Here is a 57,671-nt window from a genome sequence, read left to right as displayed (position 1 = left end):
GAGGAACTGGTGGAGCCGCTGGAGGATCCCTATCCAGTGCTCGACATTCTCTGGTCGGTCGCGATGGCTGCCGTGCACCGCGACGACCTCGACGCTGTCCGCGATCTGCTCGATCCGGGGCGACTCGCGGTGATCGAGCACGGCTTGCGCTGGCGCGGTATCGATGTCGGCTGGGCGCTTGCCGAGCGCAATCGCTACGTCGAGCGCCTGCGGCAACGGCTGGAGCGATACGATTTCGTCGTGAGCCCGACCACACCTGTGACGGCCTTTGCAGCCGGTGCCGATCATCCCGGTCAGATCGCTGGCTACCCGACGACGTACCTGAGTTGGACCCCCTTCACTTATCCGTTCAACCTCAGTGGCCAACCGGCGATCAGCGTGCCGTGTGGATGGACGCAGGAGGGACTGCCGGTCGGACTGCAGATCGTCGGGCGCTGGCGCGCCGACGCGAGCGTGCTGCGGGCAGCGGCCGCATTCGAGCGTGCCCGGCCGTGGCGTCACCAACGCCCACCGCTGGCCAGTGAAGGGGAGACAGGATGAGCACGCGTGTTCCCGCACTCGACCTCGTGAGTCACAGTCCGGATCAGACCCGCCAGATCGCAGCGACGTTAGCGCGGCACGTCCGGGGTGGCGATGTGCTTTTTCTGCAGGGGCCTCTCGGGTCCGGAAAGACGACGTTCGTGCAAGGTTTGGCGCGTGGACTCGGTATTCGCGAGTCCGTGCAGAGCCCGACCTTCATACTCGTCATGGAGCACCGCGGCACGTTGCCCGACGGCCAACCGGTCCGGCTCTACCACGTCGACCTGTACCGGCTGGAAGAGCCGGGTGAATTAGCGACCTTCGGACTGGAGGATTGCTTGAGCGATCCGGCAGGTATCGTCGTGATCGAGTGGGCAGACCGCTTGCCGCCGAATTGGGTCGAGGAGTATCTCGTCATCCGTTTCGAGCCGCTCGCCGAGAGCAAGCGGCGGCTAGCGTTCTATCCGGTCGGTACCCGCCCGCAGGCGATCATCGAGGCGCTCCGGAAGGAGGTGAGCGGTGGAGCGAAGCGGTCAACTGCTCCTGGCACTCGATAGCGGCGGGGAGCAGGTAGCGATCGCGCTGTACGACGGACGCGTCGTCGGGGAACTCCTCTATGATGCCGGGCGCGAACATACCGCGACGGTTCTGCCACGCATCCGTCAGTTGCTCGCCGAGAATCGGCGAACGATCCGTGATGTTGCAGCAGTCGCCGTCACCACCGGACCGGGGAGCTTCAATGGCCTGCGGGTCGGGATGAGTATCGCGAAGGCGCTCTGCTATGCGCTGGACGTTCCGCTCATCGGCGTCTTGACGCTCGATGCGCTGGCGTACCCACATACTGCCTTGCCCTACCCGATCCGTGCGTTCGTCGCAGCGGGGCGTGGTCGCGTGGTCTACGCCGATTACCGGCGGCAGGGAGATATCTGGGTACGGGACTCGTCCTTGCGCTCGGTACGTCTCCACGAGCTGACGGATGGGTTGTTGGGACGCGCCGTACTGGCGGGGTATCTCGCTCCCGAGGAAGAGGCGCTGGTACGGTCTCATCCGCTCGTCATTCTTCCCGCTCCAGCGTTGCGCCAGCTTCGTCCTGCCTGGGTGGCCGAACTGGCTTTTCGGCGCTGGAAGGCAGGCGAGAGCGATCCGGTGGCTGTGCTGGAGCCGATCTATGTCCATGGGGGCGGGGCAGAAGCCATCCCTTCGGTACAATTGCCGATGAGTTACGATGTCCGAACCGTGCGGGAGTGACAGGGTGGAAGAGCGCACCCAGCAGCCGAGTACCGAGCCGCAAAGCACGGTACGGCGCTACGTCTTGTCCCCGATGCGGAGTTCGGATGTACCCGAAGTGTCCCAGCTCGAGCGGCGATGTTTCACGAATCCCTGGCCGGAATCAGCGTATTACCGGGAGCTCAGAGAGCCGGAGCGGAACTATTACGTCGTTCTGCGCTGGGAGACGACGCGCAGCGAGGAGGAGCCGGAGCCGGTCGGAGCGACTGGTACACTGGCTCGCCTGCTGCGGGCAGCCCGCCCAGCGCGCACGAGCGTGCATCCACTCGTCGGCTTCGCCGGCATGTGGGTCATTTACGGTGAAGCACACGTCACCACGATCGGTGTCGCACCGGAGCACCGCGGGTTGGGGTTGGGTGAGGTGTTGTTCTTGACCTTGATCAGCGAAGCGATTCGGCGCGGTGCCGAGTTCGTGACGCTCGAGGTGCGGGTCTCCAATGTGACGGCGCAGTCGCTCTATGCCAAGTATGGTTTCACGCGCCGCGGTGTCCGGCCCCGCTATTACAGCGACAACTTGGAAGATGCATATATCATGACCTCACCGCCGCTCCGTGACCCAACCTATCGGCAGGAACTGGTGGCCTTGCGTGACCGTCTGCTCGAACGGTTGGCCGCGGAAGGGATCGAGATCGTGGAGGAAGCAGCGTGATCATCCTGGGCATCGAAACGTCATGCGACGAAACTGCTGCCGCCGTCGTGCGTGACGGACGCTTCGTGTTGTCGAACATCATTCGCTCCCAAGTGGATCTCCACCAGCGTTACGGCGGTGTGGTGCCCGAGCTCGCCTCGCGGCGGCACGTCACGAGCATCGTGCCGGTGATCGACCTCGCACTGGAACAGGCGGGGATCGGTCCGAGCGCGATCGATGCCATCGCCGTGACGGAAGGACCTGGCCTAGCGGGCTCGCTTCTCGTGGGGATCAACGTTGCCAAGACGCTCGCCTTCGTGTGGGAAAAGCCATTGATCCCGGTCAACCATCTGGAGGGTCACATCTATGCCAATTGGCTCACGCTTCCGGGCCAGGAGGAAGTGCCGGAACCGACTTTCCCTCTGGTTTGCCTGATCGTCTCCGGCGGGCACACCGAACTCGTGCTCATGCGCGGCCACGGCGACTACGTGCTCCTCGGCCGGACGCTCGACGACGCAGCGGGAGAAGCCTTCGACAAGGCCGCTCGCCTTTTGGGATTGGGTTTTCCGGGTGGGCCCGCCATTCAGAAGGCAGCCGAGCAGGGACGCCCGGGTCGATTTTCCCTGCCGCGGGCTTGGCTGGGAGAGAGCTACGACTTCAGCTTCAGCGGACTGAAGACAGCGTTGTTGCGCCTCCTGGAGCAGTACCAGCGACGGCCCGCGCGGCGTGTCGCCGCGGGGCAGCCGTTTCCGGAATACGTGGCACCGGAGTACGGGCCGAGCGTGCCGATCGCTGATCTGGCCGCCGAGTTCCAGGCAGCGGTCGTCGAGGTGCTGGCGGAAAAGACCGCGCGGGCTGCGCGTGAGTTCGGCGCGACAATGGTGCTCCTGGCTGGTGGGGTAGCGGCGAATGCCGCGTTGCGGCAACGCTTGCGCGACATCAGCCCCGTCCCGGTTCGCTATCCGCCTCCGATCCTCTGTACGGACAATGCAGCGATGATCGCTGGCGCTGCGTACTATTTGGCTCAGCGTGGAGTGCGGGCCGACCTCGAGCTCGACGTTCATGCGCAATTGCCGTTGGTGACGCGGACACTGCTCCGTGCCGGGGAAGCCTGAGGGGATGAGGACGATGGCGACGGTGCGGCAGGTGGCAGTGGCGGCGGCACTGTCGGCTGGCCGATTGTTGCGCGAGCGGCTCGGGCAGGTCCGCGAGATCCGCTACAAGGGGGCGGTCAACCTGGTGACCGAGGTGGATCTCGCCAGCGAGCGACTGATCGTGGAAACGATCCAGGCAGCCTTCCCCGAGCACGCGTTCTTCACCGAGGAAGGAACGGGTAGTGCGCCGCTGGATGCGCCAGCGCTCTGGGTCATCGATCCCCTCGATGGGACGACCAACTATGCTCACGGGTACCCGATGTTTTGTGTCTCGATCGCGTTTCTCCGCGGGGGAGAACCGGAGCTCGGGGTCGTCTACCAGCCCGTTCTGGACGAACTGTTCATCGCTGAGCGAGGGGTGGGAGCATTCTTGAACGGAGAGCGGCTCCGCGTTTCCCAGCACGCGGTCCTGCACAGCGCCCTTCTGGCGACTGGTTTCCCGTACGATCGCGAGCGACGACGCGAGGCACTCGCTGCTTTCGCACGCTTCACGCTGACGGCTCGGGCAGTGCGGCGAGACGGGAGCGCAGCGTTGAACCTCGCCTACGTTGCTGCTGGCCGCTTCGATGGTTTCTGGGAACAGGAACTTTCCCCGTGGGATACAGCAGCGGGAATCCTCCTGGTCACTGAAGCTGGCGGGCGCGTGACTGATTACGATGGGCAACCGTATCGACTGACCCAGGGCACCTGTGTCGCGTCGAATGGGCTCATCCACGACGCAATGTTGGACCTGATCCGTCGCGATGATCGAGGTGGTGCGTGACGACCGAGCCCACTGTCCTCATCACATCGCGTCTCTTTCTCGAACACGAAACCGGTCATCATCCTGAGCGTCCAGCCCGCTTGGAAGCCATTCTGCGGTTACTCGAGCGAACCGGACGGCTCGACGACCGTCCGGTTATCGAGCCGGATCCGGCGGACGAGGAAACGATCGCCCTCATTCATGATCGAGCGTATATCGCGGAACTACGGGAGTTCGCGGCGCGGGGCGGTGGCTGGCTCGATGCTGATACGATCGTTTCCCCGCGCTCGTTCGAGGTGGCGCGGCTCGCCGTCGGTGCAGTCGTGCAGGCGGTCGAGTGGGTGTTGTCCGGGCAAGCGAGGCGCGTCTTCGCCTTAGTTCGTCCGCCGGGCCATCACGCCGAACCGGAGCGCGGGATGGGCTTTTGCCTCTTCAACAATATCGCGGTTGCCGCGCAGTATGCTCTGGAGCGGCATGGCTTGCGCCGCATCGCGATCATCGACTGGGACGTGCATCACGGCAACGGTACGCAGGTAGCGTTTTACCGAACAGATCGGGTGTTCTTCGTCTCGCTTCATCAGTGGCCGCTCTACCCGGGTACTGGCCGGGCAGAGGAGATCGGTGAGAGGCCGGGACGCGGCTACACGCTCAACATCCCGCTCGCCCCGGGTAGCGACGACCGGGTGTATCTCGCGGCGTTCGCCAACGAGATCGAGCCCCGCCTCGCGGTCTACCGACCGGAACTGGTCATGGTGTCAGCGGGGTACGATGCGCACTATGCCGACCCGTTGGCGGCGATGGCCGTTACCGAGCACGGTTTCGCCGCGATGGCGTCGCGCGTCCGCGCCATCGCGGAGTCCTGGTGTAATGGACGGCTCGTTCTCGCTCTGGAGGGTGGTTACAATCTGAGCGCGCTCGCCTCGAGCGTTTTGGCAACTCTCGATGCGCTCGACACGGATGGTCGAGCTGATCGCTGATCGTGAGGCGTGCTATGGTGATCGTCGTCGTCGATTATGGAGCCGGTAATCTCGCGAGTGTGGTGAATGCGCTGGAGCGGATCGGTGCACCGGTGATCGTGAGTCGGGATCCTGCACCGCTCGAGCGAGCGGACGGCGTCATCGTTCCGGGTGTGGGTGCTGCTGCGGACACGATGCGCCATCTCGAAGAACTGGGGCTCGTGCCGGCTCTCCGTGCCACGATCGAGCGCGGTATCCCCTTCCTCGGGATCTGCATGGGACTGCAGGCCTTGCTGGAGGTGAGTTACGAGGGAGGCGAGCATCGCTGCCTGGGGATCGTTCCCGGTGTGGTGCGCCGCTTACCGGAGGACATCACTGTTCCTCATATGGGTTGGAACGAGGTCTGGTTGCGCTCTTCTCACCCGCTCTTCGCTGGAATTCCCGATGGGACGGACTTTTACTTCGTGCACTCCTTCTATGCTGAGCCGAGCGATGCCTCATGGGTATTGGGTGAGACCGATTATGGGGTGCGCTTTGCCAGCGTGCTCGCTCGAGACAACGTCATGGCTACCCAGTTCCATCCGGAGAAGAGTGGATTCTGGGGGTTGCGGTTACTCGCCAACTTTGTCGATCTCGTCGAACGAACGCGTGGCGGCTTACCGTTGGAGGCACCAGCGTGATCGTCATCCCGGCCATCGATCTCCGCGAAGGGCGTTGCGTCCGCCTCTTCCAGGGTGACTTCGCCCGTGCGACTGTGTACAGTGACGATCCGATCGAGATGGCACAGCGCTGGGCCTCAGCTGGCGCGCGCTGGCTCCACGTCGTCGATCTCGATGGTGCGCGGCTCGGTCAGCCAGTGCAACACGCACTCATCGAGCGAGTGATCCGAGCGGTGCCTGACATTGCTGTACAGGTCGGAGGAGGAGTGCGCACGCTGGATGCGGTCGAACGCCTCCTCCTGGCTGGTGCGACCCGGGTCGTGATCGGGACGGCTGCACTCGAGCGACCGGATTTGCTGCGCGAAGCCCTCGCGCGGTTCGGTGCAGAACGAGTGGTCGTCGCGGTCGATGCTCGTGACGGCTGGGTTGTGACACATGGGTGGGAGACCGTGCAAGCGATCCGGGCAGAAGAGGTGGTCCACCGTGTCGCGTCGCTTGGGGTGCAGCGGGTACTCGCGACTGATGTGACGCGCGATGGGACGTTGACGCGTCCGAATCTCGAACTGATGGGACGGTTGGCAGCACTCGGCGTGGCAGTGATCGCTTCCGGCGGTGTGGGAAGTCGATCGGATCTGGAAGCGCTGGCGCGCGTGCCGGGTGTCGAAGCAGCGATCGTCGGGCGTGCGCTGTACGAGGGAAGAGTTCGTTTCGAGCGACCGGAGGACTGGGTCATCGGAGCGGAGGCGGCGTGATGGAGCGGCGTCCCGATCAGCCCGACTTCATCCAGCAAGTCCGCGAAGAAGAGCGCCGCCGTCGCGAGGAAGCCCGCCAGCAGGCGATGCAGAGCCAAGTGGACGAGCTGCGGCATCGCGTGCGGGAGTTGGCAGCTCGCCTCCTGCGACTCGAGGAGGAAGTCAAGGCAGCCGAAGCCGACTGGGCTGAGCAACGCCATGCACTGGAGCAACACCGACACGAGACGCAGCAGGCTCAACAGGCCCGGCAACTCGAGGAGGCACGTTTTCGCCAGCAGCTAGCGGAACTCGCTTTGCGTCTCGATGAGGTCGCTCGCCCGATCCGCACGTTACAGGCTCAGGTCGCCGAGCTTCTCGAGGCCGTGCGCCGGCAACGCGACGATACTGGGCAAGACTCGCGGCGTTATGACGAGCTGCGAATCTTGATCGAGCATCTGGCTGCCCATATCGAACGCCTCTCGGCGACCGATCAGTCCCTGCGCGGTGGATTGGAGGCCGTCACGACAGAGGTGGAGCGGCTCGGTCGCGAAGTCACCCGCTTGCACGACGCCATCCGCATCGTCGAGCAGGACGTTCGGCGTCGGGTCGCGGAAGCGATGCAGGTGATCGAAACGTTGCAAGTCCAGCTCAAGGAGGGCGCCTCGCGCGACAGCCAGCTGGCGGAGGAACTCGAGCGCGTTCAGGAATTTCTCGCGGCGGTTTCCCCGCAGCTCGACGACCTCCGCGCAGTCGCCCAGCGACTCGGGGCCGATATCGAGCGGGTACGGAGCCACAGCAGCGAGCGGGACGATCTGCTCCTGGAGCGCGTCGAAGAGCTCCGGCAACAGTTCGATCAGGCTCTGCGGGACCTTGCAGCACTGGGCGATCAGCGGGCCGAGCGGGTCCAGGCTGAGTTCGAGACACTGCAAGCAGTCGACCGCGAGTTGCGCTACCGGATCGATCTCATCGAGGTGCGGTTGGACGAGCTGCGCGAAATCGACCGCTTACTGCGTGCCGAAATGTGGCGCCTCCTCGAACAACGAGCGCGCTTGCGCTTCGAGCAAGCCCAACAGGAACTCGAACAGTTCATCGAGCAGCGACAGCGGGTGGAACGCGGAGAAGGACCGGTTTCCTGATGCTGAAGCGGCGGATCATCCCGTGTCTCGATGTCACCGCTGGGCGTGTCGTCAAGGGAGTGCAGTTTCTCGACTTGCGCGATGCTGGTGATCCGGTCGAACTGGCGGCGCGTTACGACGCCGAAGGTGCTGACGAGCTCGTCTTCTTGGATATCACGGCCTCGGCTGAGGGTCGCGAGACGATGGTGGAGGTCGTTCGGCGGACAGCAAAGGAAGTGTTCATCCCGCTGACGGTCGGTGGGGGAGTGCGAACACCAGACGACATGTATCGACTCCTCCGTGCTGGTGCGGACAAAGTGAGCGTCAACACAGCAGCTGTTCTCGATCCGGACCTGATCCGGGTTTGTGCGCAGCGGTTCGGAAGTCAGTGCGTCGTGCTGGCGATCGACGCACGTCGTCGGCCCGAGGGTGGGTGGGAAGTCTACACCCACGGGGGTCGCCGAGCGACGGGGCTCGACGCGATCGAGTGGGCCAAGCGGGGGGTGTCGCTCGGCGCTGGCGAGATCTTGTTGACGAGCATGGATACCGATGGGACGCAGCAGGGGTACGATCTCGCACTCCTGCGCGCGGTGGTCGATGCAGTGGGTGTACCGGTCATCGCCTCCGGTGGCGCGGGGACACTGGAACACCTCTACCAAGCGCTGACGATCGGTGGCGCGCATGCCGTCCTGGCTGCCTCGATCTTCCATTTCGGCCGGTATACTGTCGCTGAGGCCAAGCGCTATCTCGCTGCTCGGGGTGTGCCGGTGCGGCATGTCTCGGTCGAGTTCACCCCATCGTGACCAGGAGTCACGACCATTCTCTCTGCCGAATCCGCACAAATGTCCTATTTCGCCTCTTGACAGCGCTGGCGTGTGCATGGTAGTCTGCGGGCGAACGGGTGCGGCAGGCGAGGCCGCGTCCGGACGGGGGATCGCAGGAAGCCGTCTCTCGGCTCTCCTGGGGCGGTGCGGTGGCGTCAGCCGCGCCGAGACTGATGCGGCAATCATCTGGGAAGGGGAGTTCGATTGGGGAAGAGACGACTCCCGTTATGCGTAGTTACCTCGTGTTTCGCATTCCTCGCCGCGATCTTCGCATTTTCCCCTGTCCTCGCTGCCGATGACCTCGTCACGGGTGCGCTCGGGCAAGTGAGTGGCACCAACGGTGACGGTGTGAATGTCCGTGCTGAACCGGGAATCGGATCCTCGCGGGTCGGCGGGCTCCCGGAGGGGGCACGCGTTCGTGTTGTCGAGGGCCCGCAAGCGGCGAGTGACGGGACAACCTGGTACCGCATCGATGCTGGTGCGGTGACCGGCTGGGTTTTGGCCGATTACTTGGCTCGGGCAGTGCCTGTTGCTGACGACACGGTGCTCGTGACGGGGACCGGTGGCTATGGTCTCCGGTTGCGCGAGACAGCGGGAGCGGAGAGTCGCGTGCTCGCGATCATGCCCGAGGGTGGGCGCGCGCTCGCGACCGGTTCCCCGGTGCAGGATGCAGCTGGGACAGCCTGGGTTCCGGTGCACTACGAGGGGATCGGCGGCTATGCGGCCCTGGCCTATCTGGTCGTGGTGGATGGTCGTTCCGCCCCGGTGGCCCAAGCGCAGCCGGTCGCGAACAAGCCCACCATCCGTGTCGGTGCCAATGTCGAAGTCGTGAATACCGATGGACAGGGAGTGAATGTCCGGCAAGGTCCGGGCTATGGCCATCCGGTCGCTGCGGTCGCCCCAGAAGGGACGGCCATGCGGGTCATCGGTGGTCCGCAGCTCGACGCGCAGGGGATCACATGGTGGCAAGTCGACTATCGAGGGTTGCAGGGCTGGGTGCACGGCGGCTATCTGGCGCCGACCGATCGTGAGCCAGGGGCGCCAGCTGCGATGCCGGCCGAAGCGTCGTCGCCTGATCCGGTGCCAACGGCACCGGCACCGCCCAGTGCGGTGGGCGATGCGATGGTGGCGACCGCTATGCAATATTTGGGTCGACCCTACGTCTGGGGTGGGACTACGCCAGCCGGCTTCGATTGCTCCGGCTTCGTCTACTTCGTCGTCAACCAGGTGCTGGGTGGTGGCTTCCCGCGCAGCCTCGAGGCGCAGGCGGTGAGTGGCGTTTCGGTGGAGCCTAACCAACTGCAGCCGGGTGATCTCGTGTTCTTCCAGAACACCTATAAGTGGGGCCTGTCGCACGTCGGGATCTACATCGGCAATGGCCGGTTCATTCACGCGGAAAATTACGGGACCGGCGTGACGATCAGCGAACTCTGGGGCGATTATTACGGACCACGTTTCTACACCGCACGGCGCGTCGGGACCTGAGACGCACGATCGAGCAGCCGATTCGGACGGTCAGGTGGAATCACACCTGGCCGTTTCGTTTCGGCGCACTTTCGAGCGGGCTGTGCCGAGGAGCGAGAGGCGGGAAGGGGCGTCGGCGCGGCGCTCCAGAACGATGGTCGGGTAGACGCACGACGGCAGGACTCTCAGGGGCGTCGTCGAACGCAGCGGGACCCTCTGACTGAGGAGTGGAGAACGAAATATCGTCGCGTCGACCCGCTCTACGGGGGAAGGGGCCGAGTTTCTGCTGTGCTCTTGCTCAGAATTCCGACCGCTCTGGTGGTGAGTTTCGGCCCGCTCATGACTCCGGAGCGTGTCGATGCTCGGGCGTAGCTGCTGGCCATTTGTCGCCTGGGTGGTGACGGACTCAAGCACTGGTCGGACGAGTCGGAATATCGCGCCGGAGCGCGACGAGAGCGGCGAGCAGGAAGGCGAAACTGTAGGCTGCCAGAACGACGGCTGCGCGCCAGGGGTGAAGATCGCCGGCCGTGGCTTGTTCGGCGAGACCGGTCGGTACGAAGGCTCGCGTGTTGAGTGCTTGGAGGGTCGAGGCGTTCTGGCCGAGCAGGGTCCAATCGAGCAACGTGAAGAGCCAGGAAAACCCGCTGTCCTCGATCATCGGCCGGAGAAGCTGCAGGACGCCGAGTCCGACTTGCTCGATGATGACATAGGCGAGCACCATGCCCATCGCCAAGGCCGAGGAGCGGAAGACGAGGGCGGTAGCGATCGCGGCTAGAACGTAGGGAACCGTGGCCCAATAGGCGCGCAGAAGGGCCAGCAGGAACTCGCGCCAGTCGCGCTGGAGCCATTCGAGCGGAACCTGCCCATGATGAAGCTGGGACGCGATCGCACCGAGGGCGAGTCCGACTATGCTCGTTGCGGCGAGGTAGAGCAGCGCGACGACGAGCGCAACGAGTGCCTTTGCGAGAACGAAGCGTGTGCGCGAGGCACCGCGGGCGAGGAGCGGGACGATCGTGCCCCACGCGAACTCGGTACCTGCGAAACTGGCCGCGACGACGAGCAGCGCGAAGATACCAGTGCTGGGCAAGAAGTTGACGCTGTCCGCGATGGCTCCAGGCAAGGTCACGAGGTCTGCGAAAAGATTCGTGGGCATCTCTTGGCCCGGTGCGGACGGGAGGGAAACGAAGGAGAGGGCGATCAAGAGAAGACGGAGGGTCGCCATGATGGCGAGCAGGATACCGAGCGCGATCCAGGTCATCGGGCGTCGCGTCACTTTGAACCATTCCGCAGCGATGAGCGCACGCATCCCCTTCTCCTCTGCTACCGCTCGCGCGTCAGTTCGACGAAAGCGGAAACGAGGTCTCCCTCGAGTGGACGCAACTCGCGAAGGTAGAGTTCATGGTGCACGAGGAAGGCGCTGAGTTCCGGTAGCCGTTCAGAGGGCAACTGGACGATGAGATGGTCGTCTCGGCGCTGGACCCCGCGGATCCAGTCCGGGCGGGTCGGTCCACTGAGGAGAAGGAGGGCACGATCGTCGGCGACGGTCCGGACCAGCACGGGCAATTCGCTTGGCCGGAGAAGTCGTTCGATGGGACTATCCTCGATCAGCCGTCCGCGATGGATGATGATCACGCGCTGGCAGAGTTCCTGGACGTCGCGCAAGAGGTGGCTGGAGAGCAGGATCGTCTTGCCGCGGGCGACGAGTTCGCGCAAGAGGTCGTGGACACGTTGTTGACCGTACGGGTCGAGTCCGTTGGTCGGTTCGTCGAGCAGCAGGAGATCGGGGTCGGCCAGCAGCGCGTTGGCGAGGGAGAGCATCTGGCGCATGCCTTGGGAGTAGGTCCGGAACGGATGTCGAGCGTGTTCCCGCAAGCCGACGCGCTCGAGGAGATGGTCGATCTCGGCGGAGTCGGCTCCATAGACACGTGCCATCACTGCGAGGTTTTGGCGGGCATCGAGATACGGGTAGAAGCTGGCGACTTCGGGCATGAGCCCGACGCGCCGGAGTTGCTCGCGGCTCTCGGACAACGAGCGACCGAACAAAACGATCCGGCCCGCGGTGGGCCGGATCAGACCAGCGATCATCGAAAGCGTCGTCGTCTTGCCGGCACCGTTCGGTCCGAGGAGACCGACGAGTTCGCCACGTCCGAGCGAGAAACTCAGGTTGTCGACTGCCGTGCGGTTACCGAACCGTTTCGTGAGCCCTTCGACAGCGAGGATCGTTTCGCTCGTCACTGCATCGGCCTTTCGCAGGGCAGCGGTGATGCCCCGCCTGACGCCTAGACATCGAAGAGCGTCGGGACAGCCGGTTCGGCGTCGGACTCCTCTGCTGCGCTGCCGTCATACTGGATTCGGCCGCGCAATTCGGGTGCTGCTTGGCGGATCCGCTGCTCGATCTCCCGCATGATCTCGGGATTGGCCTTGAGGAACGCCTTCGCGTTCTCGCGACCCTGGCCGAGCCGTTCCTCACCGAGGTAGTACCAGGCGCCGCTCTTGCGGATGATGCCGAGATCGGTTGCGACGTCCAACAGGTTGCCGGCGACCGAAATGCCCTCGTTGTACATGATGTCGAACTCGGCCTGGCGGAACGGCGGGGCGACCTTGTTCTTGACGACCTTGACCCGGACACGCGTGCCGACGGTCTCGTTTCCTTCCTTGATGGCGTCGACCTTGCGGATATCCAGGCGAACCGAGGCATAGAACTTGAGCGCATTGCCACCGGTCGTCGTCTCAGGGTTGCCATACATGACACCGATCTTCATGCGGAGCTGATTGATGAAGATGACGGCGGTCTTCGAGCGACTGATCGCACCCGTGAGTTTGCGCAACGCCTGGCTCATCAGCCGTGCTTGCAAGCCGACATGGGCATCACCCATCTCGCCCTCGATCTCGGCGCGTGGGACCAGCGCAGCGACCGAGTCGATCACGACGACGTCCACCGCACCCGAACGCACCAGCGTCTCGGTGATCTCCAGCGCTTGCTCACCGGTGTCCGGCTGGGAGATCAAGAGGTTGTCCAGATCGACACCGAGGCGCTCAGCATAGACGGGATCGAAGGCGTGTTCGGCATCGATGTACGCGGCGATACCACCCATCCGCTGAGCCTGAGCGATCACGTGGAGGGCCAGCGTCGTCTTCCCACTCGACTCGGGACCGAAGATCTCGGTAATGCGACCGCGCGGAATGCCACCGACTCCGAGTGCGAGGTCGAGGGCGATCGCGCCGGTCGGAATGACATCGACCTGGAGCTTGGATGGGTCCTCGCCCATCCGCATGATGGCGCCTTTGCCGAAGCTACGCTCGATTTGAGAGATCGCGAGTTCCAGTGCCTTTTGCCGATCCATCGCTGCCGCCTTTCGCTCACCGACCGTGCAGGAATAGAACCCATGTTCGAGTTCTGCTCAATCGTACTGTCTGGTTTCGTTCCTGTCAATCACCAGTGATCCGCTCGACTCGCTCGACGGGCAAGACGAAGACGGTTGCTCCGCCGACCTCGACCTCGAAGTTTTCCGGCAACCACAAGAGCCCTGGCTCCAGAGCGGGCGCGTAGGGGATCACCACTTCCTTCCGGCGCCGGCAGGTCCGTCGGATGATGGACAGCACTCGCGTGACTTGGTGGTCCTCCACGCCGAGCAGCAAACTGGCGTTCTCGCGCCGGAGCAGGGCACCGCTGCTCGCGATACGGGTCACCCGGAACCCTTCGTCGACGAGTTCGCCGATCAGGCGATCAGCATCCTCGCTCTGGACGATCGCGATGAGCAGTTTCACTCTCGCTCCCGATCGAAGTCGCCGTAGTCTCCCCCAGTATAACCGATCCGAGCGTCCTCCGCCGGCTCGGCATGCTCTCGGAGCGCCTGCTCGACGTCGCGCACCGTGGCGAAGCTGGGACCAAAAAGACGACTGACGACCGGAGCGTAGGAGAAGCTCTGCCCCAAGACGAGGTGCGGTGGCCCTTCGGTCACGATCCGTCCTTCGCTCAGCAGAACGATCCGGTCAGCGACCATCGCCGCGAAGTCGACGTCGTGCGTGGTGAGGAGGACAGCAGCCCCCGCAGCAGCACGCCGGCGCAGCTCGCCGGCTAGGCACTGCTTGAGTCGCAGCCCTAACCCGCGCGTCGGCTCGTCGAGCACGATGAGTGCCGGATGACCGGTGAGTGCGACGGCGAGAGCGGCACGCTGACGTTCACCGCTACTCAGGTCAGCAGGATGAGTGTCCAACAGCGGGCGAAGTTCGAAGAGGTCGACGATCTCTGCTACCGCAGTCAGGCTGGCCTGGCGTGCGCGCGCGACGAGTTCGAGGTCGTCGCGAAGGCGGCTCCCGACCAAGAGTGCGCCGGGATACTGCGGGACGTAGGCGATCGAGTCGGCCTTGCCCGCTCGCAGCGTTTCGCGTACCGGACGGCCATCGAGCCAGACCCGACCGCGTACGACTGCTTCTAAGCCGAGTGCCGCGCGCAGCAGCGTCGTCTTGCCTGATCCGTTGCGTCCGACGATAGCTGTTACGAGCCCACGCGCCACCTCCAGCGTCACATCCTCCAGCACCAGACGCTCGTCGCGACGACACGCGATGCGCTCCAAGGCGAGGAGCGTCGGGCCGTGTGACGGTGCCGGGTGCCGAACAGGGGAGAGCGGCTGGCGTCCACGCAACCGCCGTTTACCGTCGGCAACGGAGAGGGCTGGTGGTGACCACGCGAAGAGACGACTGACCTGAACGAGGATCGGTGGATCGGGCAAGAATTCGGCAACGTACTGGGGCGAGCCGTCGGCGACGATATTCCCGCCCTCGAGCAACGTAAGCCGCGTACAACTCCCGAGCAGGCGGTCCAACCGGTGTTCGGCGATGACGACTGTGATCCCCAGTTCGTCGACGAGGCGGCGCAAGACTTCCAGGACTGTCTCGGCGCTCCACGGGTCGAGCTGCGAGGTCGGCTCGTCGAGGAGGAGCAGTTGCGGTCGCAGCGCGAGGACAGTGGCGAGTGTGAGTCGCTGTCGTTCACCGCCGGAAAGTGTCTCGATCGGCCGATCGCGAAGATGAGCGAGCCCGAGGAGATCGAGTGCTTCCTCGACGCGGGCAGCGACGACGCGCGGTGGGAGACCGAGGTTCTCCAGCGCGAAGGCGATCTCGTCCCACACGCGATCCAGGATCGTCTGGGTCTCGGGCTCTTGACCAACGTACCCCACCACCCCAGCCAAATCGGCTGGGCGATGGCGACGCGTGTCGCGTCCACCGACGAGGACACGCCCGCCGAACCATCCACCATAGAAGTGCGGAACCAGGCTAACGAGACTGCGCAGCAAGGTCGTTTTCCCCGAACCTGTCTCGCCGGCCAAAAGCACGAACTCACCGGCTTCCACTGCCCAATGCGGGGCGACCAGTGCTGGATGCCGGCCTGTGGGGTACTGGTAGCGGAGGGCCTCCACCTCGATCATCGCGCGGATCCTCGCAGAAAGAGTGCCGGCGAGGCGAGCAGGAGAAAGGCGAGCCCGGCGAGCGGCGAGAAGCCCGGCCAGCGCAAGACCGGATAAGGCGAGTACGCCAAGTCGGCAGCGGAGTCGCGGAGCGACAAGACGAGGAGCGTCGCCGCTGCGAGCGAGAGCGACACCGTCACGCCGGTCGCGAGTGACCAATGCAGCGCGCGGAGATTGCGCCAGGTCGAGTGGACGATCAGCGCCGCACCGATGGACAGTCCGGCAACCCCGGCCAGAGCGAGGCTTGGTTTGCCAGCCAGGCTGCCCCCGATGACGGCGAAACTGGCGAGGAGCATCGCGAGTGAACCGGCTTGCGCAGCGGGCGTCGCCCGGTGCGGCGCAGCGAAGCTCCGCGTCTCCAGTACCTCAGCGGTGGCGAGACTGTAGTCGATACCACGATAGAGGATCGCCGCCAAGACGATCTGGAGCTGCCTCCAGCGTGGCAGGGCCAAGCCGCGTAGGCGTGACGCTTCGATCGCATCGCGTGCTGCGGTCGCGAAGGCGGGGAGCGCGTTCAGGGCGATCGCGAGGGTGGTCGCGAGCACACGCTGATTGGGAGGAATCGCGCGCAGAGCCTGGCGACGGTCGATGACGGCATGGAGCAGAGTCGTTCCGGCGAGTGCCGTGGTCAGAGCGATGCCGGTGAGGAAGCCGTAGAGTGCCGCATTGAGCGTGATGGGCCCGCCGATGACCGGCCAGGCGGGAAGTCGGAAAAGGACGCGATCGCCGATGTGGGCGAGCAGCGCATTGACGGCTGTGCTCCACGGCAGGAGAAAGCCCGCAGCCAGGAGCGGTAGGCGAGGCGCCTGCCGACCGAGCGGCCGCGCCGTGTCGACTGCGATCCAGACGGTCGCTACGGCCAGCGCTGCCAGGCTCAAGTAGAACGGATTGCGCGTCACGGAGATCGCGAGCACCAGCACGAGTGCCCAGAGCAACCAGGTGATCGCGTTCATGGTCACCGCCTCCGCCAGCGGGCGAACGAGTACGTGAGCAGGACGATTGCCGCGAGACTCGTGAAGATGAGTGCGCCCCAGGGTGGACCAGTGGCGTTGCTATCGGCCACGGCCGTAGATGGCGTCACCTCGAGGCTCGGGGTGCTCGAGGAAGCAGCGAGCGCTGCAGCGGTCGGGGAGACCGTTGGCTGTACCTCGGCACCAGTCGGCGGCGTCGGGGAGAGTATCCCGAGAGTCGGAGTCGGCAACGTGGGCGCGACTGTCGAGGAGGATGCGGGACCAGTCTCGCGGCTGTCCGGCTGGGCCGTGGGAGGTCCGACTACCGGTTGACCTGGGCTCGGCACTGGAGGCACGGGCGGGCTCACCGCTGGCTCGGTCGGATCGATGACGACCGAGGGGACTGGCGGTGCAGTCGGTTGCGTGGCGGCAGGCGGACTGGACGAGCGCTCGATGCCATGCGCGCGTGCGATCTCCTCGATCGTCAAAGAGGGAAGACCGCTCTCTGTGGCTGTCCATGACCAACCGTCCACGTCGCCGTCGCGGACGATCCGGTTAGAAGCACCGACTGGGTGGAGTACCCAGCTGCCGTCCGGCGTGAGCCCGTAGTAGTGCCAGAACCAAGCGGGCTGGCTCTTGGCTCGACAGAAACAGTCCTCCGCTGGACATCCTTCGCCGGAGATGGCACAAACGGCGAGCCCCAGTCCACCGAACGGGGCGACCGTGATCGGAACGCCAGCGCGCTGGAGGAGTTCGATGCCAGTGATGGTCGGTTCCTCGAACTGGACGTATGCAGTGATGACTCGGCCATCGCCGAAGCGGATGACCAGTCCAGCGCCATTTGGCCGCTCAGCGTGCGAGGTCATGCTGCCCGCGCCCGCAAACGCGAGCGCGAGCAGCAGCGTGAGGAGGAGGCGAAGCAGGCGAGACGTGCGAGTCACGAGCTTTCCTCGACGATGCGAGCGCCGAGCCGGGTCAGCAAGACATCGTGCCGCTCCGGCCATCGGCCGGGGTGCCATTCGAAGCGGGCGCGTTCGAAATACTGTACGACCATCCCGTCTTCGACGAACTCCTCGCTGAGCGGATAACCGAAGACCTCGAGACCGCCGTACTGTTCCCAATAGGCGCGGAAACCGTGGCAGATGTTGTGCTGCGTCGCTGCGAAGTAGGTGCAGGCTGCCGGATCGCCTGGCTGAGCTGGCGCGAATGGTTCGGGTGGTACTGTTGGGAGCCGCTCAGCCCCGAGCCGGCCGAGCATCACGAGTGTGCTTCCGTCCGGCATGAGGTGGAACTCGAAGCGCGCGCGCTCGGTGTACTGGACGAGCAGCCGGAGTTGCGGATCGAAGAACGGACCAGTGATCGGATAGCCGAAATTGGCCAGTTCTCCGCGCTGCTCCCACGTCTCCAGGAACGGGCCGCACAAACTGTGTCCGGTCTCCGGGAAGAACCGGCAGCCTTCTTGAGTGGTCTCGAGCGGCACGCGAGCACGGGTCAGTGGGAGAGCGATGCCGCGGAGCGGAAAGGCCTCGCGCGCCAGCGCAGGGATCGCTTGCACGGTGGCGAACAGATTATCGTCCGGGGCATCGTCGCGCCAACGGAGCGCACCGCTGGGGTTCGCGAAGCGTGCCAGGGCATCGAGTGCGAAGCGCCAGGACGGCGATTGCGGTTCCTCGCCTGCAGCCAACAGTGCTTGGACGGCGAGCGCAGTCGAGTTCGCATCACCTACCAGCTGATCAGCGGGTTGGTAGGCAAAGGAGCCATCCGCGGCTTGGACGCTGCGCAAATACAGGAGGGCCTGTCGTACCTGCGGATGCTCGCGCTGGCCAGTGGCAACGAGCGCCTGGATCACTAGTGCCGTCGTGTTCGAGTCGCCTGCGCCCAGTTGCGTGCTGCCGTCCCAGGCCCAGCTACCGTCGGCAGCTTGCCGTTCGAGCACTGCTTGGATCGCTCGCTCGGGAACCGGTGCTCCGGCGGCAACGAGTGCGAGGAGCGCATACGCGTTGCTGAAGAGTTGCTGATCGTAGAGTCCGCTCGCCTTGTCGTAAGCACGCTGCAGGCGATCGACGAGGTCGACACCGCCGAACGCGCGTGGATCGCGCCCGCTCGCGACAGCGGCGAGAATCAGCTTGGCTGCACCGCCCGGCTGCTCGCTGTAGCGAGCCGCGACCGACTCCAAGTACGCGATGGCGCTCGTCCCTCCGACTCGCTGCACCGAGCCAGGGTCGATGCCGACCGAGGCGAGAGCCAGGACTGCATCGACCGTGATGCCCGGATCGCTCTCGCCCGTGAAGCCGGCAAAGCCGCCATCAGCTCGTTGCTGGGCGGTGAGCCAGGTCACTGCCCCCGCGAGCGCGCGGCCAACCGTGAACTGATTCGCAGAAACGTCCATTCCTGGTGCGAGAACGAGCAACAAAACGGTCAGAATAGCGAGGAGACGACGCATACCTCACTCCTCCCTCGTCGCGTCGACCGAGGTCGATCCAAACCGCACCCACTTGTCCGTGTTGGGAAAACGAGGACAGCCCGCGCGGGGCGGGCTGCCAATGGTTCACTGCATCGAGGCACAGTGCATCACCGGCGTCCTCCCCCCTTGGCTCGAGGCGGGTCGGACACGGCGGCGACGGTAGACCTGGCTTCGTCGCACCGACTGGTGCGACGTCACAGTTGCGGCACAGCCCCGGACTTTCACCGGTGTTCCCCCGTGTGGACGAACGGAACGCGCTGCTGCGCTCCCGCTCGCACCCGCCGCCGTCTCGCACATCCTGTCAAGGTGCAGCGCCGATCGATCGGCTGCGCACATTGTGAAAGCTCGTGGCCCCGTTGTCAAGCCCGCTTGGGCACATTCCGGGCCAGCGATCGAGTTCCTGGCCCGCTCGACTCTCGACTCGCACACGGCACAGGACCTCCCGGTGATGGTGCTCGGTGCGCCTCAGACGGGAATGCGCCAGGTTTCCAGCCATGGTTTGGTCGGTCGGAACCACCTGCTCTCGGCGCGAACAAGGCGGACGATCACGGCTGCTCCTGGCTCGACCAGTCGGTATGCCGTCGAAAATAGAATGACTCTGCGGTACCGCCCATCTCGATGGCTGGCGCAGGCGCTGATGATGAAAGAGCTTTGGACAAGGCTCACCAGTACCGCATCGCTTGGCGGTAGATGGCGCGCAGAGCGCGCTCATCGACTGGCCGTGGGCTGTTCACCAGAATGCGCTGCTGGGCCAGCGTTCCCTCGACGAGTGCCGGAATGTCGCTCTCGGTGAAGCCGAGTTCCGCGAGACCACTCGGCAGACCGAGATCGCGCATGAGCTGGATGAGCGCGTCGGCAACCGCTTCGGCAGCGGCGCGGACCGGCAGACCGCGAGTGTCGATCCCCAACATCTCGGCCACTTCAGCGTGTCGCTCGGGCCAGGCCGGTGCCGTAAAGCGGAGACCAGCCGGTGCGCCCACGACGACAGCCAGGCCGTGCGGGATGAGCGGCTCGTCGACCTCGTAGTCGGGCGGGAAGAAGTCACGGACGAGCCCGGCGATCGGGTAGGACATGGCGTGTGGGATGTGGACCCCAGCGTTCCCGAAGCCGATACCGGCCGTCAAGCTGGCGAGCGCCATGAAGGTGCGGGCCTCCAGATCGAGCGGGTTGTAGACTGCTCGCCGCAGATACCGTGCACCCCAGCGGATAGCCTGCGCGCTCCAGAGGTCAGCGACCGGGTTGGACCCGATGTAGGCTGGTCGCTCGGCTGGGCTGGCCGGTCGAGGACGAACGTGATACGGCTTTGCTGTATACGATTCGATCGCGTGGCAGAGGACGTCCAGCCCGGCGAACGCGGTCACCATCGGGGGACAGGTGACCGTGTTGAGCGGATCGACGATCGCCATGGTCGGCCGGATGAAACGGTGGGAGATGCCGGTCTTCAACCGGCGATCGGTCAGTTCGAGGGCGATCACCGCGGTGGTTTCGCTGCCCGTGCCAGCGGTCGTGGGGAGGGCCAGGTGCGGCTTCAGTGGGCCGGGAACCGGATTGCCCCTCCCGACCGGCTTGTTGATATAGTCGAAGAGGTCAGCCGGGTAGGACGTGAAGAGGTTCATCGCTTTGGCGGTGTCGATCGTGCTCCCACCTCCGAGCGAAACAAAGGCGTCCGGCTGGACGCGTTGGGCAAAAGCGATGGCATCGCGCAATGAGCGATCGGTCGGCTCGATGTGCACCTGGTCGAAGACGACCACTTCCGCACCAGCGCGCTGGATCGCTGCCTCGACGGGCTCGATCAGGCCATGCTGTCGCAGATGACGGTCAGTGACGAGGAGGACGCGGCGTGCCCCGAGCCGCTCGAGTTCCACGGTCACGTCAGCGGTCGCGCCGGGCCCGAAACGGAACGGGACGAGATCCATGGCGATGACGGTCTGGGTCAGGCTCGCGCTCATGCCGGATGCTCCTTCCGGAACACAACAGGCGGCATCATCGTCGGCCAGGTGGAACCAGCCGTCAAGAGGAGCGTGTGCTCTCCAGCGCGGAGCGTACTGGTGCTGTGCCCGGGTTTGTCGATCACGGCGTGGACGTCGCTCAGCGATGCTCGGGGCCCGGGACGGCATCGCTTTCCTGGGCCAGTTGGTCGAGGAAGCAGCCGAGCAATCGATGAAGACGCGGCCGGGCTCGTTCCCCGATGGCCGCCACCTCTTCGTGCGTCGGGATCGCTGGCTCTTCGGGAATCGCCAGGTTGGTCACGACGGAGATGGCCAGGACGCGTAACCCGAGCGCCCGCGCCAGGATCACCTCGGGGATGGTCGACATGCCGACCAGATCAGCCCCAGCGGCTCGCAACCAGCTGAGTTCGGCTGCCGTCTCGAAGGTCGGCCCAGCGACCATGGCGTACGTTCCCTCCGGGAGTTCCAGGCCGAGTCGAGTCGCAGCAGTACGGGCTACCGTGCGGAGATGGCGATCGTAGGCATCGCGCAGACTGAAGAAGCGAACCCGTCCCGCCGGTGGAATCAGCGGATGGTGACCGGCCAAACCGGGAACGAAGAGGTGATCGCGGAGCAGCACGAAATCGCCCGGTGCGAAGGTCGGATGCAAGGAGCCGGCCGCATTGGTCAGGATGACGATCGGACCGGGCAGATGGGCGAGGAGGGCGATCGGCGCCGCGACTTCGGCAGCCGAGAGACCCTGGTAAAGGTGATAGCGACCGAGGCAAAACCAGATCGAGTGCCCATTCCAGTCTGCCAGCACCAACTCCCGTGGATGACCGGTGACGGCCGGGGCAGCGATACCGGTGAGTTCGTCGAGTGGGACGCGCACCACGACACGCGCGTCTTCGGGAAGACTCGCTAGCCCGGAACCGAGGACGATCAGCGCATCGGGAGTGTGGTGATAACGCTGGGCGAGGGCCTGCGCTCGCTCAGCTGCTCGTTCCTGCCAGGGATGGAGAATGTCCATCACCGCGCCCCTCTTCCTGCAAGAGTGTCGCCACGTCGGCGGAAGCAGCGATGTCGCCGATGTGTGCCTGGAGCGCTGCCCGCAGGGCACTCGCGATCTGACCACGCAAGGTGAGGCTGAGCGGTCGGCGGGCGAGTTCCTGCCAGTGATCGGCCAGCAGGAGGCGCAATGCCTTGACGGCTCCGACGCTGAGCGGGACTTCTCCAGCACTGTGTCCAATGCATTCGCTGCAGAGGATGCCACCCTGATCCGGCGCGAAGGCGAGCCGCCCTGGCGTCAGCTTTCTCCCACAGTGTGGGCAGACGGCGAGTTCCGGGCGGTAGCCGAGGAGAACCAGCAGCCGCATCTCGAACCGTCTGACGACCGCGAAAGGATCGGGCAACTCGGCGAGCAGTCGGAGACACTCGAGCAGGAGGTCGTAGAGTGCCGGTTGCGGATCCTCGTCTGCGGTCGCGCGATCGGTCAGGTCGGCGAGGTAACCGGCCCAGCCGGCGCGCCAGGGTTCCTGGCGCAGTCCGCTGAACGGCTCGACCAGCTGCGCTTGCGTCACGATATCGAGTTCGCGTCCTCGGGCGAGGAGAACTTGGGTTCGCACGAAGAGGTCGAGATGGCCGGCCAAGCGACTCTGCGGCCGACGTATTCCTTTGGCGATGACTCGGAGTTTTCCCGCCTTCGGGGTGAAGAGCGTCAAGATCCGGTCGGCCTCGCCGAGATCGCGGCGGCGCAGGACGATCGCCTCGGTATGGTAAAGCCGGATGCGGTGGTTGGTCGTCTCGGCCATGCCTCGCTCGCTGATCACGATGCTGGAACGCCGATATCCGGGTGAGCGACCAATTCCGCCCATTGGCGGGCGCGTTCCCGCAAGCCAGCCCAGTCTCGTCGCGCAACCAGCGCGCGATCGACCAGATGACTGCCGACCGCCACGGCGACGGCACCGGCTGCCAGGAAAGCTGGTGCGGTCTCGAGTGTCACGCCACCCGAGGGGATCAGTTTCACCTGCGGCAAGGGAGCCAACACGTCCTTGAAGTAGCTCGGCCCCGCGAGACTGGCCGGGTTGACTTTGATGTAATCGGCACCCCATTCCCAGGCGCTGAGGATTTCGGTCGGGGTGAAAGCACCGATCACGCTAGGGATGGAATAGCGTCGGCAGATCTCGATCGTTTCTCGCCGAAGGGTCGGGGTGACGATGAATTGTGCCCCAGCCAACATCGCCTGACGAGCGGTTTCTGCATCCAGGACTGTCCCTGCTCCGACCAGGCAGGATCCATCGAAACGATGCCGCACGACTTCGATGGCACGGCCAGCTTCACGATTCGTGTAGGTGAACTCGAGTACACGCACTCCACCCTCGAGCAAGGCTTCGGCGAGTTCCTCGGCACAGCTCAAGTCATCGAGCCGGATCACGGCGATCAGCCGGTACGTTTCGATCCAGTTCACGTCGCTCCCCCTTCCGCTCGGGTACCATTCGCATCGAGTGTAGCGGGCCGGGTCGGCGGAGAGTAGGAGTCCTCACGATGGCACGACGGTTCGGCGTCGTGGCGGCGCACGGCAAGCCTGAGGCAGCCGAGTTGGCTGACCGGATCCAGCATTGGCTCGCTGCGCACCAGTGCCAGATCGCGAGCGAAGAAGCCCTTCCGGTGGTTTGGCCAGAACTCGACGCGGTCATCGCCATCGGTGGTGACGGGCTCATCATGCGCGTCGCGCACCATTATCCCGAGGTTCCGATTCTCGGGATCAATGTCGGCCGGGTCGGCTTTCTGGCCTTGGTGGAACGAGAGGGATGGGAACAGGCGTTGCACGAGTTGGTGCATGACCGGTACCACGTCCAAGAGGGCCCGACGCTGGCCGTCGAACTGGAACGCGGGCGACGCGTGCTCGTCGATGCTTGGGCGATCAACGACGTCGTGGTTCGTGCCGGATACCAGCTCATCGAAGTCGAACTCTACATCGACGGTCAGTTCGTCAACACCTATCCGGGTGACGGCATGATCGTCGCTACCCCACAGGGAAGTACGGCCTACTGCATGGCTGCCGGTGGACCGGTGCTGACTGCCGGGGTGCATGGGTTCGCCGTGACGCCGATCTGTCCGCACTCGCCGATCCGCATTGCGCTCGTCGTCCCCGAACAGGCGACGATCGAGCAGGTCTACGTGAGCGACCGGGAAGCACGCCTGATCATCGACGGAGAGCCGGTCGCGTCCCTGGAGCAGGGCGATCTCGTCCGGGTGCGACGGGGCAAGCAACCGTTCCGTCTCGTGGTGCTGCCGGGTACGAACTTTTACGAGGCGTTCCGCAGCAAGTTCAATTTCCAAATCCGTCCGGAGGCCCAGCCCAGCCGGCGAACCCGGAATGCCGACACACCATCAGGCGCGCGGTAACTCGCTGGTATCCGGCTCGTTTTCCCGCCTGCTCCGCGACCAGCCAGGTGGGAGCGTGGTCGCCTCGTCCTCCGGTAGGGGCCTCTCCGGCTGTCGCCCGCTCGGAGTGCGTCCCAGAACGCGCTGCACAGCCTCGAGCGGCGAGCGACGCTCCTGTACGGTCAACTCGCCTTCCTCGGTCGGCTGTCGGGTACCGCAGTACGGGCAGTGCGGCCAATCCAAGCTGAGGAGACGGCCACAGGCGATACAGAGCTGTTTCAACGGTGCTCGACAGTAGGGGCAAAACTGGAAGTCGTCCTGCACCGGCCGTCGGCAATGAGGGCAGCGCCCGACTGTTTCCAGGTCCTGGATCAGATATTCCTCCTCCAGCGCCCGCTCGTACTGCTCCTCCAATGTCTCGCGCGGGCGCATCAGGAGATAGAGCAATGCGCCCGGGACGGAAAAAAGAACGACGAGCAACGTCGCGAAGATTTGGGCGATGACGCTCCGGGTCCGTGTTTGGATGTCCTGGAACGTCCACACGACGAGCGCAAACCAGAGCGCCAGATAGTAGGCACCGCCCAACGCGATGAGGAGATGCGCTGCTTGAGCGACGAGCTGTTCCACCGCTGTGCTCCATCCTCTCGCTTCAGGGCAGGCGCTCGAAACGCTCGATCGGAACGACGAAGACGTTGGCGCCGCCGACCTCGACCTCGATCGGCTGCGGAACGAAGAACTCGCCCGATTCCACGATCGGGAACAAGGGATTGACGTACTGTGTGCGCGTGTAGCAATGGGCCTTGATCAGGCGCAGGACCTCGTCGAGCTGGTTGGCTTCGACACCCATCAGCAGCGTGACGTTCTGCTCGCGCAGGAATCCTCCCGTGCTGCTGATCCGGGTTGCGCGGAACCCCTCGTGCTGAAGCGCCTCGAGCAGCCTGTCGGCATCGCGTGCCTGCACGACGGCGATGACGAGCTTCATGGGGATCGTCATGGTGAATGTCTTCCCCGTTCCATGACTTCCGTCACCGTTGTCCAGACGACGTCGGCGACAGCCGTAGGCGGCAATGTCGCATCGACGACACGCCAGCGCTGAGGGTCGCGCTGTGCAGCGGCATGGTACCAGTCGCGTACCCGTTGGTGGAAGGCGAGTTCTTCCTGATCGAGCCGCGTGATCGCCGTCGCGGCAGCCCGGCGGCGAGCCAGGCCGACTTCCACCGGAACATCGAGCAGGATCGTCAGATCGGGCCACAAGTCGCCCGTCGCGACCCGGTGCAACTCGCGGAGCCATCCTTCGTCCAGACCGCGCCCAGCCCCCTGATAAGCCAGCGTGGAGTCGACATAACGGTCACACAGGACGATCGTGCCGCGTGCCAGGGCGGGTCGGATCCGATCCCACACGTGCTCGGCCCGGGCAGCGGTGAAGAGCAGGGCTTCCGTTTCCGGGCGGAGTGCCTCGCCAGCTAAAAGCCAATCGCGGATGGTTTCGCCGAGCGGTGTGCCACCTGGCTCTCGCGTGACGAGAAGGGAATAACCAGCTTCTCGGAGCCGGGCGGCCAAAAGAGAGCATTGTGTCGTCTTGCCTGCTCCTTCCGGTCCCTCGAAGGTGATGAACCAACTCACCAGTTCTCGTCCTCGCGGTAGATTTCGACCCGGCGGAAGGGTTCTCGCCCCCGGCTGCGGGATGCCAGGTTGTACCGCTCGGCGAGCTGATGCTGAAGGCGTCGAATCCAGGCTTCCTGCGGGCGCAACTCGATCCGGCTGCGTGTCCCCTGGAGCACCTGGTGCGCCGCAGCTTCTGCCTCCTCCATCGCGGCCAGGATCCGATCGTGCGCTGCGGTCTCATCGCCGTCGTCAGCGGCTGATTCCAGTTCTTGCTCGCCCGCGAACCGCTCAGGGAACAGCGAGCGGAACAGATTGGCCATCTGCTGCGCCGTATTGCTCCGCAGGACGTACACCGGGATGCCGCGTTGTTCGGCCTCGCGGAGTACCTGCGGTCGCTTGCGGAAGTAGTTCTTCAGCGTCACGACCGCATCTGCCTCGCGGGGTGAGCGGACCAGCTCGACCGGAAGCATCAATTGGCGAATGACGTCCTCCAGCCGGTTCCGGCTGACGCCGAAGGGAAAGAGTCGCATGGTCCGCCTGATCGGCTCGCTGGGCGGAGCGGCGACTGCGATCGTCCCGGAAGGAGTCGCTGGTCGAGTCGGGGCCGGTGTACCGGGAATCCGCTGGTAGGTCCGACGCGGTCCAGAGGGAAGCATGGACCGCTCGGCACGTTGGTCTTGCCCGTGCAACTCCTCGTACCAGATGGACACCGTTCCGTCCGGGTTTCGCTCGCGAATCTCGACGCGGAGCGGCTGGCCGCGCAGGATGGCGTCGACCGCTGCCGCGACGTCGCGGTGCACGGCCACTCGATTGCGCGACTGAATCTCGACCAGAACGCCGAAGGTCGGTGGTGCCTTGCGTTCCAGGATCGACTTCTGGGTGCCCCGCCGGCGAGCTTCCTCGTCGCTCAACGTGACCGACTGGATCCCCCCGATGAGATCCGAGAGGGTCGGGTTCATCATGATGTTTTCCAGCGTGTTCCCGTGTGCGGTTCCGATGAGCTGCACGCCACGCTCGGCGATCGTGCGCGCGGCGGCAGCCTCGAGCTCGGTACCGATCTCGTCGATGACGATGACCTCCGGCATGTGGTTCTCGACCGCTTCGATCATCACCGCGTGCTGAAGACTGGGCGTCGGGACCTGCATCCGGCGGGCGCGACCGATCGCCGGGTGCGGGATATCGCCGTCACCTGCGATCTCATTGCTCGTGTCCACGACGATCACCCGCTTGCGCAGGTCGTCAGCCAGCACCCGCGCTGTTTCGCGCAACATGGTCGTCTTGCCGACACCGGGCCGACCCAAGAGCAGTATGCTCTCGCCCGACTCGATCAAGTCGCGGATGATGGCGACCGTTCCATAGACTGCGCGACCGATCCGGCAAGTCAGGCCGACGATCTCGCCGGATCGCGAGCGAATCGCGGAAATGCGGTGCAGCGTGCGCTCGATACCTGCTCGGTTATCGTCCCCGAAGCGACCGATCCGTGACGCGACGTAGGCGATGTCTTCGCGCGTGATCTCGCGATCCGCGAGATACACCTCGCGGTCCTCGAACCGTGCCTCGGGACGTCGTCCCAGGTCGAGAACGATTTCGAGCAGCTTGGCGCGGTCCTCTGGGCTGTTGTACTCCCGGAGCGCTTCGACGATATCGGGTGGCAAGACTGCCAGCAGATCCTCGAGATTATCAGTGATCGTTTGCTCCGGCATTGCCGGAAGAATGGTCACAGGCTTCGTCACGGTGCGCGTGGTCGTCCTCCTCTTCGTTTCATGGTCGTGTCGCGCGTTCCAGTACGGCGATCGTCGGTCGCTCGTGGTTGTAGAGCACGCGTGGTGCCTCGGCGAGTCCGGCCAGCCGAGCATGCTCGGTGACGGGAAATCCGGCGCGGATACGTCGGATCGTATAGCGTGCGACCCAAAGCCGTGTCTCGAGCAGCGTGAATCCCACCTGCTCGAAGCGTGCCCGGGTGGCTCCTGCCTCATCGGGAAGCAGGAGCAGCACCCGATCGCGCGGGCGCGCGCAGGAAGCGAGCGCTGCTCCCACGATCGCGACGGCCTCGCTGGCAGCTTGGTCTTCCGCGACCAGTTCCACGATGTGCCAACCAGCGCGCGAGCGAACGCGGCAGTAGGCTCGGGTCTCACCGTCAGTCGCGAGCAGGTAACCGCGGATACGCCAGCCAGCGCGCTGCCCCACGTGCCACGCGGCCCGGGTGCGTGCCTCGGCGAACTGAACCGGTCGCGGGGTGACGCGCTCGTACAGGCGCTGAACCTCCCATGCGTCGAGCGCTTGCTGCTGACGAATGGTCAGCGACTGGCTCGGCGGTGCGAGTTGCTCGCGCTGGCCGGCGAGCAGGTGTATCCGCCGGAACGGCGTAAAACCGGCTCGCTGCCACCAGGCGATGAGATCCGGGTGCTCCGGAATCAGGGTGTGCAGGCGGATGACCCCGCGCAGACCAGCGTCCCGAGCCAGACGGTCCAGCAAGCGCTGTCCCTCTTCTCCCTGCGAGACGAACAGGCGAGCGATGAACCAATGATCGCGTCCGGGTTCTGCGATGACGTGAGCGTAGGCTCGCTGTCCGCGCTCGTGGACGAACCGTCCGGTCGCCGCGCCGAACGCACTGCCGAGCAATCCCCGAATGGGCGAGAGATGAAAAGCGGCTGGCAGCGCGACCAGGTCACCGCGCAAGGCAGCTGCCGGCTGATCGGAGGAGTCGCTCGCGCTCATCGGTGCATTGTTGGCTCGCCACCAGATCACGCCAGGCCCTCCTCCGCGCGCCTCAGAGCGCGCGTCGTCCGGCGAGCGCGCGACCCAACGTGATCTCGTCGGCATACTCCAGGTCGCCGCCCACCGGCAAGCCGCTGGCTGGCCGGGTCACCGTGACGCCGAGTGGAATGAGCTGGCGTGCGATGTACATGGCGGTCGCATCGCCCTCGATGTTCGGGTTCAAGGCCAAGATGACCTCGTTCGGTTGCTCTTCCTGGACTCGGTGAACGAGTTCGCGGATCCGCAAGCGCTCTGGCCCGATGCCGTCGACGGGTGAAATGACCCCGTGCAGGACATGGTACACACCGTGATAGGCTCCAGTTCGCTCGAGGGCGAGAACGTCGAGCGGATCCTCGACAACGCAGATCGTTCGCTGATCACGCGACGGATCAGTGCAGATCTGGCAGGGATCGACATCGGTCAAGTTGAAGCACCGCGAGCAGAACTGCACTCGCTCTTTCACCTCGATGATCGCTTGAGCCAGGGCAAGCGCGTCTTCCCGCGAACACCGCAACAGATGGTATGCCAACCGTGATGCGGTCTTGGGACCGATTCCGGGAAGCTTCGCGAATTCCTCGATCAACCGAGCGATCGGCTCGGCCGGTCCACGTGCGCGCACTGTCACCTCGGTCGCCGTCAGGCAAAACGCGCGTTCACCGGTTTCAGTATACCAGAAGGGTCGGTTTCTCTCGTCCCTCTCACTCGTCGCCCAGATAGACCACGCGGCCGCGTGCTCCTTCAGCCGGGCCGACTATTCCTTCCGCTTCCAATCGCTCCATCAGGCGTGCTGCCCGGTTGTAGCCGATCCGCAGTCGTCGCTGGAGGAGCGACGTCGAGGCTGTCCCGAGTTGGCGAACGAGTTGGCGAGCCTGTTCGAGCAGGGGGTCCTCGCCACGACTCGTCTCCTGGATCGTTTCCTCGAGATCGAGCCAGCTCGGGTCGTATTGTGGGACCGGACAGAGTTGCCGCCAGTGGTCGACGACGTATTCCAAGTCGCGGTCGTCGATGAACGAGCCTTGGACGCGGAGGGGACGTGCGGCATCGGGCGGGAGATAGAGCATGTCGCCGCGCCCGAGCAAGCGTTCGGCACCAGGCATATCGAGGATCACCCGGCTATCGGTCTGCGACGTGACAGCGAAGGCGATCCGCGCCGGTACATTGGCCTTGATCAACCCGGTGAGCACGTCGACCGAGGGTCGCTGCGTCGCGATCAGGAGGTGAATCCCGGTGGCACGGGCCATCTGGGCCAGTCGCACGAGGAGTGTCTCTACCTCGTCCGGTGTCGTCAGCATGAGGTCAGCCAGCTCATCGATGATGACGACGAGATAGGGCAATGGTTCGAGCGATGGGTCTTCCTCGCGTCGCAAGCGATACCCCTCGAGATTGCGCACTCCCAGCTGGGCGAAAAGCTCGTAGCGTCGCTCCATTTCCTGCAGGACACGTCGCAGCGCGCCGACGACGAGTCCCATATCGGTCACGACTGGGCGCTTGAGGTGCGGCACGCCATCGTAACCGGCGAGTTCGACCTTCTTCGGATCGATCAACAGCATCTGGAGTTCGTCCGGCCGCCGCGTGAGCAGAAAGGTCGCGATGATCCCGTTGATGCAGACCGATTTGCCGGATCCGGTCGCGCCGGCGATGAGGAGATGCGGCATGCGGGTGAGGTCAGCGACGACGTACTCGCCGTGCACATCCCGCCCGAGAGCCAGCGGGAGGCGTGCTCGAGAGCGCTGGAAGGTCGTCGATTCCAGCACCTCGCGCAGGCCCACCGTAGAAATCGCGCTGTTCGGGACCTCGATGCCCACACGTGCCATACCAGGAACCGGTGCCTCGATCCGGATCGCTGGCGCAGCCAGCGCCAATGCCAGATCGTTCTGCAGCTCGGTGATGCGCCGCACCTTGACTCCGGGACCCGGTTCCAGGGTGAACAACGTCACGGCAGGTCCAGGATAGATTTCGCGGACGCGAGCGTCGACTCGGAAGTTCGCCAGCGTCTCTTGGATGATCGCTGCCTTGCGCTCCAGTTCGTCCGCATCGGGGAGGCTCGCCTCGTACCGCTGCAAGCGGCTGATCTCGGGAAGCACCTGATCTCCGGCAGGAGGTGGCGTGACCGCGCTCGCTGTGACCGGTTCCGGCTCGGCGGGGTGGCGCTCTTGGACACGCTGCTGAGGGGAAACCTGCGTCCGGCGCCCACGCGGGCGACTCGCTGGGGCGTGGCGCGTCGCGATGATCGGTCGCGTCGATCCGCGCTGGGCGGTCTCGACCGAGTGGCCGGGCTCCGCTGGCGCCGGAGGCGCGGGAAGATCGACCGCGCGAGCGGACGATCGCCGTTGGACGATCTGCCAGCTTCGTTGCGCCGCGGTGACGATCGCTCGAGCGAGCGTGCTGAGCTCGATACCAGCGACGAGGGTCGAGCCAGCCAGGCCGAGGGCCAGTGCGAGGAGCCCGAGACCGAGGTCCCCCCCGATGAACCGGAGGAGCGCTGCCACGCCGGCACCGATGTACCCGCCGGCCTCCTCGACACGGTCAGCCGGTCGCGCATCGAGCAGTGCGACGGCTGCGGAACCATACAGTGCGAACCCCACGGCCCGGCGAATCGTGCCGGCTCGCGACCGGGAGGCGAGCAGTTCGAGGGCACCCCACCAGCAGACGAGCGGGACCACGATCGCCCCGCGGCCGAACAGTTGCCGGCAGGTCTGGGCGAGCCAGCCGGCCAGCCCGGTCTCGCGCTCGTGCCCGAGGAGAGCCACGGCCAAGAGCACACCGACCGTGGCGAGAAACACACCAGCGAGGTCACGCGGCAGACGGCGCGGAACGAGTGCTGCCAGTTGCGCCAGCTGAGCGACGACCGCACGCAGGCGGCGTCTTTGGGAACCGGCGACGAGCGGTGCTGTCTCCCCTCTGGCTCTCCGTTCTTTCTCTCGCTTCCGCGCCATCGTGTCCCCCTGCGTTCGTTCGCGTGTCCGTACGGAGTATAGCAGGGGGTCAGAACAAGCGCATCTGCTGTGCCTTTTCCTCGCTGTGCTGCGCTTCTGCTGGACGCGCTGCTTCCGCCCGGGCCTGGGCGAGGATCTCTCGCAGTGCATCGAAGTCCTTCTCGACGAGTTCCTTGAGCGCAGGCTGGTGCAAGGCGGCGGCGGGGTGATACATCGGCACCACGATGACATCCCCGAACCGGCGTGGCTTTCCATGGATACGGGAGATCTTTTCGTTGGGGAACCAGCGCGCCATGGAATAGCGCCCGAGCGTCACGATGACGCGCGGACGAATCACCGCGATCTGCTCGTCGAGGTAGGGTGCACACGCAGCGATCTCGTCCGGGAGCGGATCCCGGTTCCCGGGTGGTCGGCACTTGACGACGTTGGTGATATAGACCTGTTCGCGTCGTAGCCCGGCTCGCCCGAGCAGCTCGTTCAGGAATTGTCCTGCCGCTCCGACGAACGGGCGACCCTGCCGGTCTTCGTGGTACCCCGGTGCCTCCCCGATGAACATCACCTCAGCGTGCGGATCCCCTTCACCGGGCACTGCCTGGGTCCGGGTCCGCCACAGATCGCAGCGCGTGCAGTGACGGACGCGCTCGGCGATGTTCTCCAGGAGTTCCCTCGCACTGCGTTCCTGGCTCACTGTCTGCTCCTCTCGCTCGTTTCGTCTTCCCGTTCTCGTCGTCCACCGGGGCATGGACAGCGAATGCCGACGCGGGCAGCGAACGACCGTTCCGCACCAGTGCGATCCAATCTACCGGATGCTCCAGGAAGAAAACGGTCGGGTCCTCCGCGTGCTCGTGCAGCCAGCGCGCGATGATGACTGCGGCATCGAGCGAATCCTGGTCGAGCGTCCAAGGAGCGGCCTCGTGGGCGCGTTCCCAGGCCGCTCGAAGTCGAGCCGCCACGGCTGCCTCGTCCTCGTGCGGATCGGCCACGACACGCGCCCAGAGTCGGCCGGCAACGATGAGGAGAAAGGCCCGATCGCCGGTCTCTGGGCAGGGAGTGACGATGACGCATGGTCGTCCGCTGATCGTCTGGCGGACCAATCGATGACCGATCACGAGTTCCTCGCTGCGCCGCAGGAGATCGCGCAAGCGCGCTGCTCGTTCGAAGTCGAGTCGCTCCACCGCGTCAGCGAGAAGTTGTTGCGCACGTTCGACGATGACAGTCGTCTCGCCGCTGAGATAACGCAGCGCGCATTCGACGAGCGCTCGGTACTCGGCAGGCGTGACGCGTCCGGTGCAGGGGCCGATACAGCGGCCCAGTGTCAGTTGCAAGCACGGGCGCCCGTAGGAACGGGCATCCCGGAACGATCGATGGCAGGTGCGCAACGGGAGGAGTTGGTGGAGCAACTCGACGACCGAACGGGCAGCAGCCGTGCTCCGGAAAGGCCCGATGTACACGGCGTCGTCATCGTCACGCTGACGAGCGAGCATCAGGCGCGGCCAAGGGCGACCGAGCTCGACTTTCACGTAGGGGTACGCCTCGTGATTGCGGAGTTGCGTATTGTACGGTGGCTTGTACCGCTGGACGAATTGACTCTCCAAGAGGAGTGCTTCCAACTCCGAGCCGACAACGACCGTCTCGATCTCGGCCACCGATTCGAGCAACCCGTCCATCTTGCGGGTGTATCCCAGTGGTTGACTGAAGTAGGAGCGGACTCGCTGCCGGAGATTGCGCGCCTTGCCGACATACAGGACACGTCCCAGCGCATCGCGCATGAGATACACACCCGGCAGGGCGGGTGTATTGGCCAGCAGGCGCTGGTCGAGCACAGCGCGCCCGCGGGCGACCGGCTCGACGACGATCGGTCGCCGCGTCGCGGTTGGCTGGAGGTCGCTCGGCGAGCGGTATCCGACCTGCTCGGCTCGCTCGACGAGGTGAAGGTAGAGGTGGGCAGTCGCTTCGGCATCCGGTAACGCACGGTGACGCGTGCCCCGCGCCAGACCGATGGATCGACAGATCGTGTCGAGATCGTAGCGGCCGTTCGCGGCGAGCAGTGCCCGGGCGAGCGGCAAGACGTCGAGTGCGGGATTGGGGAGCGGTCCTTGGCCGATGCGCCGCAGTTCGGCGTTCAGAAAATCGAGGTCGAACCCCACGTTGTAGCCGATGACCGTGCTCTCTCCCAAAAAGACACGAATCGCGGTGGCCACATCGACGAACGACGGCGCCGTCACCAGGTCCTCGTCCCGGATCCCTGTCAGACGAACGATATAAACCGGCAAGCGGCGATGGGGGTTGACGAGGACGGAGAAGCGATCGACGCAGCAGCCGTCCTCGTAACGAACCGCGCCGATCTCGATGATGCGGTGCCGAGCTGGACGGAGACCAGTCGTTTCGACATCGAGCGCGACGAACGAGCGAGGCCAGCCCTCGCTGGGTACCAGGGGGCGATGGCGAAGGGCCCAGGTCCCATCCGCACGGCGGACGATCTCTGGCTCGGTCTCCAACAGTTGGGCCAGGAATGGTGCCCAAAGTCGACGGTTACCGAGCGAGCCGAAAAGCGCCTCGATCAACTCCTCTTCGCTGGCGAGCCCGCCTCGTGTCAACAAGAGCTGCCGTGCTCGACTGCGGAGACGATCGTAGGCTGGCTCCACGGGCTGTTCACTCATCCCGCACTCCTCGTCCCGCACCCCCTGGTATGGTACCCGAGCTGCGGTCGATGCCTCATCCTGCCGGTCCGTCGCTGGACGGAGGGCACGCTGGCGTATACTCGCCAGCGCGATGGAACGCCAGGCGCGAGTCAGCAGCGAGGGAGGAACAGGATGGCGGAGCAATCAGCGCTGCCCACGGATCGTGTCCCGCCGGAGGTTCGTGCCCGGGTCGAAGAGCTGCGGCGGCTCATCCACCGCTACAACTACGAGTATTACGTGCTCAATGCTCCAACTGTCAGTGACGCTGAGTACGATGCGCTGATGCTCGAACTTCGGCGCTGGGAGGAACAGTATCCGGAACTGATCACGCCGGATTCGCCGACACAACGGGTGGGGGCACCGCCAGCCGAAGGGTTCGCCACGGTCCAACACGAAATTCCCATGCTCTCGCTCGGCAACGTCTTCTCCGATGAGGAAATCCGGGCATGGGCGGAGCGGGTGTACCGGCTGAGCGGCCGACTGGATGTCGAGTTCGTGACCGAGCCCAAGGTCGATGGTCTCGCGGTCTCCTTGCTTTACCGTGATGGCGTACTGGTGCGCGGTGCGACGCGAGGAGACGGGTACACGGGAGAGGACGTGACGAACAACGTGCGGACGATCCGCATGATTCCGCTCCGCCTGTATCCCCCCGAGGGGGTCGTCGTTCCACCTGTCCTCGAGGTGCGTGGCGAAGTCTACATGAACGTGCGGGACTTCGAGAGACTGAACCGCGAGCGCGGTGAGCAAGGACTCCCACTCTTCGCCAATCCCCGCAATGCGGCTGCTGGCTCGCTGCGCCAGCTCGATCCCAGCGTGACTGCTTCGCGACCGCTCCGTTTCGCTGCGTGGGATATCGGCCTCTGGGAGGGAACCGAGCCGCCCGCGACGCATCTGGCCACCTTGGAGTTCCTCCGTCAGCTGCAGTTTCCGGTCGTTCCCGATTATCGGCTTTGCCGAACGGTCGACGAGGTGATCGCTGAGTGCCATCGTTGGCAGGAGCGTCGTGACGCACTCGAGTTCGAAGCCGACGGAGTGGTGATCAAGGTCAATGACCGGGCGCTTTATCAGGCGCTCGGCGTCGTTGGACGCGAGCCGCGCGGTGCCACCGCGTACAAGTTCCCGGCTCATGAGAAGACGACGATCGTCCGGGACGTGATCTGGAGCGTGGGCCGCACGGGGAAGCTGACTCCGGTTGCAGTGCTCGAGCCGGTCGAAATCGGTGGGGTCATCGTCGAGCGAGCGACGTTGCACAACGAAGAAGAGATCCGGCGACTCGGTCTGCTCATCGGTGATGCGGTCGTGGTGCAACGCCGAGGAGACGTGATCCCCAAGGTCGTCGCCACGATCCCACAGCGGCGCGATGGCGACGAGCGACCGGTCGAAATTCCGAGCCAGTGCCCGGTGTGCGGTGCTCATACTATCCGGTTGGAAGGAGAGGTCGATCGCTACTGCCCCAATCCGAATTGCCCGGCTCGCCTGAAAGCCTCGGTGCGCCACTTCGCCTCGCGCAATGCGATGGACATCGAGGGGCTCGGTGAGAAGATCTCGGATCTCTTCGTCGAGCTCGGAATCATCCGCTCGCTGCCCGATCTCTACGAAATCGACTGGGCACGTGTCCTCCAGCTGGAAGGTTTCGGCCCGAAGAAGGTGGAAAATCTTCAAAAGGCTATCGAAGCGAGCAAGAACCGTCCGTTCGCGCGCTTCCTGTTCGCCTTGGGGATCCGTCATGTGGGGGAACGCAATGCGCAACTTCTTGCCGAACATTTCCGCTCGATCGACCGGCTCATGGAGGCCACGATCGACGAGCTTCTGCAGATCCCGGGATTCGGCCCGGCCGTCGCCCAATCGATCGTCGAGTTTTTCCGAGAGCCGAAGAATCGGGAGATGATCGAGCGGTTTCGCCGTCTCGGGGTGCGCATGGGCGAGGAAGAAGCGGCCGTGGTGGCTCCCGTTCAAGGGCCGTTAGCAGGTAAGACGGTCGTGCTGACCGGACGATTGGAGACGCTGACGCGGAGTCAGGCTGAGGAGTTGTTGCGGCGTGCCGGAGCCCACGTGACCGACAGTGTCTCGCGCAAGACCGACTACGTCTTCGCGGGGGCTGATCCCGGCAGCAAGTACGTGCGAGCACAGCAACTCGGTGTACCGATCCTGGGGGAAGAAGACCTCCTGCGCATGCTGCGCGAGTCGGGAGTCGAAGTCGAGGTCGCCGCTCGTTCACAATGAGGTATGCCCTGGCAGCGCGGTCGTCCCTGGTTTGACCAGCGGAAGCCCCTGCTGACACAAGGGGCATCGGTCCGGTGGCCAGTTCGCGATGTCCAGCCGGAGCAGCGCGACGAGCGGCACCCCGAGATCGACCGGCTCGGTCGAGCGGTCGATGAGGACGGCAACGCCAACGATCTCTACTGCATACTCGCCCACTGCGCGCAGCGTTTCGCGGAGCGAGCCGCCGGTCGTCAACACATCGTCCACGACGAGGACGCGCGTGCCGGGCGAGAAACGGGTTCCGCGCCGGATCACTCGCCGGCTGCTCCCCTCGTGCTCGCGTTCCGCGTAGGCGGCCTGGATGCCGAGTTGCCGGGCGCACTCGAATGCCAGAAGGATTCCACCGGTCGTCGGTCCCACGACGGCGTCGATCCCTCGCCACCGTAGTCGCGCGAGGAGTTCGCGACACATCGCTTCCACGCGGCGAGGCCAGCGGAACAAAGCGAACTTTTCGATATAGCGATCACTGTGACGGCCGGAAGCGAGGAGAAAATGCCCTGTCAAAAGCGCTCCGACCTCGTGCAGGTCTCGCAGGAGTGCCTGGGCCGTCTGCTCGTCGGCCAGAATCTCGACCATCGTTCCCTCCTCCGGTGGTGCCTGGCGGCTCGGACAATCGACTGGCTGCTCGCCCATTCTGCCCCGAAGAGTCGATCCCCTTCGCTTGCTCGCTCGACCGGTGCGCGCTTCCAGCTCGACGGGCGAATGAGGTACTGGGAGCTCCCCGGTGCGAAGACGTGTCGAGAACCCGAGTCGCCGCACGCGCCGATCGATCCAGGCCAGACGCTCGGACGGTGCCCTGACCCAGTACTCGAAGAGCACCGATCATGGCAGGAAGAAAAAGCTCACGGCCAGGCCAGCGTAAACCGCCAGCAGCATCACCCCTTCCAGCCAGTGCGAGCGACCGTCGAGTGCGATGAGTGTCGTGACCAGGGCTGTGCCGAGCAGGGCGACGAGTTCATAGACATTGAAGACGAGCGACAGCGGTCGGCTGGTCACGAGGCTGGCGAAGACGAGAATGGGCATCATGACGAGCGCGATCTGCAAGCTCGATCCATAGGCGATTCCCAGACTCAAGTCCATGCGGTTCCGATGCGCTACCTGCACCGCGACGAAATGCTCCGCCACATTGCCGACGAGTGGTACCAGCACGACTCCGAGGAAGAACTCGGGGATGCCAGTCGCTTCGACGACCGGCTCGACTGCACCGACGAGAATCTCGCTCATGAACACGACGCCGATCGTTGCACCGGCGAGGACGAGGGCTGCTCGCCGCAGTGACCATGCAGCGGGCCCATGTTCGGTAACCGTCCCTGGAAGGCGCAGCGTGTAGAGCAAATAGAGGGCGTAAATCCCCGCGAGGACGAGGGCGAGGCCGATGCTCATCCACTCGACAGCCTGGCCCTGTACGGGGGTCGGACCCAAGGTGAAAAGCCCGGGGACGAGCAGGAGTACCACAGCGAGCGTCATCATCGTCGCGCTGATCCCGGCGAGCTGGGCATCGAATTGCTGGAGACCATGACGGAGTCCGCCGACGAGAAGACTGGCTCCGAGTATGAGGAGGAGGTTGCCGAGAATGGAACCAGAAATCGAGGCCTTGACCAACTCGTGAAGACCTGCCCGCAAGGCCGCCAACGCGATGATCAGCTCGGCAGCATTGCCGAGCGTCGCATTGAGTAGTCCCCCGACCAGCGGGCCGGTGTGCGCCGCTACTTCCTCCGTTGCTCGACCGAGCAGAGCAGCGAGCGGGACGAGCGCCGCGGCTGAAGCCGAGAGGACCAGGAGCGGCGGTGCCTGCAGGCACTCGATCGCAAGCGCAAGAGGGGCCACTAGCAGCCCGGCGAGCCACCAGCACATGATCCCCTCCTCAGGCGAGGACAGCTTCGCGTGTCCGGTAGGCGGGGAGCGGTTGGACGGAAAAGCTCGTCCCGCTGCCGAGCAGAGCTCGCACCAGAGCACGGGCTGTATCCAGACTCGTGAGGCACGGCATGCCGCGCTCCACGGCAGCCCGGCGAATCAGGAAGCCGTCCTGGATCGTCCCCTCGTCGCGGCCCGGGGTATTGATCACCCCGCGCACCTTCCGCTCGAGGATCACTTCCAGCACGTCCGGGTGCCCATGCCCGATGTGCGCGACCGTGAGTTCGACCGGTACGCCATGCGCCCTGAGATATCGAGCGGTTCCTTCTGTCGCGACCAGCGAGTGACCGAGGGCCAGCAGGCCACGGGCGAGTTCCACACCGGCGGGCTTGTCGTCATCGGCCAAGCTCAACAGGACCGGGGCGCCCCGCTCGATCGCGAGGCCAGCGGCGAGGAACGCCTTGGCCAAGGCAGCTTCGAACGTGCGGTCGATACCCATCGCTTCGCCGGTCGACTTCATCTCCGGCCCGAGCTGCACGTCCACACCCTGGAGCTTGGCCATGGAGAAGACCGGCGCCTTGACCGCGACGAGCGGCTGGCGCGGCCACAGCCCACCACGGTATCCCTGATCGCCGAGTGAGCGGCCGAGGAGAATCTGGGTGGCGACGTCGACCATCGGCACCCCAGTGACTTTGCTCAGGAAGGGGACAGTGCGCGAAGCTCGCGGATTGACCTCGAGGACGTAAACCACTCCCTGATAGAGAACGAATTGGATGTTGATGAGACCGCGGGCACCGAGGGCCAGGGCGATCTCGGTCGTGTACCGCACGAGCGTGTCCACGTGGACAGGTGGCAATTCGACTGCAGGATAGACCGCGAAGCTGTCTCCTGAATGGACGCCTGCCCGCTCGATGTGCTGCATGATGCCTGGTACCAGCACGTCCTGCCCGTCGCAGAGTGCATCGACCTCCAGCTCGATTCCGTCCAAATACTTGTCGATGAGGACGGGTCGACCGCTCGCGAAGGCTCCAGAAGTGGCCAGATACTGCTCGAGTTGCTCTCGACGATACACGACTTCCATCGCTCGACCGCCGAGGACGTACGAGGGACGCACCAGCACGGGATAACCGATGCGCTCGGCAGTCTCCAGCGCTTCCTCCAGCGTCGTGACGCCCGCGCCCGGCGGTTGAGGAATATCCAGTTCGCGGAGGAAGCGTTCGAAGCGGCGCCGATCTTCGGCCAGATCGATCGCGTCCTGATCGGTGCCGAGAATCGGTACTCCAGCTGCTGCCAGGTCGGCCGCCAAGTTGATGGCGGTTTGTCCCCCGAACTGGACGATCACTGGGGGGAGATGGTCGATCTGGCCGCTCGCCTCATGCCAGAGGACGTCGAGCACTGACTCGGCATCCAGCGGTATCACGTAGAGACGGTCGGATGCGTCGAAGTCGGTCGAAACGGTCTCGGGGTTGTTGTTGAGCATGATCGCGGCTACGCCGGCACGGTGGAGCGCCTGTGCAGCCTTGACGCTACAGTAATCGAACTCGATACCCTGGCCGATGCGGATCGGTCCTGCGCCGATGACGACAGCCTTGGGAGAGTCGAGCGGGGGTGCTTCGTCCTCGTCCTCGTACACGGCGTAAAAGTACGGTGTCTCGGCAGCGAACTCGGCCGCGCAGGTATCGACGAGCTTCTGAACAGGAACGAGGCCGAGCGCGAGACGCTGAGCGCGGACCTCCTGTTCCGTCGTCGCGCGGAGGGCAGCGATCGTCCGATCGGCGAAGCCGAGGCGCTTGGCTTCCCAGAGAAGTTCCGCTGTGAACGGTTCGGTCGCGAGCCGCTGTTCCATCGCGACGAGGCGTTGGATGGCCCGGACGAACCAGGGGTCGATCCCACTCAACGCGCTGACCTGTTCCGGTGTCCAACCGCGCCGCAGCGCTGCAGCGACTGCCCAGAGGCGCTGATCGGTGGGTATCCGGAGTGCCTGCTCCAATATGGATGGATCCTGCCAGCGGGAATCTTCCCATGTGAGGTCGGTTTGATCGGTCTCCAGTCCGCGCACCGCTTTCTGCAGTGCAGCCTCGAAGCATCGATCGATCGCCATGACCTCGCCGGTCGCTTTCATCTGCGAACCGAGTCTCCGGTCCCCGTGCCGGAATTTGTCGAAAGGCCAGCGCGGAATCTTGACGACGCAGTAGTCGAGTGCTGGTTCGAAGGAGGCCATCGTCTTACCGGTGACGGGATTGGGGATTTCGTCCAAGGTCCGTCCGATCGCGAGCTTGGCTGCGATGCGGGCGATCGGATACCCGGTCGCTTTGGAGGCCAGTGCCGAACTCCGACTGACGCGGGGATTGACTTCGATCACGTAGTACTGATCGGAGCGAGGGTCGAGTGCGAACTGGATGTTGCAGCCGCCGACGATACCCAAGGCTCGGATGATCTTGAGTGCGGCACTGCGCAACATCTGATAATCGCGGTCGCTCAATGTCTGCGAGGGGGCGACGACGATGCTGTCGCCAGTATGCACGCCCATCGGGTCGAGGTTTTCCATGTTGCAGATGGTAATGCAGGTATCATTGGCATCCCGCATGACCTCGTACTCGATCTCTTTCCAACCGAGCAGGCTGCGCTCCACCAGCACTTGGCCGATCGGGCTGGCCGCGATCCCGCGTTGGACGAGGGTGACGAGTTCGTCTTCGGTGAAAGCGATGCCCCCGCCGGTCCCTCCGAGCGTGAAGGCTGGACGGACGATCAAAGGTGGCGGGACTTCCTCTGCGAAGCCGAGTGCGTCTTCGACGCTGTAGGCGGTGACGCTTTCCAGCACTGGTTCACCGATTTCGAGCAGCAATTCCTTGAAAAGTTGACGGTCTTCTGCCCGACGGATCGCCTCCAGCGGTGTCCCGAGCAAGCGCACGCCGTAGCGATCGAGAACGCCTGCCTCGGCCAGCGCGACTGCCAGGTTGAGTCCCGTCTGACCGCCGAGCGTCGCCAGCAAGCCTTCCGGGCGCTCACGGGCGATGATGCGTTCGAGCACCTCGACCGTGAGCGGTTCGATGTAAACGGCGTCGGCCATGTCTTCATCGGTCATGATCGTCGCGGGATTGGAGTTGACGATGATGGTGCGGATTCCTTCCTCGCGGAGAGCCCGCAACGCTTGACTTCCCGAGTAGTCGAACTCCGCAGCCTGCCCGATGACGATCGGGCCTGATCCGATGACGAGGACGCTGGAAACCAACGGCTGCCGTGCCATCGTTGCCATCGTCATACTCCCTCCCCAGCCAGCACGATCGGCCGCGACGTGCGTGCTCGCCACCGCTGCTGGACGAGTTCGACGAAAGCATCGAAGAGATCTTGGCTGTCTTGTGGTCCGGGCGATCCCTCGGGATGGAACTGGACAGTCAGGACAGGAAGCGAGCGATGGCGGAGCCCTTCGACTGTGCCATCGTTCACGTTGATCATCCAGACTTGCCAGCCATCGTGCTCGGGAATGCTGTCGCGGGCCACGCAGTAGCCGTGATTCTGTGACGTGATGCGCACCCGCCCGGTGAAGATGTCCTTGACCGGGTGGTTGCCGCCGCGGTGACCGAAGGTCAACTTGATCGTCCGAGCGCCGGCTGCGAGGGCCAGGAGCTGATGACCCAGACAGATACCGAAGAACGGTATCCCAGAGGTGGCCAGAACGCGGACCGTTTCGATGGCGTCGGTGGCTCGGGTCGGGTCACCGGGGCCAGGTGAGACGACGATCCCGTCCGGTTCCAGCGCGAGGACGGTCGCTGCATCGACCCCGTAGGGAAGCACGGTGAGGCGCACCGAACGTCGGAGGAGGGAGGCGATGATGTTGCGCTTGACGCCGCAGTCGATGAGGACAATGTGCGGTGCATCCGCTGGTCCGAAGGTCGCTGGCTCGCCGCGAACGGCTGGTACGACATCTTCTCGATCGGGCGTCCAGGCTCGCTGCGCCCAGGCAACCAGTTCGGCGTCGGTCAGGCCCGTGCGGTCGGGAACCAGGATCGCCCGCATGGTTCCGTGGATGCGCAGGTGGCGCGTCAAGGCGCGCGTATCGACATCCGCCAGCCCTGGTATGCCCCATCGCTCCAGATAGTTGGCGAGCGTCTCGCGTGCCTTCCAGTGACTCGGTCGGTCGCAGTACTCGCGGACGATCAGCCCGGCGGCCCACGGGCGTCGGGATTGCTCGTCCTCGTCACAGACACCGTAATTACCGATGAGTGGGTATGTCATGCAGACGAGTTGCCCATAAAAAGAGGGGTCAGTGACCACCTCTTGATAACCAGTCATGACCGTGGTGAAGACCGCTTCGCCCTCAGCCGGGCGGCGTGCTCCGAATGGAGTACCCGGAAAGATCCGCCCGTCTTCCAGAACGAGTGCACCGATCCGCGAACGCTGTATCGACATAGGCTACCTTCCCTCCAACGATCGTGAGTCGGACGCGCCCACGCAAGGTGAGTCCGAGGAGCGGTGTGTTGGCACTGCGCGAGCGCAGGGTCGCGCGCGTGACCTGCCAGGGTTCCTCTGGGTCGAAGACGACGACATCGGCCGGGGAGCCCGGCCTCAAGGTCCCTCCTGGCAGGCCGAAGAGCGTGGCGGGACGACAGGAGAGAAACTCGACCAGCTCGCTCAACGTCAGTGCTCGGATGCGTACCAACCGCAGGAGCAAGGGGAGGGCGAGTTCCAACCCGATCATCCCGAACGCGGCTCGCTCGAGAATCGGCGGCTTGTCCTGCTCATGGTGCGGCGCATGGTCGGTGGCGATGAGATCGATCGTCCCGTCCCGTAACCCGGCCCGCAAGGCCAGCGCATCGGCTTCTGGCCGCAGGGGTGGATTGACCTTGGCATTGGGATCGGGGCAGGGGCCGGCAGGAAACGGTTGTGTCTCCCCAGCGAAGCGACGAATGCCTGCTACCCACTCGTCGGTCAGGAGCAAGTGATGCGGCGTTACCTCAGCGGTGACACGGTTTCCCTCGCGCTTGGCTCGTCGCACCAGGGCCAGTCCTCGAGCGGTGGTCAGGTGGAGCACATGGAGCCAGCCACCGGTCAGGCGAGCGAGCTCGAGATCGCGAGCCAGGACGAGCTCCTCCGCAGCAGCCGGAATCCCAGGGAGGCCGAGCTGCTGCGAAACTGCTCCCTCGTGCATCACGCCACCCGCTGACAGCGTTGGGTCCTCGCAGTGCACCATGATCGGTCGACCGAGTTGCCGGCTGAGCTGGAGAGCCTGGCGCATGACGCGGGCACTCCGCGTGCTGTCACCGTCATCGGAGAAGCCGATGGCTCCGGCACCAGCCATGCCGACGAGGTCGGCCAATTCCTCCCCACGGCGGCCGCGCGAAATCGTGCCGATCGGGAAGATACGTACCGGGAGACAGCGCGCTCGCTCGACCAGTTCGCGAATTCGTCCCGGTGTATCGAGCGGGGGCACGGTATTCGGCATGCAGCAAATTGTCGTGAAGCCACCGGCCGCGGCTGCGGTACTGCCCGTCTCTAGCGTCTCCTTTTCTGGATAGCCGGGGTCCCGCAGATGGGCGTGCACGTCGACGAAACCAGGTGCGACGACGAGTCCAGCGGCATCGATCACGGTCGCTCCAGCAGGTTCGGGAACTCGTCCGCCGACCGCTCGAACCTGCCCATCCGCGACCAGGAGGTCTCCCTCGCCGTCGATTCCTTGGCTGGGATCGATGAGACGACCACCCCGCAGCACCAGCGCAGAACCCCATAAAAAAGGCCTCTGGATTCGGGCTGAATCCAGAGGCCCGCTCGCTCGCTCGATCCGAGGTTGTGGACTACCGCTGCCGTGCACGCCTCTTCCAGTCAGTCGCGTTCGTACGCCGTGCTCTCGACACTCGAGCCTCAAGTATAGCGCGTGACCAGACGCTGGTCAACTCCACTGCCGTGGCGGGACCCGATTGCTGGTATCCTGGCTCCCTCGATCTCACCCGTGCCTGCAGAGCGACCCGTTCCCTCGCCCGAACACGGGCTTACCGACACGTGTGACCGAGCGGCGAGCTGGCAGGATCCGGTATCGATCCGTCGGCGCCTGTGCTGCCTCGCGGTGTGACCATCGCACCGCTGGCCGCATCGGTCGGCTCGTTCCAGCAGGCATGGCTGCTATCCCTTGTTGGCTGCGCGCGAGGTGACTTCGGCTGGTGCCAGAGGACAGTGCTGGCAGACCGGCGGGAGAGCACGTTCGTCTGGTGCAGAGGCCGGGAAGCCAGCCCGCTGCAGGAGTCGCCAAGTCAGCCAGATGGAGAGACCGACCACGTTGCAGTAGCAGCCGCGCCAGCGCTCGACCGGGCGCAGGTCGGGATCCTGAATCGCGTAGCCTCCCGCTTTGTCGAACGGCTCACCGCGGGCGATGCTGGCCATGATGTCGTCATCACTGTACTGGCGCATGAGGACCCACGTCGTGGCGTGATCGACCCAGCAGCGATTCCCACGAGCCAGCGCGACGGCGGTGATCACGCGGTGCCACCGCCCGCGCAGGAGGCGCAACATGGCGCGTGCCTCCTCGGCGCTCTCCGGCTTACCGAGTAGCCGGCCGCGCAAGACGACGACCGTGTCAGCTGCCAGTACCCAGTCGCCTGGCCGCCGGGCAGCGACGACCGTGGCCTTGTGACGTGCCAACGCGCGGGCGATACGCTCCGGATGGGAGTGTTGTTCCGGGAGCGGTTCGTCGATCGCTGCTGGATCGACGACGAAGGGGATGCCGAGTGCAGCCAAGAGTTCGCGCCGGCGCGGCGAGGCTGAGGCGAGGACCAGGGTCACGGCATCCCCTCAGCGAGCTCCAATGTCGCGACCGACTCGATGTGGTAGGTCTGCGGGAACATGTCGAGCGGCGTGACGTCGAGGAGCCGATAGCCGCCGTCGACGAGCTTCCTCAGGTCCCGTGCGAGCGTCGCTGGGTCGCAGGAGACGTAGATCAAGCGCGGTGGTCGCAGCATCAGGACTCCGGTGAGCGCCTCCGGCGCGCAACCGACCCGGGGAGGATCGAGGATGACGACATCCGGCCGAACCGCCAGCTTGCCGAGCACGTGCTCGACCTTGGCCTGCACGTACTCGACGTTGTCGAAGGAGTCGAGGTTGACTTGCGCATCGCTGACGGCCGAAGGAGACTCCTCGATCCCGATCACTCGCGCGACGCGTGGGGCGAGAAATGCGGCGAAGGTACCGACACCCGCATAGGCATCGACGACGACCTCGTTCCCCGTCGGGGCGATCCGTTCCAGGACGAGCTGGATGAGACGCTCGGCGACCGCAGTGTTGGTCTGGAAAAAGGACGAGGCCGAAATCCGGAAGCGATGCCCGAGCAGACTCTCGTGGTAGTAGGGTTGGCCGGAGGGAATCGTCGGATCGATCGCGCTCACGTCCGGATGCACCAAAAGCTCGCCAGTATTGGCTCCGTATCGGACCATGAGCTGGTGTTTGACGTGTGCTCGTCCCTGGAGTCGCGACAGGACCTCGTTGATCGCTGGATGCATGATGAGGCAGCGATCGATGCGGAGGAAGCGGTAGCCATGGCCGGGGCGCGAGATGTACCCGAGGTTCCCCTTGCCATCGACCGAGAAGCGCGCGTGGTTTCGGTAACCGTACGGTTGCGGCGAGGGAACAGTGGACGAGACAGGTGGATCGTCGAACTTGCCGATACGGCGCAACTGCTGGCGCACGACGGCCTGCTTGAGCACGAGTTGGTGTTCGTAGCGGATGTGCTGCCACTGGCACCCGCCACAGATCCCGAAGTATGGGCAGGGAGGATCGACCCGCTCCGGTGAAGCGGTCCGCACCTCGATGACGCGCCCGAGCGAGTGGTCCTTGCGGTCCTTCTCGATCGCGACGAGAACGTCTTCACCAGGAATACCGTATTCGGCGAAGACGATACGACCGTCCTCGCGTCCGATCGCCGCACCTTGGTAAGCCATCTCTTCCAAATGGAGTGGAACGGTCCGCAGGGTGCGTGGTGTCGGTAACATCTCCCCCATCGGTATCCTCCCTCATTGCGAAAGTGTAGGGAATCGGGGGAGAGGGCGGCTACCTCATGCCCGCGTGGGCAGCTGGGAGTGGGCGTCGCGGGCTGCTCTCGACGATCTGGTGGGGAGATACCGAATGCGAAAGGATGGCGATCGTTTTGGCTCGTGAGCGCTAGGCGAGACGACTCCGTCACGGTTCGGCCTGGGGCGATGCAGCGTGGAATGCCGTGTCGCTCCATCTGAGCCGTGGATCAGTTGACCACGAGGTGCGCTCGCGGCGCTGGATCGGAAACGGCAGGATGGCGCGTTGGCAGGGTGAGCACATCTTGCCAGACTCTCGAGAGGGTTGCGTTCAGCGCTCAGCAGTGCTAGACTGGAATGTCGTTGCCCATTGGACTGGGCACGGTCTGTTGGGGGGTGATCGTCTACAGCTAAATGGAGGTCCGTGGGGAGTGAAGAGCCTGGGGCGACACGTCATTGTCGAACTCTGGGGTTGCCAGAACATCGACTCCCTGCAGGCAGTCGAAGAGGCCATCCGCGATGCAGTCGCGGCAACCAATGCGACGTTGCGCGACCTGCAGGTTTTTCCCTGGGAGCCGTACAACGGAGTCAGCGGCATCGCGATCCTGTCCGAGTCGCATCTGAGCATCCACACGTGGCCGGAGCTCGGGTATGCGGCAGTGGACGTCTTTACGTGCGGCGAGCACACCGATCCAGAAGCGGCGATCCCGGTCCTGCGGGAGCGGTTCCGGCCGCAGCGGATGGAAGTGATGCAGGTGAGTAGGGGGATGATCGTTGATTGACGGTGGACTCTGGCATACCGACGATCCGGAAGTCCCGAGCCAGCGGGTCTTCCTGCAGGTGAGGGATGTTCTGTACCGCGGCACCTCTCCGTTCCAAGAGATCGCGGTCATCGAGACCGTGCTCTTCGGTCGTGCTCTGGTACTCAACAACGTGCTCCAGACCGCGGAGCGCGACGAGTTCTGCTATCACGAAATGCTCGTGCATCCGGTGATGATCGCTCACCCGGCACCGCGCCGGGTGCTGATCATCGGCGGGGGTGATGGTGGTGCCTTGCGGCGGGTACTCCAGCACCCTGTCGAGCAGGTCACCATGGTCGAGATCGACCAGCAAGTCGTCGAGGCTTGCCGCCAGCATCTCTGGAACATTCATCGCGGTGCCTTCGACGATCCCCGCGTGGAGCTCCGTTTCGAGGATGGTTTTGCCTATGTCGAGCGGCGCTCGGCGACCTTCGACGTCATCATCGTCGATGGCCCCGATCCGCTCGGCCCGACACCGGGTATGGTGCTCTTCTCGCCGGATTTCTACCACGGACTCGCCGACATGCTGGCCCCAGGGGGACTGGTCGTGCAGCAGACCGAGTCACCGATGCTGCTGCCGATCCAGACTGCGGCCACGCATCTCCATTTGCGTGAGGTGCTGCCGATCGTCCGGACCTATTTGACGACAGTGCAATCGTACGATAGTTTCTGGAGTTTCACGGTCGCCTCGCGCGATGTCGATCCGGCCGCACTCGACATCGAGACGGTCGCCGCGCGTCTTCAGGAGCGCGGCATCGACGATTGTCAGTATTACTCTCCAGAGATCCATTGGGCGGCTTTCCGTCTACCGCCGTTCCTGCGCCGCTTCATCGAGGACTCGATCGCTCTCGGACGCCCAGCCGATTCCCACCCGTTGTTGCCGGAAGCTGCGGCCCGGCGAGCGACCGCTTGATCGTTGACCATTGCGCTCGACGGGGTACGCTGCGTCGCAGCGTACCCCGTTGTCGTTTGCGCCATGTTCTCCTTCCCGAAACCGATCCGAACCTGCTGCGCTGCTCGCTCGAGGTCGCTCGCCGAGCAGGTTCTCCATTGCGCGAGCTCACGGATCGATGAAGTACGAGCGACATGCACGGTCGATCAGGTCGGGCGTCAGACGGGGTTCCTGGCCGAGGTACCGAGCTGCACCGATCAGCGCGCGTAAGAGATCGCGGGGATGACAGGCGCGCAGTTCGCGCTTGCCGACATAGTAGGTGCGGAGGAGGTAGGCCAGTCCGCGTTGATCGAACGGAACACCCAGTTCCTCGCACTGCCTGCGGAAAATTTCCGCAAACTGCTGGACTGTCGGGTTCGCGAGGTGGATCTTGTTCGGGATACGACGGAGAAAGGCTTCGTCGACGAGGTCGGTCGGTTGCAAGTTCGTCGAGAAGATGACGAGCCCCTCGAAGGGGACCTCGACCTGCTTGCCAGTGTGCAGCGTGAGAATATCGATCCGTTGCTCCAGAGGAACGATCCAGCGGTTGAGCAAGGCACGCGGTGGCACGCGTTGCCGACCGAAATCGTCGATCAAGAGCACGCCATTATTGGCCCGGAGTTGGAGCGGTGCCTCATAGAGCCGATTGCGTTCGTCGTAAATGAGATCGAGCTGCTCGAGAGTCAGTTCTCCACCGACTTGAATGAGCGGGCGGGCGCAGAGCATCCAGCGACGGTCACCGGTCGGCTGCTCGGGTAGAGGATGGTGGTGATGGCGATCGAAAACGCGGATGATCTGGGTGTCGACGAGGATCGCGTGTGGGATGAAGACCGCACCGCCGTACATCGCGACGACACGTTGTGCCAGTGCAGTCTTGCCGTTGCCCGGTTTGCCGAAAAGGAAAATGGCCTGTCCGCTGTTCAGGGCCTGGCCGATCTGATCCAGCACGCTCTCGGTGAAGACCAGTGGCCCGAGAGCTTGTCGGATCATCGCCGGTGTCACGGAGCGGTGACGGAGACTCTGCGCTGCGACGACCTGTCGATACTGCTCGATCGGAACCGGCGCCGGGCCGATGTACCCGTTGCGTGCCAGGAACTCCTGCGCTCGCTGGTGACCTTTGCTCGTCAAGGCATAGCGGTAGCCCAGTTCGCCGATCCCGTTGCTTCCGGTGATCTCGACGAGTTCCTCGCGCTTCGCTTGACTCAGGGCCCGTTCCAGGAGGCCGGCGAACGGCAGACACAATGCTTCGACGAGTTCCCGAGCGGTCTGAGTGCCATGGGCGTAGAGGAACTTGAGGGCGAGTTCGAGGACGAGTTGCAGATCGAGTCCTGCTTCCTCCAGGCTCGTCGGTTGGGCTAGCACCGGAAGGCTGTTCGTTTCGATCTGGATCGCCATGGTGAACGATGCCTCGTCCTTCCGCGTCGACTTCCTCGAGATGAGTATCGGCGAGAGGCGATCGTTCCCGTAGAGGGACTCCCGTCCTGGCGTGGTCTCGTTCCGTCTTCTCAGTTGCCGGCGGGAAGGAGGACTCGTTCACCCTCGGCCAGTCCTGCCGCAATCTCGACCAGTCCACCGCTCCGGAGACCGAGTGTCACCTCGCGCTCCTCCCGGCGCCCATCCGTCACCACGGTCACGAAGGCGCGCTCCCCAACAGTGCGGATTGCCCGCTCGGGAACCAGGAGAACATCGTGGCGCACGATCGTGTCGAGGTGGATCGTCGCTGTCATCCCGGGCCGCAGGTCACTCGTGGTCTCGGCGAGCCGGATGAGAAGCGGAAAACCGACGACACCAGCCTGCTGAGTGGCACTTTCTCCTCGCCCGAGCACGTCCCCGCGACCCTGCCAGCCCGGCAGCGCGTCGACCGTGACGCGAACGATCGTCGCCTCGGCGAAGAAACGAGCGTCGACCTCGTCGATCGTCGCGGAAACGCCGAGAACGCTCGTATCGGCGAGCCGGGCGAGGATACTGCCAGTGGTGACCGGTGCTCCTTCGCTGACGAGTACTTCGGTGACGATGCCGTCGCTCGGTGCGAGCACATATTTGTCCGCCAGTCGGCGTGTCACCTCATCGAACGCGCGTGCCGCCTCGCGGCGTTGTTGCTCAGCCCGCAGTCGAGCCTCGAGCGGTGCATCGGTCGCTTCCGCTTGGCTGAGCGTCGCCTCAGCCTGGAGAAGTTGCTGCTCAACTTGGGCTCGTCGAGTCAAGAGCGGTGTGTCGTCGAGCAGAGCGACGATGTCACCGGCCTGGACACGGTCTCCCGGTGCAACAGCGAGGAGACGGACGCGTGTCTCGTAGCTGGCGCGAAGCGGGAGCGTGCGCAGGGAGACGAGGCGTCCCGGCACCTCGACGGAAGCAGTCAAGTTACCCCGACGGACGACCCAGACCGTCTCGTTCGGTCGTCTGAGCCAGACCCATAGTCCGGCTACGACGGCGAGCGTGACGAGTGCCAGAATGATCAGCAGCGAGCGACGGCGTCGCTCACTCATAGCGGAGGACCTCGACAGGGCGGAGGCGGACAGCGAGCACAGCCGGGATCAGGACGGCGAGTGCAGTGGTGAGTGCGACCGCTGCGCTGAGAACGAGTACCACGGTCGGGGGAAGAGCGAGCGGGACAGCGAAAAGTTGGCGGCTCACCAGCGCGAGGATATTCGCGCCGAGCAGAAAGCCAAACGGGACAGCCAGCAGTGCGCCGGAAACGACGATGACCAGCGTTTGGCCAGCTAGGAGCAGCACGAGCATCGCTCGCTCTGTCCCGAGCGCCCGCAGGACGCCGAACTCGCGTCGTCGCTCCGTGAGATCGAGGAGCAGCGCGTTGGTGATCCCGAAAACGGCCGCGATGCCGATGACGAGGACGACGATGCGGGCCAGGATGGTCAAGACGGCCAGCACACGCTCGGTCGCAGCGCGATCTTCCTCCATGAGCAGCGTGAGCGGGCGCAGCGCACGGGCGCGCTGCTCCACGGTCGTCAACGAGTCGCTCGGTCGGTCGGTGGCCCAGAACTGAAGCGCGTAAAGCGCTGCTCGATCGTCGCGCCCGAGGAGCCGAGCGAGGATCTCGCGATCCAGGAAGACCTTGCCGATCGCAGTTGCCCCTAGATAGGTGCTTTCGTCATCGACGATCCCGCTGACCTGAATCGGGAAGCGCTGGCGTCCCACGTCGAGGGTGAGAACCTCACCCACTCGGGCGTCGAGGCGCCGAGCCAGATTGCCAGTGATGACCGCGCGGGGGGGATAGGCCGTGGGGCCGTCGTCGAGCCACTGACCAGCCAGCATCACTGGCTGGTAGATCGTCGTCTTCGCGGGAAGTCCCCAGACATCGGTGCGGACGGATCCGATCGCTCCCGGTGTCAGGGACCAGGGTTCCGCGGCACGGACAGGAGGGCTGTTCGCCAAGCGGTACGCATAGGTGGGTGGGACCGGTGGATTGGTCAAGAGCCAGGCATCGGCCCGATAGCGATCGTAGAGCGCCGCGATACCGGCACGCAACGAGTGGTCGACGGTCTGGCTGGCGAGGAGCGCAGCGAGTGACACAGCCGTGACCAGAACGGTGAGTGCTGCGCGCAGTGGCCGGCGGAAGGGATCGCGGATACTCATGGCGAGAAGGGGAGAGTGCCGAGCCAACCAGCTGGTCGAGCGTGTCAGCCAGCGCGGCGGATCGCTCGGTCTCCGGGTGTCACCCCGGAGGAGCTGAGCGGCTGGAGTTCGCGTGGCGTAGAGGATCGGACCGAGCGCACCGGCCACCGCGATCCCGAGACCGCAGCCAAATGCGAGGAGGACGTTGCTGGGGGTGACCCGGAGCGGCGGGAGTACCAGCCCGGCGAGGCCGGCCAGGTACGCGGTCAGGACGTACCCACCGGCTGTCCCGGCGAGCAGGCCGAGCACGCTTCCAGCGGTACCGACGGCGATGTGCGGTGCCAGGTAGGCGCTGACCAGTTGGCTCCGCGTGGTGCCGAGGGCGCGCAGGGTTCCCAGCTGAGGACGCTCCTCCGTGACCAACCCGATGGTCGTGTTGGCGACGATGAAGAGTGCTGTCACCGTACCGAGTAGAGCGAAGGCGCGAAGCAGAAGAAGCAACGTCGCGAGTTCGCGGGCACCGAGGAACGAATCGGGGTCGCGAACCACCCAACCGCTGCTCGGGATCTGGCGTGCTGCCAGGAACCGTTGCAGCTCACTCGCTACTCGACCGGCCAGCGCCGGATTTTCGACACGCACCAGAAGGGTGTTGGCTGCCTCGCTCCCGGTCCACTGGCGCAGCGTGCGCAGCGGCACATAAGCCGTGAATTGGTCGAGGAGCGTCGCACTGGGGCGAGCGGGAATCCAGGCGAAGCCGCTCACGCGCGCATAGAAAATCGGATCAGCCGGGTTAGCTTGGAAAGCGACGAGTGCCCCGATGTCGATACCGAGCAGGTGCCGAGCGGTGACGTCGAGCACGACCTCGTCGCGCTCTGGCCACCGTCCGGCGACCAACTCGGGACGGTCGAGTGCCAACTGGTCGAAGCGCTCGATGCCGACGAGTCGGACGGCGCGCCAGCGCCCATCCACGGCGAGCCGACTCGGCTGGACGAGACGCGACTCGGCTTGGAGGACGCCATCGCGTCTCGTCAGTGCCGCGACGAGGCCGGGTGTCAGGCCAGGGACGGTCGCGACGATATCCGGCTGCCCGGTGGCCGCATGGGTCCGCTGCTGTGCCTCGATCAATGCCAGGCCAGCACTCCGGATCGCGACGACTGCAAAGACGGCGAGCGCGATGCTCGCACCGGCGAGCACTGCGCGGGTACGGCGCAGGCGGAGCAAGCGCATCGCGGAGGCAGCGAGCAGTGCGATCGGCACGTCCGAGTCAACCTCTCCGCTGGCGGATTGTACGCGATGGAGTGGGCTCGGGCCGACAGTCGCCTACCTGGTCGAGGCCCTGCTCGTCACACGACCGTTTTCGATGATCTCCGAACGGATGAGCGCGCGAGGGCGTGTCGGTGACCATCTTCCGGAGCATGGGCCGATGCGGGTCCTCGTTCTCGAGAACGACAGGGAAATCTTGCCATGGTGGAGCGATTCCGTTACGATCCAGGTAGGGCCGGTATCGGTATGGGTAAGGGAAAACGTCGAGGAGGGGTCCGATGCAGGAACTCGAACGACTCCGGGAAGCGATCGCCAGTGGGCAGGTGACGCGGCGCGAGGTACTGCGTCGAGCGGCGGCACTGGGGCTCAGCGCACCGGTGATCGCATCGTTGCTCGCTGCCTGCGCGCGGCAGGAGGCGACACCGACTGCGGCTCCAGCGGCTCAGACGCCGGCAGCAGCCGCGACGCCGACGCCGGCAGCGGCTGCCACGCCGGCTGCCCAGGCGACACCGACCCAGGCTGTCGCGCAGCGGGGCGGTGGAGGAACCCTGCGGCTGCTCTGGTGGCAGGCGCCGACGATCATCAATCCGCACCTGGCGCAGGGGACGAAGGACTTCGATGCGTCGAACATCGTCCTGGAGGCGTTGGCCTACTTCGATTCGGAGGACCAGCTCGTTCCGCGCCTGGCCGAGGAGGTTCCCTCGGTCGAGAAGGGGACGCTGGACCCGGAGGGTCGCTGGGTCATCTGGAAGTTGCGCAAAGGTGTCAAATGGCATGACGGCCAGCCCTTCACTGCCAAGGACGTCAAGTTCACGTACGAGTTCGTGATCGATCCAGCCACGACCGCGACGACGATCGCCTCGTACCGGGCGATCGAGAGCGTCGAGATCATCGATGACTACACGGTCAAGGTCAACTTCAAGAATCCGAATCCGGCCTGGTTCGAGTCGTTCGTGGGAGGGTTGGGGTTGATCGTTCCCGAGCACATCCTGCGTGACTACAAGGGCGAGAAGGCGCGCAACGCGCCCTTCAATCTCAAGCCGATCGGGACCGGCCCCTACAAGGTGGCGGATTTCAAGCCGGGCGACGTGGTGATCTACGAGATCAACCAGGACTACTGGCAGGAGGGGAAGCCGTACTTCGATCGGGTCGAGCTCAAAGGCGGCGGTGACGCGACGAGCGCCGCGCGGGCTGTCCTCCAGACCGGTGAAGTCGACTGGGCCTGGAACATGCAGGTCGAAGCGCAAGTCTTGCTGCAGCTCGAGAAAGCCGGACAGGGGAAGCTGATCATTACGCCTGGCCCGAGTACCGAACGGATCATGGTCAACTTCGCCGACCCGGACACGGAGAAAGATGGTGCCAAAGCTGAGCCGGATGTCCCGCATCCCTTCTTGACCAACAAGAACATCCGGCAAGCGATCGCGCTCGCGATCCGGCGCGATGTCATTGCCGAGCAATTGTACGGTCCGGCCGGTCAAGCGACGGCCAACAACCTGAACGCGCCGGCTCGCTTCAAGCACCCGGAGCTCAAGTGGGAGTTCAACCTGGAAAAGGCAGCCCAGCTTTTGGACGAGGCGGGGGCGAAGGACACCAACGGTGATGGTGTCCGCGAGTACAACGGCAAGCCACTCCAGGTTCTCTACCAGACCTCGATCAACTCCATCCGCCAGCGGACGCAAGAGATCGTGAAAGCGGAGCTAGAGAAGATCGGCTTCAAAGTCGAGCTCAAGTCGATCGACGCCTCGGTCTTCTTCTCCTCCGATCCCGGCAATCCGGATACCTACGGGCACTTCTATGCTGACGTGGAGATGTACACGAACGGTCCTTCCAATCCGTTCCCGCTCAACTGGGCGCGGCGCTATCACTCGCAGGAAGTGGCGCGCAAGGCGAACAACTGGGCGGGGGTCAACATCACCCGCTACCAGAACCCGGAAATGGACAAGGTGCTGGACCAGCTGGCGACCGAAATGAATCCGGACAAACAGACCGAACTTTTCCGACAGGTGAACTGGATCAGCGTGACCGATGTCGTGGAGATCCCGCTGGTACACCGTAACCTGGTCTCGGCCGCGGCCAAGAACCTGACCGGGTACAAGCCGTCGACGTGGTCCTCCGACGTCTGGGACATCGGCGACTGGCGCCGCGCGTGAAACGCGATCGTAACCTCGGATGGGAACCGGGCCAGCGCGTGGCCCGGTTCTTCTTTTTTCACCGCGCCGGACTGAGCTCGATGTTCCGGGCAGCGAGCGAGTCGGAGACGACGCGCCCGTCACGCAGTTCTACGACTCGCTGCGCCCGCGCAGCCACGTCGCGGTCATGAGTCACCAGGAGGATCGTGGTCCCGTTGTGCCAAGCGGCATGGAACAGTTCGAGAACAGTCTCACCGCTCGCGCTATCCAGATTGCCGGTCGGCTCATCGGCGAGCAGTAGGGGCGGATCGTTGGCCATTGCTCGGGCGATCGCGACCCGCTGTTGTTCGCCACCGGAGAGTTCGCTGGGAAGGCGGTGTGCCCGGTGCCCGAGCCCGACGCGCTCGAGGAGCTCGCGTGCTCGCTGGCGAGCGTTCCGGCGACCTGCCAGGACGAGCGGAAGTTGAACATTTTCGAGCGCGGTCAGTGTCGGAAGGAGTTGGAAGAACTGGAAGACGATTCCGACGTGGCTCCGACGCCAGCGCGCGAGCGCCTCCTCGTCGAGGCGGGCGAGATCGGTGCCAGCGATGATGACGCGCCCGCTAGTCGGTCGATCGATGCCCGCGATCAGGTTGAGAAGAGTCGATTTGCCGCAACCGGATGGCCCGACGATCGCCACCCACTGACCAGCGGTAATGTCGAGCGTCACCTGGTCGAGCGCGACGATTTCGCGCTGCCCATCTCGATAAACTTTGCTAGCGCGGTCGAGTCGGACGAGCGGTGTTTGCGACATCAGCTCCAACCTCTCGCTTCTCAGCGGCGCATCAGATTGACGACGAGTAGGAGAACGCCGGCACCGACGAGTGCGACCAGAAGGCTTCCCAAGAAGCCAGCTGGTCCCCGGACGCCCAGCAGGTGAAAAAGATAGCCGCCGACGACTGCACCGAGCAGCCCGATCGCGATATTGCCCAAACAACCGAATCCGCGCCCGCGTGTCAGAAGCCCAGCTAGCCACCCAGCGAGGAAGCCGATCACCAGCCAGCCGAGCAACGAACGTGGTTCAGCTGGTAGCACGCTGCGCTCCTTCCTCTGGTCGCTCGAGCGGATCTCCCTCGTAAACCGGTCCCTGGTGGGCGAAGGGATCCAGTGGACACCGTTGCAGGAGTTCGTGGTCACGCGGCGTGAGCGAGGCGCGTGCCAAGAGATCGGGGCGGCGCGCGGCGGTCCGACAAAGCGCCATCATCCGCCGCCACTCGGCGATCTTGGCGTGATTGCCGCTCAGCAGAATCTCCGGTACGCCCAAGCCGCGGAAGATCGGTGGGCGCGTGTACTGCGGGTATTCCAGGAGGCCGGAACTGTGCGATTCTTCAGCCAGCGACTCCGGATCGATCACGCCCGGGACCAGCCGGCTCACCACATCGATCACGACGGCTGCGGCGAGTTCGCCGCCGGTGAGGACATAATCGCCGATCGAGAGTTCGCGTGCTCGCAGAATGATGCGCACGCGATCGTCGATTCCCTCGTAGCGACCGCAGACGAGAGCGAGCCGGGGGAAGCGGGCGAGTTCGCGCGCGATGTCTTGGGTGAAGAGTTCGCCGGATGGACTCATGATGATGATCGGAGTGCTGTTGTGGTCCTGTCCGAGTACGGATTCCACGGCGTGGACGATGGGGGGTGCCATCATGACCATGCCTGGTCCACCACCGTAGGGGGTATCGTCGACCGTCCGGTGCTTGTCGGTCGTCCAGTCCCGGATGTTGTGAATGGCGATCTCGATCAGCCCGGCCTGCTGGGCTCGCTTGAGGATGCTCTCGGTCAGGAACCCGGTGAACATCCCCGGGAAGATCGTAAAGACATCGAAGCGCATCGCCTGCTGCTCCCTCCATCGAGAGCCTAGCAGAACGAGGCGTCCCGCGCAGCGGTTCAGGAAACCGGCGCACTCACGGAGGGGATAGTCTTTTCGCGAACGGCCTCGCGTGCCCGTGCTAGTGCTCGCTCGAAGGCGGCCACGACCACGGGATCGAATTGGGTGCCAGCACCCCGCTGCAGCTCGGCGAGCGCTTCTTCGTGGCTGAGCGCGCGACGATAGGGTCGATCGGTCGTCATCGCATCGTACGTATCGGCAACAGCGATGACGCGTGCGCCGAACGGGATGGCTTCCCCGGCCAGTCCATCCGGATAGCCACGCCCGTCCCATCGCTCGTGGTGGTGGCGAACGATCTCGACGATGTGACGGTAGGGGGTGAGATGACGGAGAATCTCGCTTCCGTCGACCGGATGACGCTTGATGATGGCGAACTCGTCGTCGGTCAAGCGACCAGGCTTGCGTAAAATGAGGTCGCTGGTCGCGACCTTGCCGAGATCGTGAATGCGCGCCGCTGCGATGATGGTATCGCGCTCGTCCGCTGAGAGTTCGGGAAATTCGTCCAGGATGAGCGTCGTGAGGTGGGCGACTCGCTGGGAATGCGAAGCAGTATAGGGATCGCGGCGATCGAGGAGATCCGCCAACAGTTCGAATGTCGACTGGGTCTCATGGTGGAGCTGGCGGTAATCGCGAAAGGCAAGGTAGGGGCCGACGAGCGGGATGACCATGAGGACGAGGGCCAGCGG

The 57,671-nt window shown here is 64.7% G+C and carries 52 protein-coding genes and 1 riboswitch (1 of these 53 running past the window's edge); of the genes, 17 read left to right on the top strand and 35 right to left on the bottom strand.

Annotated features, from left to right (window positions below):
• From ACWIVK_RS09800 to ACWIVK_RS09745, 12 genes are all read left to right on the top strand, one after another.
• A protein-coding gene (locus ACWIVK_RS09800) for an amidase (RefSeq protein ID WP_448576480.1) crosses the window boundary here: on the top strand, nt 1–540 show its end. 888 nt of this gene lie to the left of the window's left edge; 540 of the gene's 1,428 nt are visible here — the last part of the coding sequence; its start codon lies beyond the left edge, outside the window; it ends in the stop codon at nt 538–540.
• Nucleotides 537–1,076, top strand: a complete 540-nt coding sequence (gene tsaE, locus ACWIVK_RS09795; RefSeq protein WP_448576479.1) for a tRNA (adenosine(37)-N6)-threonylcarbamoyltransferase complex ATPase subunit type 1 TsaE — start codon at nt 537–539, stop codon at nt 1,074–1,076. Before ACWIVK_RS09800 ends, tsaE begins: the two co-directional genes overlap by 4 nt.
• Nucleotides 1,039–1,767: a tRNA (adenosine(37)-N6)-threonylcarbamoyltransferase complex dimerization subunit type 1 TsaB gene (gene tsaB, locus ACWIVK_RS09790; RefSeq protein ID WP_448576478.1), complete on the top strand. Its 729-nt coding sequence runs from the start codon at nt 1,039–1,041 to the stop codon at nt 1,765–1,767. The genes tsaE and tsaB overlap by 38 nt, the downstream gene beginning before the upstream one ends.
• Nucleotides 1,768–1,771: 4 nt before the next feature.
• A complete protein-coding gene (gene rimI, locus ACWIVK_RS09785; RefSeq protein WP_448576477.1) occupies nt 1,772–2,455 on the top strand; it encodes a ribosomal protein S18-alanine N-acetyltransferase in 684 nt (227 codons plus the stop codon).
• Entirely contained in the window at nt 2,452–3,549 is a 1,098-nt protein-coding gene (gene tsaD, locus ACWIVK_RS09780) for a tRNA (adenosine(37)-N6)-threonylcarbamoyltransferase complex transferase subunit TsaD (RefSeq protein WP_448576476.1), read from the top strand. The genes rimI and tsaD overlap by 4 nt, the downstream gene beginning before the upstream one ends.
• A gap of 4 nt (nt 3,550–3,553) precedes the next feature.
• The gene (locus ACWIVK_RS09775) at nt 3,554–4,351 is read left to right on the top strand and encodes an inositol monophosphatase family protein (RefSeq protein ID WP_448576474.1); all 798 of its coding nucleotides are present in this window, start codon (nt 3,554–3,556) and stop codon (nt 4,349–4,351) included.
• Nucleotides 4,348–5,307 (top strand): histone deacetylase family protein, encoded by a 960-nt coding sequence (locus ACWIVK_RS09770; RefSeq protein ID WP_448576473.1) that lies wholly within the window; start codon nt 4,348–4,350, stop codon nt 5,305–5,307. Before ACWIVK_RS09775 ends, ACWIVK_RS09770 begins: the two co-directional genes overlap by 4 nt.
• A 17-nt stretch (nt 5,308–5,324) precedes the next feature.
• Entirely contained in the window at nt 5,325–5,966 is a 642-nt protein-coding gene (hisH, locus tag ACWIVK_RS09765) for an imidazole glycerol phosphate synthase subunit HisH (RefSeq protein WP_448576522.1), read from the top strand.
• Nucleotides 5,963–6,697 carry a 1-(5-phosphoribosyl)-5-[(5-phosphoribosylamino)methylideneamino]imidazole-4-carboxamide isomerase gene (gene hisA / locus ACWIVK_RS09760; protein ID WP_448576472.1) on the top strand — a complete coding sequence of 245 codons (735 nt, stop codon included), beginning with the start codon at nt 5,963–5,965 and terminating at the stop codon, nt 6,695–6,697. Before hisH ends, hisA begins: the two co-directional genes overlap by 4 nt.
• Complete coding sequence (locus ACWIVK_RS09755; RefSeq protein WP_448576471.1) at nt 6,697–7,812, top strand: hypothetical protein; 1,116 nt, start codon at nt 6,697–6,699, stop codon at nt 7,810–7,812. The genes hisA and ACWIVK_RS09755 overlap by 1 nt, the downstream gene beginning before the upstream one ends.
• Nucleotides 7,812–8,594: an imidazole glycerol phosphate synthase subunit HisF gene (hisF, locus tag ACWIVK_RS09750; protein WP_448576470.1), complete on the top strand. Its 783-nt coding sequence runs from the start codon at nt 7,812–7,814 to the stop codon at nt 8,592–8,594. The genes ACWIVK_RS09755 and hisF overlap by 1 nt, the downstream gene beginning before the upstream one ends.
• 225 nt (nt 8,595–8,819) lie before the next feature.
• Nucleotides 8,820–10,100 carry a C40 family peptidase gene (locus tag ACWIVK_RS09745; RefSeq protein ID WP_448576469.1) on the top strand — a complete coding sequence of 427 codons (1,281 nt, stop codon included), beginning with the start codon at nt 8,820–8,822 and terminating at the stop codon, nt 10,098–10,100.
• A gap of 385 nt (nt 10,101–10,485) precedes the next feature.
• Here the strand turns inward: ACWIVK_RS09745 and ACWIVK_RS09740 are convergent, their stop codons facing one another.
• From ACWIVK_RS09740 to ACWIVK_RS09685, 12 genes are all read right to left on the bottom strand, one after another.
• Nucleotides 10,486–11,385: an ABC transporter permease gene (locus tag ACWIVK_RS09740; RefSeq protein WP_448576468.1), complete on the bottom strand. Its 900-nt coding sequence runs from the start codon at nt 11,383–11,385 to the stop codon at nt 10,486–10,488.
• 14 nt (nt 11,386–11,399) lie between these two features.
• Nucleotides 11,400–12,314, bottom strand: coding sequence for an ABC transporter ATP-binding protein (locus ACWIVK_RS09735; protein ID WP_448576467.1), 915 nt, complete (start codon nt 12,312–12,314; stop codon nt 11,400–11,402).
• Between the two features lie 44 nt (nt 12,315–12,358).
• A complete protein-coding gene (gene recA, locus ACWIVK_RS09730; protein WP_448576466.1) occupies nt 12,359–13,423 on the bottom strand; it encodes a recombinase RecA in 1,065 nt (354 codons plus the stop codon).
• 85 nt (nt 13,424–13,508) lie between these two features.
• Nucleotides 13,509–13,847, bottom strand: a complete 339-nt coding sequence (locus ACWIVK_RS09725; protein ID WP_448576465.1) for a cyclic-di-AMP receptor — start codon at nt 13,845–13,847, stop codon at nt 13,509–13,511.
• On the bottom strand, nt 13,844–15,508 hold the full coding sequence (locus ACWIVK_RS09720; RefSeq protein WP_448576464.1) for an ABC transporter ATP-binding protein: 1,665 nt from the start codon (nt 15,506–15,508) through the stop codon (nt 13,844–13,846). The genes ACWIVK_RS09725 and ACWIVK_RS09720 overlap by 4 nt, the downstream gene beginning before the upstream one ends.
• Nucleotides 15,505–16,500: a hypothetical protein gene (locus tag ACWIVK_RS09715; RefSeq protein ID WP_448576463.1), complete on the bottom strand. Its 996-nt coding sequence runs from the start codon at nt 16,498–16,500 to the stop codon at nt 15,505–15,507. The genes ACWIVK_RS09720 and ACWIVK_RS09715 overlap by 4 nt, the downstream gene beginning before the upstream one ends.
• 2 nt (nt 16,501–16,502) lie before the next feature.
• Nucleotides 16,503–17,438, bottom strand: a complete 936-nt coding sequence (locus tag ACWIVK_RS09710; RefSeq protein ID WP_448576462.1) for a hypothetical protein — start codon at nt 17,436–17,438, stop codon at nt 16,503–16,505.
• Complete coding sequence (locus ACWIVK_RS09705; RefSeq protein WP_448576460.1) at nt 17,435–18,940, bottom strand: prenyltransferase/squalene oxidase repeat-containing protein; 1,506 nt, start codon at nt 18,938–18,940, stop codon at nt 17,435–17,437. Before ACWIVK_RS09705 ends, ACWIVK_RS09710 begins: the two co-directional genes overlap by 4 nt.
• A 132-nt stretch (nt 18,941–19,072) precedes the next feature.
• A riboswitch (adenosylcobalamin (AdoCbl) riboswitch) is annotated at nt 19,073–19,214 on the bottom strand.
• Nucleotides 19,215–19,623: 409 nt separating this feature from the next.
• A complete protein-coding gene (locus ACWIVK_RS09700; protein ID WP_448576459.1) occupies nt 19,624–20,910 on the bottom strand; it encodes a hydroxyacid-oxoacid transhydrogenase in 1,287 nt (428 codons plus the stop codon).
• Nucleotides 20,911–21,049: 139 nt separating this feature from the next.
• Nucleotides 21,050–21,919, bottom strand: a complete 870-nt coding sequence (locus ACWIVK_RS09695; RefSeq protein WP_448576458.1) for a purine-nucleoside phosphorylase — start codon at nt 21,917–21,919, stop codon at nt 21,050–21,052.
• The gene (recO, locus tag ACWIVK_RS09690; RefSeq protein ID WP_448576457.1) at nt 21,882–22,700 is read right to left on the bottom strand and encodes a DNA repair protein RecO; all 819 of its coding nucleotides are present in this window, start codon (nt 22,698–22,700) and stop codon (nt 21,882–21,884) included. Before recO ends, ACWIVK_RS09695 begins: the two co-directional genes overlap by 38 nt.
• 14 nt (nt 22,701–22,714) lie before the next feature.
• Nucleotides 22,715–23,356 (bottom strand): bifunctional 4-hydroxy-2-oxoglutarate aldolase/2-dehydro-3-deoxy-phosphogluconate aldolase, encoded by a 642-nt coding sequence (locus tag ACWIVK_RS09685; RefSeq protein WP_448576456.1) that lies wholly within the window; start codon nt 23,354–23,356, stop codon nt 22,715–22,717.
• A 77-nt stretch (nt 23,357–23,433) separates the two neighbouring features.
• Here ACWIVK_RS09685 and ACWIVK_RS09680 point away from each other — a divergent pair, with 77 nt between their 5' ends.
• Nucleotides 23,434–24,297, top strand: coding sequence for an NAD(+)/NADH kinase (locus ACWIVK_RS09680; protein ID WP_448576454.1), 864 nt, complete (start codon nt 23,434–23,436; stop codon nt 24,295–24,297).
• Here the strand turns inward: ACWIVK_RS09680 and ACWIVK_RS09675 are convergent.
• From ACWIVK_RS09675 to ACWIVK_RS09635, 9 genes are all read right to left on the bottom strand, one after another.
• Nucleotides 24,283–24,903, bottom strand: coding sequence for a zinc ribbon domain-containing protein (locus ACWIVK_RS09675; RefSeq protein ID WP_448576453.1), 621 nt, complete (start codon nt 24,901–24,903; stop codon nt 24,283–24,285). The genes ACWIVK_RS09680 and ACWIVK_RS09675 overlap by 15 nt on opposite strands.
• 22 nt (nt 24,904–24,925) lie before the next feature.
• Nucleotides 24,926–25,258 (bottom strand): cyclic-di-AMP receptor, encoded by a 333-nt coding sequence (locus ACWIVK_RS09670; protein WP_448576521.1) that lies wholly within the window; start codon nt 25,256–25,258, stop codon nt 24,926–24,928.
• A gap of 8 nt (nt 25,259–25,266) precedes the next feature.
• Nucleotides 25,267–25,899, bottom strand: a complete 633-nt coding sequence (gene tmk / locus ACWIVK_RS09665) for a dTMP kinase (RefSeq protein WP_448576452.1) — start codon at nt 25,897–25,899, stop codon at nt 25,267–25,269.
• Nucleotides 25,896–27,584 carry a R3H domain-containing nucleic acid-binding protein gene (locus ACWIVK_RS09660; RefSeq protein ID WP_448576520.1) on the bottom strand — a complete coding sequence of 563 codons (1,689 nt, stop codon included), beginning with the start codon at nt 27,582–27,584 and terminating at the stop codon, nt 25,896–25,898. The genes tmk and ACWIVK_RS09660 overlap by 4 nt, the downstream gene beginning before the upstream one ends.
• 58 nt (nt 27,585–27,642) lie before the next feature.
• Nucleotides 27,643–28,629, bottom strand: a complete 987-nt coding sequence (locus ACWIVK_RS09655) for a hypothetical protein (RefSeq protein WP_448576451.1) — start codon at nt 28,627–28,629, stop codon at nt 27,643–27,645.
• A 22-nt stretch (nt 28,630–28,651) separates the two neighbouring features.
• Nucleotides 28,652–29,263, bottom strand: a complete 612-nt coding sequence (recR, locus tag ACWIVK_RS09650; RefSeq protein WP_448576450.1) for a recombination mediator RecR — start codon at nt 29,261–29,263, stop codon at nt 28,652–28,654.
• A 73-nt stretch (nt 29,264–29,336) separates the two neighbouring features.
• Entirely contained in the window at nt 29,337–31,574 is a 2,238-nt protein-coding gene (locus ACWIVK_RS09645) for a DNA translocase FtsK 4TM domain-containing protein (protein ID WP_448576449.1), read from the bottom strand.
• 49 nt (nt 31,575–31,623) lie between these two features.
• On the bottom strand, nt 31,624–32,232 hold the full coding sequence (locus ACWIVK_RS09640; protein WP_448576519.1) for a uracil-DNA glycosylase family protein: 609 nt from the start codon (nt 32,230–32,232) through the stop codon (nt 31,624–31,626).
• Nucleotides 32,153–34,234: an exonuclease domain-containing protein gene (locus ACWIVK_RS09635; RefSeq protein ID WP_448576448.1), complete on the bottom strand. Its 2,082-nt coding sequence runs from the start codon at nt 34,232–34,234 to the stop codon at nt 32,153–32,155. Before ACWIVK_RS09635 ends, ACWIVK_RS09640 begins: the two co-directional genes overlap by 80 nt.
• Nucleotides 34,235–34,387: 153 nt before the next feature.
• Here ACWIVK_RS09635 and ligA point away from each other — a divergent pair, with 153 nt between their 5' ends.
• Entirely contained in the window at nt 34,388–36,478 is a 2,091-nt protein-coding gene (gene ligA / locus ACWIVK_RS09630) for an NAD-dependent DNA ligase LigA (protein WP_448576447.1), read from the top strand.
• Here ligA and pyrE read toward each other — a convergent pair.
• From pyrE to rlmD, 7 genes are all read right to left on the bottom strand, one after another.
• Nucleotides 36,470–37,093 (bottom strand): orotate phosphoribosyltransferase, encoded by a 624-nt coding sequence (pyrE, locus tag ACWIVK_RS09625; RefSeq protein WP_448576446.1) that lies wholly within the window; start codon nt 37,091–37,093, stop codon nt 36,470–36,472. The genes ligA and pyrE overlap by 9 nt on opposite strands.
• A 246-nt stretch (nt 37,094–37,339) precedes the next feature.
• The gene (gene cax, locus ACWIVK_RS09620; protein WP_448576444.1) at nt 37,340–38,371 is read right to left on the bottom strand and encodes a calcium/proton exchanger; all 1,032 of its coding nucleotides are present in this window, start codon (nt 38,369–38,371) and stop codon (nt 37,340–37,342) included.
• 10 nt (nt 38,372–38,381) lie between these two features.
• Nucleotides 38,382–41,618: a carbamoyl-phosphate synthase large subunit gene (carB, locus tag ACWIVK_RS09615; protein ID WP_448576518.1), complete on the bottom strand. Its 3,237-nt coding sequence runs from the start codon at nt 41,616–41,618 to the stop codon at nt 38,382–38,384.
• Nucleotides 41,619–41,629: 11 nt separating this feature from the next.
• Nucleotides 41,630–42,781 carry a glutamine-hydrolyzing carbamoyl-phosphate synthase small subunit gene (carA, locus tag ACWIVK_RS09610; RefSeq protein WP_448576443.1) on the bottom strand — a complete coding sequence of 384 codons (1,152 nt, stop codon included), beginning with the start codon at nt 42,779–42,781 and terminating at the stop codon, nt 41,630–41,632.
• Nucleotides 42,690–44,081 carry a dihydroorotase gene (locus ACWIVK_RS09605; RefSeq protein ID WP_448576442.1) on the bottom strand — a complete coding sequence of 464 codons (1,392 nt, stop codon included), beginning with the start codon at nt 44,079–44,081 and terminating at the stop codon, nt 42,690–42,692. The genes carA and ACWIVK_RS09605 overlap by 92 nt, the downstream gene beginning before the upstream one ends.
• Before the next feature lie 407 nt (nt 44,082–44,488).
• Nucleotides 44,489–45,145, bottom strand: coding sequence for a Maf family protein (locus ACWIVK_RS09600; RefSeq protein WP_448576440.1), 657 nt, complete (start codon nt 45,143–45,145; stop codon nt 44,489–44,491).
• Nucleotides 45,142–46,356 carry a 23S rRNA (uracil(1939)-C(5))-methyltransferase RlmD gene (gene rlmD, locus ACWIVK_RS09595; protein WP_448576439.1) on the bottom strand — a complete coding sequence of 405 codons (1,215 nt, stop codon included), beginning with the start codon at nt 46,354–46,356 and terminating at the stop codon, nt 45,142–45,144. The genes ACWIVK_RS09600 and rlmD overlap by 4 nt, the downstream gene beginning before the upstream one ends.
• A 440-nt stretch (nt 46,357–46,796) precedes the next feature.
• Between rlmD and speD the strand changes: the two genes are divergently transcribed.
• Nucleotides 46,797–47,147: an adenosylmethionine decarboxylase gene (speD, locus tag ACWIVK_RS09590; protein WP_448576438.1), complete on the top strand. Its 351-nt coding sequence runs from the start codon at nt 46,797–46,799 to the stop codon at nt 47,145–47,147.
• Nucleotides 47,140–48,078, top strand: a complete 939-nt coding sequence (speE, locus tag ACWIVK_RS09585; protein WP_448576437.1) for a polyamine aminopropyltransferase — start codon at nt 47,140–47,142, stop codon at nt 48,076–48,078. Before speD ends, speE begins: the two co-directional genes overlap by 8 nt.
• A 147-nt stretch (nt 48,079–48,225) precedes the next feature.
• On the opposite strand, the gene ACWIVK_RS09580 is transcribed toward speE, so the two are convergent.
• The 3 genes from ACWIVK_RS09580 to ACWIVK_RS09570 form a co-directional block, all read right to left on the bottom strand.
• Nucleotides 48,226–49,491 carry an ATP-binding protein gene (locus tag ACWIVK_RS09580; RefSeq protein ID WP_448576435.1) on the bottom strand — a complete coding sequence of 422 codons (1,266 nt, stop codon included), beginning with the start codon at nt 49,489–49,491 and terminating at the stop codon, nt 48,226–48,228.
• Between the two features lie 110 nt (nt 49,492–49,601).
• The gene (locus tag ACWIVK_RS09575) at nt 49,602–50,582 is read right to left on the bottom strand and encodes an efflux RND transporter periplasmic adaptor subunit (RefSeq protein ID WP_448576434.1); all 981 of its coding nucleotides are present in this window, start codon (nt 50,580–50,582) and stop codon (nt 49,602–49,604) included.
• Nucleotides 50,575–52,926, bottom strand: coding sequence for an ABC transporter permease (locus tag ACWIVK_RS09570; protein ID WP_448576433.1), 2,352 nt, complete (start codon nt 52,924–52,926; stop codon nt 50,575–50,577). The genes ACWIVK_RS09575 and ACWIVK_RS09570 overlap by 8 nt, the downstream gene beginning before the upstream one ends.
• A 284-nt stretch (nt 52,927–53,210) precedes the next feature.
• On the opposite strand from ACWIVK_RS09570, the gene ACWIVK_RS09565 reads away from it, so the two are divergent.
• Entirely contained in the window at nt 53,211–55,082 is a 1,872-nt protein-coding gene (locus ACWIVK_RS09565) for a peptide ABC transporter substrate-binding protein (protein WP_448576432.1), read from the top strand.
• A gap of 58 nt (nt 55,083–55,140) precedes the next feature.
• Here ACWIVK_RS09565 and ACWIVK_RS09560 read toward each other — a convergent pair whose 3' ends face one another.
• The 4 genes from ACWIVK_RS09560 to ACWIVK_RS09545 form a co-directional block, all read right to left on the bottom strand.
• Nucleotides 55,141–55,854: an ABC transporter ATP-binding protein gene (locus ACWIVK_RS09560; RefSeq protein WP_448576430.1), complete on the bottom strand. Its 714-nt coding sequence runs from the start codon at nt 55,852–55,854 to the stop codon at nt 55,141–55,143.
• A gap of 20 nt (nt 55,855–55,874) precedes the next feature.
• Nucleotides 55,875–56,135 (bottom strand): GlsB/YeaQ/YmgE family stress response membrane protein, encoded by a 261-nt coding sequence (locus ACWIVK_RS09555; RefSeq protein WP_448576429.1) that lies wholly within the window; start codon nt 56,133–56,135, stop codon nt 55,875–55,877.
• A complete protein-coding gene (gene trmD / locus ACWIVK_RS09550; RefSeq protein WP_448576428.1) occupies nt 56,122–56,928 on the bottom strand; it encodes a tRNA (guanosine(37)-N1)-methyltransferase TrmD in 807 nt (268 codons plus the stop codon). The genes ACWIVK_RS09555 and trmD overlap by 14 nt, the downstream gene beginning before the upstream one ends.
• A 56-nt stretch (nt 56,929–56,984) precedes the next feature.
• On the bottom strand, nt 56,985–57,671 hold a 687-nt coding region (locus ACWIVK_RS09545), incomplete at its 5' end, for an HD-GYP domain-containing protein (protein ID WP_448576427.1).

The sequence above is a fragment of the Thermomicrobium sp. genome (genome assembly GCF_053493975.1).
The sequence above is the reverse complement of the archived record's forward strand: the minus strand, read 5'-3'. Positions and strand labels throughout refer to the sequence as shown.

What these genes read in the sequence shown, in the direction of transcription:
- tsaE (WP_448576479.1), top strand. Translation starts at nt 537, where the DNA reads ATGAGCACGCGTGTTCCCGCACTCGACCTCGTGAGTCACAGTCCGGAT.
- ACWIVK_RS09775 (WP_448576474.1), top strand. Translation starts at nt 3,554, where the DNA reads ATGAGGACGATGGCGACGGTGCGGCAGGTGGCAGTGGCGGCGGCACTG.
- ACWIVK_RS09755 (WP_448576471.1), top strand. Translation starts at nt 6,697, where the DNA reads ATGGAGCGGCGTCCCGATCAGCCCGACTTCATCCAGCAAGTCCGCGAA.
- hisF (WP_448576470.1), top strand. Translation starts at nt 7,812, where the DNA reads ATGCTGAAGCGGCGGATCATCCCGTGTCTCGATGTCACCGCTGGGCGT.
- ACWIVK_RS09740 (WP_448576468.1), bottom strand. Translation starts at nt 11,385, where the DNA reads ATGCGTGCGCTCATCGCTGCGGAATGGTTCAAAGTGACGCGACGCCCG.
- recA (WP_448576466.1), bottom strand. Translation starts at nt 13,423, where the DNA reads ATGGATCGGCAAAAGGCACTGGAACTCGCGATCTCTCAAATCGAGCGT.
- ACWIVK_RS09720 (WP_448576464.1), bottom strand. Translation starts at nt 15,508, where the DNA reads ATGATCGAGGTGGAGGCCCTCCGCTACCAGTACCCCACAGGCCGGCAT.
- ACWIVK_RS09715 (WP_448576463.1), bottom strand. Translation starts at nt 16,500, where the DNA reads ATGAACGCGATCACCTGGTTGCTCTGGGCACTCGTGCTGGTGCTCGCG.
- ACWIVK_RS09705 (WP_448576460.1), bottom strand. Translation starts at nt 18,940, where the DNA reads ATGCGTCGTCTCCTCGCTATTCTGACCGTTTTGTTGCTCGTTCTCGCA.
- ACWIVK_RS09700 (WP_448576459.1), bottom strand. Translation starts at nt 20,910, where the DNA reads ATGAGCGCGAGCCTGACCCAGACCGTCATCGCCATGGATCTCGTCCCG.
- ACWIVK_RS09695 (WP_448576458.1), bottom strand. Translation starts at nt 21,919, where the DNA reads ATGGACATTCTCCATCCCTGGCAGGAACGAGCAGCTGAGCGAGCGCAG.
- recO (WP_448576457.1), bottom strand. Translation starts at nt 22,700, where the DNA reads ATGGCCGAGACGACCAACCACCGCATCCGGCTTTACCATACCGAGGCG.
- ACWIVK_RS09680 (WP_448576454.1), top strand. Translation starts at nt 23,434, where the DNA reads ATGGCACGACGGTTCGGCGTCGTGGCGGCGCACGGCAAGCCTGAGGCA.
- ACWIVK_RS09670 (WP_448576521.1), bottom strand. Translation starts at nt 25,258, where the DNA reads ATGAAGCTCGTCATCGCCGTCGTGCAGGCACGCGATGCCGACAGGCTG.
- ACWIVK_RS09660 (WP_448576520.1), bottom strand. Translation starts at nt 27,584, where the DNA reads ATGCCGGAGCAAACGATCACTGATAATCTCGAGGATCTGCTGGCAGTC.
- ACWIVK_RS09645 (WP_448576449.1), bottom strand. Translation starts at nt 31,574, where the DNA reads ATGGCGCGGAAGCGAGAGAAAGAACGGAGAGCCAGAGGGGAGACAGCA.
- ACWIVK_RS09635 (WP_448576448.1), bottom strand. Translation starts at nt 34,234, where the DNA reads ATGAGTGAACAGCCCGTGGAGCCAGCCTACGATCGTCTCCGCAGTCGA.
- ligA (WP_448576447.1), top strand. Translation starts at nt 34,388, where the DNA reads ATGGCGGAGCAATCAGCGCTGCCCACGGATCGTGTCCCGCCGGAGGTT.
- pyrE (WP_448576446.1), bottom strand. Translation starts at nt 37,093, where the DNA reads ATGGTCGAGATTCTGGCCGACGAGCAGACGGCCCAGGCACTCCTGCGA.
- cax (WP_448576444.1), bottom strand. Translation starts at nt 38,371, where the DNA reads ATGTGCTGGTGGCTCGCCGGGCTGCTAGTGGCCCCTCTTGCGCTTGCG.
- carB (WP_448576518.1), bottom strand. Translation starts at nt 41,618, where the DNA reads ATGGCACGGCAGCCGTTGGTTTCCAGCGTCCTCGTCATCGGATCAGGC.
- carA (WP_448576443.1), bottom strand. Translation starts at nt 42,781, where the DNA reads ATGTCGATACAGCGTTCGCGGATCGGTGCACTCGTTCTGGAAGACGGG.
- rlmD (WP_448576439.1), bottom strand. Translation starts at nt 46,356, where the DNA reads ATGGGGGAGATGTTACCGACACCACGCACCCTGCGGACCGTTCCACTC.
- ACWIVK_RS09580 (WP_448576435.1), bottom strand. Translation starts at nt 49,491, where the DNA reads ATGGCGATCCAGATCGAAACGAACAGCCTTCCGGTGCTAGCCCAACCG.
- ACWIVK_RS09575 (WP_448576434.1), bottom strand. Translation starts at nt 50,582, where the DNA reads ATGAGTGAGCGACGCCGTCGCTCGCTGCTGATCATTCTGGCACTCGTC.
- ACWIVK_RS09565 (WP_448576432.1), top strand. Translation starts at nt 53,211, where the DNA reads ATGCAGGAACTCGAACGACTCCGGGAAGCGATCGCCAGTGGGCAGGTG.
- ACWIVK_RS09560 (WP_448576430.1), bottom strand. Translation starts at nt 55,854, where the DNA reads ATGTCGCAAACACCGCTCGTCCGACTCGACCGCGCTAGCAAAGTTTAT.
- trmD (WP_448576428.1), bottom strand. Translation starts at nt 56,928, where the DNA reads ATGCGCTTCGATGTCTTTACGATCTTCCCGGGGATGTTCACCGGGTTC.